Annotated in this window: 32 protein-coding genes and 1 riboswitch; of the genes, 15 read left to right on the top strand and 17 right to left on the bottom strand. The window is 68.2% G+C overall.

The annotated features are described in order from the left end of the window. The first annotated feature begins 258 nt into the window (after positions 1-258). Positions 259-5,337, top strand: a complete 5,079-nt coding sequence (locus tag ACFQQC_RS09700; protein ID WP_376862075.1) for an Ig-like domain-containing protein — start codon at positions 259-261, stop codon at positions 5,335-5,337. A gap of 183 nt (positions 5,338-5,520) precedes the next feature. Here the strand turns inward: ACFQQC_RS09700 and ACFQQC_RS09695 are convergent, their stop codons facing one another. From ACFQQC_RS09695 to ACFQQC_RS09670, 6 genes are all read right to left on the bottom strand, one after another. Beyond that, positions 5,521-5,742, bottom strand: coding sequence for a hypothetical protein (locus ACFQQC_RS09695; protein ID WP_376862072.1), 222 nt, complete (start codon positions 5,740-5,742; stop codon positions 5,521-5,523). Positions 5,743-5,840: 98 nt separating this feature from the next. Next, positions 5,841-6,935, bottom strand: coding sequence for a sugar kinase (locus tag ACFQQC_RS09690; RefSeq protein ID WP_376862070.1), 1,095 nt, complete (start codon positions 6,933-6,935; stop codon positions 5,841-5,843). Further along, positions 6,936-8,216 (bottom strand): TRAP transporter large permease, encoded by a 1,281-nt coding sequence (locus ACFQQC_RS09685; protein ID WP_376862067.1) that lies wholly within the window; start codon positions 8,214-8,216, stop codon positions 6,936-6,938. A gap of 2 nt (positions 8,217-8,218) precedes the next feature. Further along, the gene (locus ACFQQC_RS09680; protein ID WP_376862064.1) at positions 8,219-8,728 is read right to left on the bottom strand and encodes a TRAP transporter small permease; all 510 of its coding nucleotides are present in this window, start codon (positions 8,726-8,728) and stop codon (positions 8,219-8,221) included. 44 nt (positions 8,729-8,772) lie between these two features. After that, positions 8,773-9,762, bottom strand: coding sequence for a TRAP transporter substrate-binding protein (locus ACFQQC_RS09675; protein WP_376862061.1), 990 nt, complete (start codon positions 9,760-9,762; stop codon positions 8,773-8,775). Further along, positions 9,759-10,574 carry a 2-keto-4-pentenoate hydratase gene (locus tag ACFQQC_RS09670; protein WP_376862058.1) on the bottom strand — a complete coding sequence of 272 codons (816 nt, stop codon included), beginning with the start codon at positions 10,572-10,574 and terminating at the stop codon, positions 9,759-9,761. The genes ACFQQC_RS09675 and ACFQQC_RS09670 overlap by 4 nt, the downstream gene beginning before the upstream one ends. Before the next feature lie 129 nt (positions 10,575-10,703). Between ACFQQC_RS09670 and ACFQQC_RS09665 the strand changes: the two genes are divergently transcribed. Beyond that, positions 10,704-12,071, top strand: coding sequence for a polysaccharide lyase family 1 protein (locus tag ACFQQC_RS09665; RefSeq protein ID WP_376862055.1), 1,368 nt, complete (start codon positions 10,704-10,706; stop codon positions 12,069-12,071). A gap of 60 nt (positions 12,072-12,131) precedes the next feature. After that, positions 12,132-13,175, top strand: coding sequence for a LacI family DNA-binding transcriptional regulator (locus ACFQQC_RS09660; RefSeq protein WP_376862053.1), 1,044 nt, complete (start codon positions 12,132-12,134; stop codon positions 13,173-13,175). 8 nt (positions 13,176-13,183) lie between these two features. Here ACFQQC_RS09660 and ACFQQC_RS09655 read toward each other — a convergent pair whose 3' ends face one another. Next, positions 13,184-13,825 carry an RpiB/LacA/LacB family sugar-phosphate isomerase gene (locus ACFQQC_RS09655; protein ID WP_376862050.1) on the bottom strand — a complete coding sequence of 214 codons (642 nt, stop codon included), beginning with the start codon at positions 13,823-13,825 and terminating at the stop codon, positions 13,184-13,186. A gap of 201 nt (positions 13,826-14,026) precedes the next feature. Here ACFQQC_RS09655 and kduD point away from each other — a divergent pair, with 201 nt between their 5' ends. Further along, positions 14,027-14,782, top strand: a complete 756-nt coding sequence (gene kduD / locus ACFQQC_RS09650; RefSeq protein ID WP_376862047.1) for a 2-dehydro-3-deoxy-D-gluconate 5-dehydrogenase KduD — start codon at positions 14,027-14,029, stop codon at positions 14,780-14,782. Positions 14,783-14,969: 187 nt separating this feature from the next. On the opposite strand, the gene ACFQQC_RS09645 is transcribed toward kduD, so the two are convergent. Next, positions 14,970-16,298, bottom strand: a complete 1,329-nt coding sequence (locus ACFQQC_RS09645) for a pectate lyase (RefSeq protein WP_376862045.1) — start codon at positions 16,296-16,298, stop codon at positions 14,970-14,972. A 204-nt stretch (positions 16,299-16,502) separates the two neighbouring features. Between ACFQQC_RS09645 and ACFQQC_RS09640 the strand changes: the two genes are divergently transcribed. Beyond that, on the top strand, positions 16,503-19,406 hold the full coding sequence (locus tag ACFQQC_RS09640; RefSeq protein ID WP_376862042.1) for a TonB-dependent receptor: 2,904 nt from the start codon (positions 16,503-16,505) through the stop codon (positions 19,404-19,406). Positions 19,407-19,469: 63 nt separating this feature from the next. Here the strand turns inward: ACFQQC_RS09640 and ACFQQC_RS09635 are convergent, their stop codons facing one another. Genes ACFQQC_RS09635 through ACFQQC_RS09625 form a run of 3 tightly spaced genes read right to left on the bottom strand, consistent with a single transcriptional unit; the run spans position 19,470 to position 22,878 of the window. Beyond that, positions 19,470-20,699: a homoserine dehydrogenase gene (locus tag ACFQQC_RS09635; protein ID WP_376862039.1), complete on the bottom strand. Its 1,230-nt coding sequence runs from the start codon at positions 20,697-20,699 to the stop codon at positions 19,470-19,472. Then, a complete protein-coding gene (gene metB / locus ACFQQC_RS09630) occupies positions 20,699-21,889 on the bottom strand; it encodes a cystathionine gamma-synthase (RefSeq protein WP_376862037.1) in 1,191 nt (396 codons plus the stop codon). Before metB ends, ACFQQC_RS09635 begins: the two co-directional genes overlap by 1 nt. Then, positions 21,886-22,878, bottom strand: coding sequence for a homoserine O-succinyltransferase (locus tag ACFQQC_RS09625; RefSeq protein WP_376862034.1), 993 nt, complete (start codon positions 22,876-22,878; stop codon positions 21,886-21,888). Before ACFQQC_RS09625 ends, metB begins: the two co-directional genes overlap by 4 nt. Before the next feature lie 99 nt (positions 22,879-22,977). After that, positions 22,978-23,102: riboswitch (SAM riboswitch) on the bottom strand. Positions 23,103-23,355: 253 nt separating this feature from the next. Here ACFQQC_RS09625 and ACFQQC_RS09620 point away from each other — a divergent pair. The 4 genes from ACFQQC_RS09620 (at position 23,356) to gltB (ending at position 31,568) form a co-directional block, all read left to right on the top strand. Then, a complete protein-coding gene (locus tag ACFQQC_RS09620; RefSeq protein WP_376862032.1) occupies positions 23,356-24,699 on the top strand; it encodes an ammonium transporter in 1,344 nt (447 codons plus the stop codon). 89 nt (positions 24,700-24,788) lie between these two features. Next, complete coding sequence (locus tag ACFQQC_RS09615; protein ID WP_376862030.1) at positions 24,789-25,463, top strand: TorF family putative porin; 675 nt, start codon at positions 24,789-24,791, stop codon at positions 25,461-25,463. 193 nt (positions 25,464-25,656) lie between these two features. Beyond that, positions 25,657-27,090 carry an NAD(P)-dependent oxidoreductase gene (locus tag ACFQQC_RS09610; protein WP_376862028.1) on the top strand — a complete coding sequence of 478 codons (1,434 nt, stop codon included), beginning with the start codon at positions 25,657-25,659 and terminating at the stop codon, positions 27,088-27,090. Next, positions 27,087-31,568, top strand: a complete 4,482-nt coding sequence (gene gltB, locus ACFQQC_RS09605; RefSeq protein WP_376862026.1) for a glutamate synthase large subunit — start codon at positions 27,087-27,089, stop codon at positions 31,566-31,568. The genes ACFQQC_RS09610 and gltB overlap by 4 nt, the downstream gene beginning before the upstream one ends. A gap of 34 nt (positions 31,569-31,602) precedes the next feature. Here gltB and ACFQQC_RS09600 read toward each other — a convergent pair whose 3' ends face one another. Next, positions 31,603-31,929: a hypothetical protein gene (locus ACFQQC_RS09600; RefSeq protein WP_376862024.1), complete on the bottom strand. Its 327-nt coding sequence runs from the start codon at positions 31,927-31,929 to the stop codon at positions 31,603-31,605. A gap of 147 nt (positions 31,930-32,076) precedes the next feature. Next, complete coding sequence (locus ACFQQC_RS09595; RefSeq protein WP_376862023.1) at positions 32,077-32,421, bottom strand: hypothetical protein; 345 nt, start codon at positions 32,419-32,421, stop codon at positions 32,077-32,079. A 207-nt stretch (positions 32,422-32,628) separates the two neighbouring features. Between ACFQQC_RS09595 and ACFQQC_RS09590 the strand changes: the two genes are divergently transcribed. Continuing rightward, the gene (locus tag ACFQQC_RS09590; protein WP_376862022.1) at positions 32,629-33,711 is read left to right on the top strand and encodes a helix-turn-helix transcriptional regulator; all 1,083 of its coding nucleotides are present in this window, start codon (positions 32,629-32,631) and stop codon (positions 33,709-33,711) included. Positions 33,712-33,802: 91 nt separating this feature from the next. Here the strand turns inward: ACFQQC_RS09590 and ACFQQC_RS09585 are convergent, their stop codons facing one another. Genes ACFQQC_RS09585 through ACFQQC_RS09575 form a run of 3 tightly spaced genes read right to left on the bottom strand, consistent with a single transcriptional unit; the run spans position 33,803 to position 39,691 of the window. After that, a complete protein-coding gene (locus ACFQQC_RS09585) occupies positions 33,803-35,245 on the bottom strand; it encodes an efflux transporter outer membrane subunit (protein ID WP_376862021.1) in 1,443 nt (480 codons plus the stop codon). Continuing rightward, positions 35,245-38,487: an efflux RND transporter permease subunit gene (locus tag ACFQQC_RS09580; RefSeq protein ID WP_376862020.1), complete on the bottom strand. Its 3,243-nt coding sequence runs from the start codon at positions 38,485-38,487 to the stop codon at positions 35,245-35,247. The genes ACFQQC_RS09585 and ACFQQC_RS09580 overlap by 1 nt, the downstream gene beginning before the upstream one ends. Positions 38,488-38,494: 7 nt before the next feature. Then, positions 38,495-39,691, bottom strand: coding sequence for an efflux RND transporter periplasmic adaptor subunit (locus ACFQQC_RS09575; protein WP_376862018.1), 1,197 nt, complete (start codon positions 39,689-39,691; stop codon positions 38,495-38,497). 142 nt (positions 39,692-39,833) lie between these two features. On the opposite strand from ACFQQC_RS09575, the gene ACFQQC_RS09570 reads away from it, so the two are divergent. Next, on the top strand, positions 39,834-40,430 hold the full coding sequence (locus ACFQQC_RS09570) for a TetR/AcrR family transcriptional regulator (protein WP_376862015.1): 597 nt from the start codon (positions 39,834-39,836) through the stop codon (positions 40,428-40,430). A 3-nt stretch (positions 40,431-40,433) separates the two neighbouring features. Here the strand turns inward: ACFQQC_RS09570 and ACFQQC_RS09565 are convergent, their stop codons facing one another. Continuing rightward, positions 40,434-40,868, bottom strand: coding sequence for a PaaI family thioesterase (locus ACFQQC_RS09565; protein ID WP_376862013.1), 435 nt, complete (start codon positions 40,866-40,868; stop codon positions 40,434-40,436). Positions 40,869-40,950: 82 nt separating this feature from the next. On the opposite strand from ACFQQC_RS09565, the gene ACFQQC_RS09560 reads away from it, so the two are divergent. From ACFQQC_RS09560 to ACFQQC_RS09545, 4 genes are all read left to right on the top strand, one after another. Then, positions 40,951-41,268 (top strand): DUF3253 domain-containing protein, encoded by a 318-nt coding sequence (locus ACFQQC_RS09560; protein ID WP_376862011.1) that lies wholly within the window; start codon positions 40,951-40,953, stop codon positions 41,266-41,268. A gap of 12 nt (positions 41,269-41,280) precedes the next feature. Further along, complete coding sequence (locus tag ACFQQC_RS09555; RefSeq protein ID WP_376862009.1) at positions 41,281-41,862, top strand: uracil-DNA glycosylase family protein; 582 nt, start codon at positions 41,281-41,283, stop codon at positions 41,860-41,862. A gap of 140 nt (positions 41,863-42,002) precedes the next feature. Next, positions 42,003-42,989, top strand: a complete 987-nt coding sequence (locus ACFQQC_RS09550) for an alpha/beta fold hydrolase (RefSeq protein ID WP_376862007.1) — start codon at positions 42,003-42,005, stop codon at positions 42,987-42,989. Positions 42,990-43,231: 242 nt separating this feature from the next. Continuing rightward, positions 43,232-44,323: a Glu/Leu/Phe/Val dehydrogenase gene (locus ACFQQC_RS09545; protein WP_376862116.1), complete on the top strand. Its 1,092-nt coding sequence runs from the start codon at positions 43,232-43,234 to the stop codon at positions 44,321-44,323. Positions 44,324-44,465 lie beyond the last annotated feature (142 nt).

Genomic DNA, 44,465 nt, shown 5'->3' with positions numbered 1-44,465 from the left:
CATCAACCTCGACATCTTCCACCGCTCCCAGATCGGCAAGGCCACCGACCACGACATCTGGAACTGAGCCGGACATCCCGATGCGACAGGGCCACCGCCGGAGAAAAACCGGCGGTGGTTTTGTTTGTGAGATGCCACATTAAGGTTTGGGTGACATATAGGCCGAGACTGGCGGGCGTCCCCGGCCTGCCTCGCGATGGCGTTCGCCGTCGCCCGTCCGCGAACCTGTAAAGACCGTATCGAGCTATGGATAACCTGTTGGACCTGGACGCTCTCGACGCCGACACGCCGGTGATGGCGTCCACCTCGGCGCCGGACGCCCCGCTGGCCACCGGCGAGGCGCCTCCCCCCCACGTCTATTCCTTCGACTTCTCCTCGGGGATGGGGCCCTGGATGTCCTGGATGGCGCCGTCGGTCGTGCAGGAGGCCGGCGGTGAGCACGAGTCCTTCACCCGCCTGAACGCGCCTGGCCAGCTCGATCCCAACCATCTGGACGGCATCGGCGCCCTGCGGCTGGTCGCCCACCTCTCCATTCCGGCGGCGGGATCGCCGGGCGTCCTGAACCTGACGAACGCCGAGTTCGAGATCACCATCCGCGCGACGGACTTCGACGCCAACGGCGGCAAGCTCATGGTCTGGCTGTGCCGCTATGTTCCGGAAGAGGGCGTCTACAAGAATTTCTACGTGCCTCTGGTCGGAACCAACTGGGCGAACACGGGCAATAACCTGGCCGACCAACTGGTCGAGGGCGAGTGGCGCACCATCACGGTTCGCCTGAGCGACAATATCGAGGACTGGACCTACGCCGGCGAGAACCAGACGCAGCAGGGCGACTGGGCGGACCGATACCAGCCCTACGACCTGGCGCCGACGCTCGGCCAGACGAACGCCACCCTTCACCTCGTCTTTGTGAACGACGAGCCGGATGATGCGCCCACCGGCTTCCTCGACATCGCCAACATCACCGTCCGCACCCATGAACCGGCCACGCCGATCGATCCGGGCGCCGCGACGCGGGACCTGTTCTACGGCCTTGAGGATCAGGACTTTTCGGGCGCCCTGCCGGGGGACGGCAGCATCAATCTGGCCAATGCGACCTTCAGCGTGGTCGCGGGCTCGGTCCGCAACGGGACGGTCGAACTTGACGCCGCGACCGGCGCCTTCGTCTTCACGCCGGCCGCCAACTTCTACGGGCCTTCCCCGTCGACCGGCGCGGCGCTGTTCCGCTACAGCGTCACCGACGGCGTGAACACGGTCGAGCGCACGGCCTATATCTATATCGGCGGCGTCAACGATCAGCCGACCGCCACGACGCAGGATGAGGCGATGACGATCGCCGGCGGCGCGGCGTTCAACTATACCCTGCGGGCCGGCTCGGATGTCGACGTCAACGAGCGCCTGACCTATCACCTCGTCGATGGATCGGCGACCAACGGCACGGTGACCATCGACCCGGCCAACGGACGCTACGTCTTCACGCCGGCGACCGGCTTCAGCGGTCAGGCGACCTTCTCCTATGTCGTCAGCGACGGCCAGTTGCAGAGCGAAACCCGGACCGTGACCCTGACGGTCCTGCCCCCGGGTGAAACGCCCGCGATGCTGACCTACAATCAGGCTGTCGACCTGCTGATCGCCGGCGACCTGCAGGGCTTCATCCGCAATGTGATCCTGCTGGCGGAAGCCGGTGAGCCGAATGCGGCCACCTTCTACGGCACCTGGCTGCATTCCGGTCAGCATGTGCCGCGCGATACGACCCTGGCCGCCCACTATCTCGAAATGGGCCGCGGCATCGCCGACGCCAACATCCTGCTGGCCGACATGTATGCGACCGGCGAGGGCGTCGACAAGGACTACGCGGAAGCCCGACTGTTGCTGGAAGCCCTGCCGAACAACGCCAAGGCCTTGTACAAGCTGGCGATCCTTTACGACTACGGTTACGGTGGCCCGGTCGACGATGCCCTGGCCGTGGAGGCCTATCTGCTGGCGGCGCGGCTCGGCAACGCCGACGCCATGTACACTGTCGGCCGGCGTTACCTGATGGGCGAGGGTGTCGAGGTTTCGGGTGCCGACGCCTATTTCTGGCTGGGCGTCGGACTGAAGCTCGGAGGCGGTCCGGCCCTCGCGGTGTTCGACCAGCAACTTCTGTTCAACATGGAGCAGGCGGCGGCGGGCCTGACGACGGAGGAGCGCGCCGCCCTGGATGCGGCCATCGCCGGATGGACGGTGGGACGCCCGTCGCCGGTCAATGACGCGCCCGTTCTCGAGACGACCTTCGGCGTCATCGGCATCGGGGCCGACGCCACGCTTCAGGGCAGCGCCAACGCCCGGGATGTCGACGGAGATCGCCTGACCTATTCCGTGGTGACCGGGTCGGTCGACAATGGCGTCGTCGTGATTGATCCCCGAACCGGTGAATGGACCTTCACGCCTCCGGCCGGCTACGTGGGCCTGGCCCGGTTCAGCTATGTCGTCTCGGACGGCCAGGTGACCGTAGGGCCAAGAACCGTCGAGATCATGGTCGGTTCGGGCACGGCCGCCGTCTCCGACAAGGGGCGGGTGACCGAAACCTCGACCCTGGATGTGGATGTGACCCACGGCCTTCTGGCCAATGACGTGGTCGCCGTCGGCAACGGTGTGGCGCGTATCACCGCGGTCAACGGGCAGGCCGGCGACGTCGGCCAGGTCGTGACCGGAGCCTACGGGACGATCCTGATCCGCGCCGACGGCAGCTACGTCTTCACCGCCTTCGACACGACCGCCGAGATGGCGGAGGGAGAAACCGCGCGGGACGTCTTTGACTACACCATCGTCGATTCCAACGGCGTGACGTCCTCGACGACCCTGACGATCACGGTTGTCGGCGTCGGCGGGCGGATCATCGTCGGTGACGGCGTCCAGATCGGCAGCGCCTACAACGACCATCTGATCGGCGGCCTCGGGTCGGACACCCTGGTCGGTCTGGCCGGGGACGACGTCCTGGAAGGCGGCGCGGGAGTCCCCAACGAGATGCTCGGCGGTCTGGGCGACGACATCTATGTGGTCCGGTCGGCCGGTGACACGATCGTGGAGTTCGAGAACGAGGGCAACGACACCATCCAGACCGATCTGGGCGCCTACACCCTCGTGAACCATGTGGAGAACCTGACCTATATCGGTTCGGGCAGCTTCTCCGGCGTCGGCAATGCGCTCGACAATGTGCTGACCGGCGGCGCCGGCGACGATGTCCTGTGGGGCGCGGGCGGCAATGACAGTCTGGACGGCGGCGCCGGTCAGGACACGGCGGACTACAGCCGGGCTGCGGGCGGGGTGGTCGCGGACCTCACGACCGGCGTCGCGCTGGACGACGGCGACGGCGGCCGGGACACGTTCAACAGCATCGAGAACCTGACCGGATCCGCCTTCAACGACAGGCTGACAGGATCCGCCGGCAACAACATCCTGACCGGCGGCGACGGCGACGACGTGCTGTGGGGCGGCGGTGGCGATGACATCCTGATCGGCGGCGCCGGCCAGGACACGGTCGATTACAGCCGGGCCGCGGGGGGCGTGATCGCCAGCCTGACTACGGGGGGCGCGGTGAACAACGGCGACGGCGGTCGCGACGGCTTCTCGGGCATCGAGAACCTGACCGGCTCGGCTTTCAACGACGAACTGACCGGCTCGGGCGGGAACAACGTCCTGTCGGGCGGGGCCGGGGATGACGTGATCCTGGGCCTGGCCGGTGACGACATCATCATGGGCGGCGGCGGCGTCAATGTGCTGGACGGCGGCGCGGGCATCGACCTGCTGGACTACAGCCAGGCCTCGTCGGGCGTGCGCGCCCAGCTGAACACCGGAACTGCGGTCAACAACGGCGACGGCGGCTCGGACACGATCCGGGGCTTCGAGAACCTGACCGGTTCGGCCTTCGACGACCTTCTGGTCGGGGACGCCGGAAACAACATCATCCGGGGCGGTCTGGGGTCGGACATCCTGATCGGCGGCGCCGGTGACGACATCCTCTACGGCGGCGCCGGCGCCTCGAACACGCTCTACGGCGGTCTGGGCAACGACTACTTCGTGCTGGAGGCCAATGACACGGTCGTCGAGTTCGAGAACGAGGGCATCGACACGGTCGAGGTCCGCATCGATCGCTACAATCTCGGCGCCAATATCGAGAACCTCGTCTACGGCGGTACGGGCAATTTCACCGGCACCGGCAATGGGCTGGACAACATCCTCACCGGCGGCGCTGGCAATGACGTCCTGCGCGGTCGCGGCGGCAATGACACCCTGAACGGCGGCGACGGTTCCGATACGGCGGACTACAGCCAGTCAGCCTGGGGCGTCCGGGTGCGGCTGGATTCCCGCGTGACCCTGGATGACGGTGAGGGCGGGCGGGATGAGCTGGTCTCGATCGAGAACATCACCGGGTCGAGTTTCAACGACCTGATCGTGGGCGACGCCGGCGCCAATATCCTCATCGGCGGTCTGGGCAGCGATGTGCTGATGGGCGGCGATGGCGACGACATCATCATGGGGGGGCAAATCGACCCCAACCAGGTGCATGGCGGCCTGGGCAACGACTATTATATCCTCGACGCCCCCGACACGGTGATCGAGTATGAGGGGGAGGGCATCGACACGGTCGAGGCCCGGATCAGCACCTATACTCTCGCCGCCAACGTCGAAAACCTGATCTACACCGGTCCGGCCAGCTTCAGCGGCTGGGGCAATGAACTCGACAACCACATCACCGGCGGCGCGAACAACGACTATCTGCGCGGCATGGGGGGCAATGACACCATCGACGGCGGTGCAGGCATCGACACCCTGTACCTGCGCGGCCTGCGGGGCGAGTACACCATCACGGCGGAGGGCGAGGGCTACCGCATCGTGGACTCGGTGGCCGGTCGCGACGGCTCGACCTTCGTGCTGAGCATGGAACTGCTGATGTACAGCAACGGCTCGACCCAGGTGCTGACCTATCCGGTGATCCCGGCGGCGCAACCGACGGACGGGGCGACGGACAAAAGCGAGCGGCAGGTGCTGCCGGCGATCGTCGATGACGCGGTGACCGCCAAGGACGCGGTCGATCAGCCTCTGGTCCTGCCCGGCCTGCCGAACGACGGCTTCGTGGACTACAAGGGCGCGATCGCCGAGCCGTTGGTGCAGCCCGATGTGTTCGATGACGGCCTTTCGGGACCGGGTGGCGGCCAGGGCGGCGGGGGGCTGACCGGACCGGATGTCGACCTGATCCCGACGCCGGACGTGTCCGGCTTCGACGACGCCGTTAACCTCGACACATTCCACCGCAGCCAGATAGCCAGGCCCACCGACCACGACGTCTGGAACTGAGCCGGGGTCAGGCGAGACAAGGCCGCCGCCGGGACGGCGGTCCATGTCTGAACGTCCGCGAATGCAGTCAATCCGCTGATCGACCTGCCGGCGGCCGCCGGCGGCATCGAGAAGGTGAACGGCCTGTGCGTCGACCTGGATCAGGCCGTCGGCGCGATCTGACGCGGCGATCGGGCGTCGCGGTCAGTCGCTGTCGCTGTCGTCGTCCGAGGCGACCGCGATGACCACGACCAGAACACCGGCGGCGATCAGGCTGATCGGAACGCCGGCGAAATCGCTGGCGGCCTCGGCGCGGGCGCCGACGCGATCACCGACGCGGGCTCCGGGGGCGACGGTCTGGGCGGCGACGGCCTGGCCTGCGATCAGCAGGGCTCCGGCGGCGACGGCGGCAAGCACCTTCTTCATTCTGGTCGTCCTCTGGATAACAGGGTGATGGACTCCCGAGGTTGCATGACGAGGGGGCGGTTTCCATCGCCTTGAAGAGTTTGAGGAGACTCCCCGCGCTAGCGGATGGCGGCCGCGCCCCGCCCCTCGATCAGCCCCTTTACCTCGGCCAGCGAGGTCATCGCATTGTCGCCCGGCGTGGTCATCGCGATGGCGCCGTGGGCGACGCCGTAGTCGACCGCAGCCTGCGCCCCGAGGCCACCCATGAAGGCGTACGCCAGTCCCGAGACAAAGCCGTCGCCCCCGCCGACGCGGTCCAGCACGGCAACCTCATTGATCGCGGTGGCGTACCGATCGCCGCCCAGCCACAGAACCCCGCCCCAGCGGTTGACCGAGGCGGACACCGGGTCGCGCAGGGTGGCGGCGAAGACCTGCACATTCGGCAGCTCCTTCGCCAGCCGGGCCACGAGGGCGTCGAAGGGCCGGCTGTCCGCCGGATCAGCGCGCTTGTCCGTCGTCTCGATGCCGAGGCAGGCGGCGTAGGCGTACTCATCCCCGACCAGCACATCGACCAACCCGGCGATCTCGCGGTTCACCCGGCGGGCGGCGTCCGGGTCCGGATGGCTGGACCACAGGCTGGCGCGATAGTTCAGGTCATAGCTGACCACGACGCCGTGTGTCTTGGCCGCGCGAATGGCGGCGAGCGTCGTTTCGGCGGTGGTTTCCGACAGGGCGGCGAAGATGCCGCCGGTGTGCAGCCAGCGGACGCCCTCAACGCCGAACAGCTGGTCCCAGTCCACCTCGTCCGGCCGGATCTGCGAGGCGGAGGAGTTGGCCCGGTCGGAACAGCCCAGCGCCCCGCGCGGCCCGAAGCCGCGCTCGGTGAAGTTCAGCCCGACGCGGGTGTTGCGGCCCACGCCGTCGGCCTCGCGCCAGAGGATGTGCGAGGTGTCCACGCCGCCTTGCAGGATCAGATCCTCGACCAGGGCCCCGGTCTCGGTGCGGGGCAGGGCGGTGACCACAGAGGTCCGCAGACCGAAGGTCTTTCGCAGGCCGCGGGCGACATTGTACTCGCCGCCGCCCTCCCAGACCTGGAAGGTCCGGGCGGTGCGGATGCGGCCCTCGCCGGGATCGAGGCGCAGCATGACCTCGCCGAGCGCGACACAGTCCCAGCGACAGTCTTCGGCGGGCCTGAGGCCCTTCAGGTCGGTCATCTATTTCAACAGCGAGGGCAGCCAGAGCGAGATCGCGGGCACGAAGGTGACCAGCATCAGCACGCCGGTGCAAGCCAGATAGAAGGGCCAGATCGAACGCAGGCTGTGGGTCATGGGCACCTTGGCGATGGCGCTGCCGACGAACAGGACCGACCCGACCGGCGGGGTGATCAGGCCGATGCCGCAGTTCAGCAGCAGGATCACGCCGAACTGCACCGGGTCCACGCCGAAGGCCTTGGCCACCGGCAGGAAGATCGGGGTGCAGATGATGATCAGCGGGGCCATGTCCATGAAGGTGCCCAGCACCAGCAGGATGATGTTGATCAGCAGCAGGATCAGGATCGGGTTGTCGGTCAGGGTCTGCAGCAGGCTGACCATCATCGACGGCACCTGCAGATAGGCCATCAGCCAGCCGAAGGCGCCCGCGCAGCCGATGATGAACAGCACCGCGCCCGAGGTGCGGGCGGCGCCGGTGCAGGCGGCCTTGAACGCCGTCCAGCTCATGTGGCGATAGACCAGACCGGTCACCACGGTGGCGTAGACCACGGCGATCGAGGCGCTCTCCACCGCGGTGAAGATGCCGGCCCGGATGCCGCCGAAGATGATGCCGACCAGCAGCAGGCCGGGGATGGCGGCGACCAGTCGGGTCAGGACGGCGCGGAAGCCCGGGAAGGGCTCCGCCGTGTAGCCGCGACGGCGCGCCAGCACATAGGAGACGATCATCAGGGCCGCGGCCAGCAGGCCCGCCGGGACGATGCCCGCCGCGAACAGGTCCGAGATCGACACCCCGCCGCCGGCCGAGGCCGAGTACAGGATCATGTTGTGCGACGGCGGGACGAGCAGGGCGACCAGGGCCGCCGAGATGGTGACATTGACGGCGTAGTCGCTGTCATAGCCGCGCTTCTGCATCTGCGGGATCATGGTGCCGCCGACCGCCGAGACGTCGGCGATGGCGCTGCCCGAGACGCCGCCGAACAGGGTCGAGCCGACCACCGTCACCTGCCCCAGACCGCCGCGCACATGGCCGACCATGGAGCCGGCGAGGGTGATCATCCGGTCGGACAGGCCGCCCTTCATCATCAGTTCGCCGGTGAAGATGAACAGGGGAATGGCCAGCAGGGCCACCGAGGTGATGTCGGAGCCCATCTGCTGGAACACCACGATGGGCGGCAGGGCGAGGTAGAGCACCGTCGCCAGCGTCGCGCCGAGCAGGGAGAAGGCGACCGGCACGCCAAGCGCCAGCAGGATGGCCAGCAGGCCGAACAGGATGACGTATTCCATGGTCAGTCCTCCGTCTCGACGGTCTCGGGGGCGCGGTAGTCTCCGGTCAGCAGCCGTTCGATCGAGAACAGCAGGATCAGGCCGCCGCCCACGCACAGGCCGGCGAACTTCAGGCCCGAGGGCAGGGGCGCGCCGGCCATGTTGACCGCCCAGTCGTCGATCATCAGCGTGCCGCCCAGCAGCATCAGTCCGGCGCCGGCCGCCGCCGCGATCAGGCGTGACAGCGACTTCAGCACCCACTGGGCCTTCTCCGGCAGGGCGTGCTGAAGCGACTGGAAGGCGAAATGGGTCTCGCGTCGTACAGCCACGGAGGCGCCGAACATGACCGCGAAACTCATCAGCAGCAGGGCCAGGGGTTCGGTCCAGCCGGGGCTGTCGTTCAGCACATAGCGGGCGAAGACCTGCCAGGCCTGGATCAGGGCCATCAGCACGAGCGCGACGCCCGCCAGACCCAGTACGCCTGTGGCCAGCCTGTCGAGCGCGCCGACAAGGCCACTTCGGGATTCAGTCATGTCCGGTTCCCCTCCCAGAGCACCGATGGTGTGTGCGCGGTCGTTCAGGCGACCGCTGCGATACGTTCGTGGAGCGCACGCAGGTGCGGCTCGGAAAGATACTTGTCGAGGACCGGGCGAACGGTGGCGGCGAAGGCCTCGCGGTCGACCTGGGCCACCTGCACGCCTGCGGCCAGGACGGTGGCGCGGGCCTCGGCCTGTCGTTTGTCCCACTCGGCGCGCATGATCGGCACCGACCGGCGGGCGACGTCGCGGACCAGCTCCCGGTCAGCGGGCGTCAGGCGCTCGAAGCTGGCCTTGGACATCAGCAGGGCGTCCGGCGAGAACGAGTGCTGGGTGTCGCTCCAGTAGCGGGCCACCTCGAACTGGCGGCTGGACTGATAGCTGGGCCAGTTGTTCTCGGCCCCGTCGATCAGATGGGTCTGCAGGGACGAGAAGACCGCGCCGAAGGTCAGGGGCGTCGGATTGGCGCCCATGGCCCGGATCGAGTCCAGGAAGATGTCCGACTGCGGCGCGCGCATCTTGAGGCCGCGCATCTGGCCCGGCTCGGTGACCGGATGGCGGACGTTGTAGAAGCTGCGCGGGGCGGCGTCGTAATAGGCCAGGCCGATCAGGCCGCGCCCCTCGAACACATTGAGCAGTTCTGTGCCGATCTCGCCGTCCACCACGGCCCGGACGTGCGCCTCGTCGCGATAGACATAGGGCAGGGCCAGCAGGCGGGTTTCCGGGAAGGCGTTGTTCAGAGCGGCGACGGCGACGCGGCAGATGTCGATCGCTTGGAAGCGGGTCAGGCCGATGGAGTCGTCCTCGGTGCCCAGCTGTCCGGCCGGAAACTGTCGGATACCGATGCGACCGTCGGTCAGCCGTCCCAGCTCTTCGCCCATCCATTTGACGGCGGCGACGGTGGGGTAGTCGGCGGGGTGGACATCGACCGCCTTCAGCACGGTCTGGCCGCCCGCGGCACGGGGCGAACAGGCCGAAAGACCGAGGCCGGCGACGCCCGCGAGGGCCAGAGTGCGACGGGTCAGGCTCATGTCGTCTCCCCCTCGGCCCGCACGGCGACGCAGGCGATCTGGCCGTCCGCGCCAAAGTCGGCGACGGCGGACTGGCCGATGAAGATCTGGTGGACCCCGGTGGCGGCGCCGGTCGAGATCAGTTGTCCGGCCTCCAGCCGCCGACCGCGCCGGTGCAGCAGGTTCAGCAGGAAGGCCAGGGAATCGAGCGGGCCGTTGGGAATGGAGGCGGCGCCGCCGGTCCCGATCACCGCGTCGTCGATCAGCACCCGGCAGGTCAGGCCCGCCAGCCGCTCGCGCCAGTCCGCGATTTCGCCGCCCAGGATCAGGCCGGCGTTGTTGCCGAAGTCCGAGGCCGTGACCGCCGGCCCGTGGCCATTGATCTCGGCAAAGGGACTGCCCGCGATCTCGACGCCGATCAGGGCGCGTCCGACCAGCGCGGCGGCGCTTTCGGGCGTCCAGTCGTCGCGGTCCGGCGCGGTTTCGCCCAGTTCCAGAATATACTCCGCCTCGACCGCGGCGAAGCCGCCGTCGATGACGCCGAACGGTGTCGGTGCGCCCTCGACGGCCTGCCAGACGTTCTTCGAAAAGATCGGTCCGGCCAGTCGACCGGCGCCGAACTGCGCATCAAAGGGCGGGTTCACCCGACCCAGCTTCCAGCCCGCGATCCGGTCGGGCCACAGGCTGATCGCCTCGTCCTGAACAGCGTAGGCGGCGGCCAGGGAGTCCGGCTTTTCGCCCGGATAGGCGAGCACAGCGGTCCCGGCGCGGCGCGCGTCCGTGAAGGTCCGCGCGATCAGCGAACCACTTGAATTGTCGTGTGCGTGTTTCACGCATCCTCCCGTTTGAGAGGGACATTGCGCAGGAAGGAAACCGGTGTCAATTTGAATCCGGCGTCGCGTTGGGCGACGTTGTTCAGCACAAGACCGCGGACACAGTCGGTCAGGCTACAGGATGGAAACATGACCCTCGCCCGTCTGGCCGCCGTCGCGGCCGCGCTCGTCCTGCCGCTTGCGGCGCCCGTCGCGCCGATGGCGCAGACCGCCGCTTCGGCTCCGGCGGAGGCCGCCCTGCCGGCCTTCCCCGGCGCGCTGGGCTGGGCGTCACAGACCCCGGGCGGACGGGGCGGACGCATCATCCGCGTGACCAATCTGAACAGCGAGGGGCCGGGCTCTTTGCGTGAGGCGATCGAGGCGGACGGCCCGCGCATCGTGGTGTTCGAGGTCGGTGGGGTCATTGACCTGGATCGCAAGACGCTGAAGCTCACCAACCCCTTCATCACCATCGCCGGCCAGACCGCGCCGTCGCCGGGAATCACCCTGATCCGGGGCGGCATCGACGTCGGCGGCCATGACGTCATCATCCAGCACATCCGCATCCGTCCCGGCTCGGCCGGTCAGGAATGGATGAGCGGCTGGGACGAGGACTCGATCTCCACCCAGGCGGCGTACAACGTCATCGTCGACCACTGCAGTCTGGAGTGGGGCACGGATGAGAACCTGTCCGCCTCAGGCCCTCGCTTCACGGGCTCGACGCCCGAGGAATGGCGGCGCGGCACCAGCCACAACATCACCTTCTCGAACAACATCATCGCCGAGAGCCTGGCCTATTCGACCCACTCGAAGGGCGAACACTCCAAGGGCTCGCTGATCCACGACAACGTCACCGGCCTGCTGATCATCAACAATCTGTACGCCCACAACTATGAGCGCAGCCCCCTGTTCAAGGGCGGCGTCCACGGGGTGATCGTCAACAACCTGATCTATAATCCGGGGCCGCGCGCCATCCACTACAACCTCGCCCCCGAGGAGTGGCTGAACCACCCCTATGAGGTCGGCAAGATGACCGCCATCGGAAACGTCCTGCGCGCCGGGCCGTCCACTCCGACCGACCATCTGGCCTTCCTGATGATCGGCGGCGCGGGCGATCTGGAATACTACGGCCGGGACAACATCGCCGTGGATCAGGTCGGTGAGCCGATCCGCATGTTCGGTCGCTACACCACCACCCCGGCCCGCATCATCGAGACCCGCCGTCCGCCGGTCTGGTGGGAGGGCGTCACCCCGATCGCGGCCGAGCAGGTGCAGGTCTCGGTCCTGTCGCAGTCGGGCGCCCGTCCTTGGGACCGCGACCAGCGCGACGTCCTGCTGATCGCCGAGGTGGCCGAGGGGCGCGGCGAGATCATCGATCACGAGCGCGAGGTCGGCGGCTATCCGGCCGTGACCGAGGCGACCCGCAAACCCTTCAACCCCGACGACTGGGACCTGCGTTTCATGACCCCGCTGCGGGATGAGGTGCTGGACCGCCCGGCGCGTCGACGCACCACCTGACCGCTGACAGCGCAGCCGACGCACTCTAAAGACGGTGTTAGGCCAGAGAGACTCAACCGCGTGAATGAGACCAAGCGACCGGGCGGCAAGCCCGCCACCATCAACGACATCGCCCGACTGGCGGAGGTGTCCAAGAAGACCGTGTCGCGCGTCATCAACAACTCCCCCTTCGTGAAGGAGGAGACGCGCAAGCGGGTCGAGGCGGTGATCGCCGAGCATGGCTTCACCCCCGATCCGCAGGCGCGCGGTCTGGCCTTCCGCCGGTCATTTCTTGTCGGGATGATCTACGACAACCCCAGCCCCAACTACGTCGTGAACATGCAGCAGGGCGTGCTGGACGCGGTGCGCGGCTCCGGCCTCGAGCTGGTCGTCCACCCGTGCAACCGCGCCTCGCCGACCTTCCTGGACGAGGTGCGCGGCTTCGTGGTGCGCCAGAAGCTGTTCGGCGTCGTCATGCCGCCGTCGGTGTCGGAAGACGACCGGGTGATCGAGATCCTCAAGGACGTCGACTGCCCCTATGTCCGCATCGCCTCGGTGTCGCTGGACGAGCCGGCCTGCATGGTGGTGACGCACGACCATCGCGGCGCGGCCCAGGCGGCGCGGCATCTGGCCGAGCTGGGCCACACCCGGGTCGCCTTCATCTCCGGTCCCGACACCTTCCGCTCATCGTTCGAGCGGGGCAGGGGCTTCCGCGAGGGGCTGGCCGAGCATGGGCTGTCGATGGACGACGCCTATACACGCAAGGGCGCCTATACCTTCGAATCCGGGGTCGAGGCGGCGGAGAGCCTGCTGTCCCTGCCGACCCCGCCGACCGCGATCTTCGCAGGCAACGACGAAATGGCCATCGGCGTCATGAAGGCCGCGCGCGACAGGGGTCTCGACGTGCCGCGCGACCTGTCTATCGTCGGCTTCGACGACCTGCCCATGGCCTCACGCGTCTGGCCGAACCTGACCACGGTGCGCCTGCCCATCCGCGACATGGGGCGCATGGCCGCCGAGAAGCTGACCGCCGGCATCCGCGGTCTGGACCCGGCGACGCTGGCCCAGCCGGTGGTCGATCCCTCGCTGATCGTGCGGGAATCGACTGCGGGACCGAAGGGCTAGGCCTGTCCTCAGGCGGCGAGGACGCCCCTGATATAGTCGCGGACGGCTTCATCGGTGGCGTTGGCGAAGAAGTAGTCCTGGAATTTCTCGCCCGCGATGGCGGCCTTCAGCAGGTCCTGATCGAGGGCCTTGAGCGCGCTGATGATGTCCTTGCAGGTGGCGGCCTTCATCTCCTTCAGGATGCCGCGGTTCTTGCGCATGATCTCGGCCCGTTCCTTCGGGTAGCCGAGGCCGCGCTCGCCGTCGAACAGCTTGCGATAGACGTCCTGCAGGTTCAGCTCGGCCGCCCAGCCGAAGCCCTTGGCGTAGGGCATGGCGATGGCGTTGCCGTCGTTGATCTGGCCGAACAGGAAGGCGTCGGTCGGGTCGATGATCAGGCCGCAGAAGACGCCGGGCATGGCGTTGGCCGCCAGCATCGAACCGGTGCCCGTGCCGCAGCCGGTGACCACGAAATCAGCCGCGCCCGAGTTCAGCAGGATGCCGGTCAGGATCCCGTTCATGACGTAGGTCAGCGAGGCTTTGTCCTCGGCCGAATACATGCCGTAGTGGAAGACCTCATGGCCCAGCGGCTCGGCCACGGCGGTCAGGGCGTTATGGACGATCTCGCTCTTGGCGGCCTGGCTGTTCTCGATGATCAGGGCGATTTTCATGGTGTTCCTCCGGTCGGGACAATGGGCGGAGCGCAGGTCTGGCTCCAGCCTCGTCCCCGTTTGCATCGGCTTATGACACCGGTTACCTATGTGTTCAATCCGCACAGACAAGTCGGGGGAGGGAAAGCATGTCGGCCAGCGCGCATCCGTGCGACATCCTCCTGATTGATGGTGCGTCCACCTTTCGCGAGGCCCGCTGACATGAACCCGTTCGATCTCTCAGGCCGCACGGCCCTCGTCACCGGCGCCAACACCGGTCTGGGGCAGGCGATCGCTGTCGGGCTGGCGCAGGCCGGGGCGGACATCGTCGCCGTCGGCCGCTCGGCGCCGACCGAGACGGCGGAACTGGTGCAGGCGGCGGGCCGGGCCCTGCACGCCATCCCGGCGGACCTGTCCTCCACCGCCCCCATCGCCGATGTGGTGGCCCAGGCCGTGGCCGCCGTCGGCCAGATCGACATCCTGGTGAACAACGCCGGGATCATCCGCCGCAACGACAGCCTCGACTTCACCGAGGAGGACTGGGACGCGGTCATCGACACCAATCTGAAGACGGCCTTCTTCCTCAGTCAGGCCGTGGCCCGGACGTGGGTCGAGGCCGGACGGGGCGGCAAGATCATCAACATCTGCTCGATGCTCAGCTTCCAGGGCGGCATCCGGGTGCCGTCCTATACCGCCTCCAAGAGCGGCCTCGCCGGCCTGACCCGCCTGCTGGCCTGCGAGTGGGCGGCGAAGGGCATCAACGTCAACGGCATCGCGCCCGGCTATTTCGCCACCAACAACACCGAGGCCCTGCGCGCCGACGAGGTCCGCAATCGCGACATCCTGGCCCGCATCCCCGCCGGGCGCTGGGGCGATCCCTCCGACCTCGGCGGGGCGGCTGTCTTCCTCGCCTCGGACGCCTCGGCCTATGTCCACGGCACGGTGCTGGCGGTCGATGGGGGCTGGCTGGCGCGGTAGGTTCACTTCAGAAGCTGTCGTCATCCCGGGGGCGCGTAGCGAACCCCGGGACCCAGCGGCGCGCGAGAGCGCGAAGCTGTCGGGAGCACCGTCGCTTGCGATTCTGAAATACGGTGTTTCGCCGCCGTCGCGGCGCCGCTGGGTCCCGACTTTCGTCGGGATGACGATAGCGGTGAAGGAAGCGGGCCTAACTCGCCAACTCGTTCAGCCAGTCCTCCAGATTGGTGAACCCGTCGCCGTTCCGGTCCGCCGGGCCGTCGGCGGCGTCAGCGGGATCCAGTCCCCGCGCCCGCTCCCAGTCGTCGGGCATGCCGTCGCCGTCGCTGTCGATCCACGGTGTTCCGGGCGCGAGATTGGGCCATCCGCCGACCTGCGTCTGGCTGTCGATGATCCGTCCTGCGCGGTCGCGCACCCCGGCCACGACCCGCGCGTCCACCGCGTCCCGCACCCGCCCGGCGCCCGCGCGGTCCAGCACGGCCAGCGCCGCCGCGTCCGCCGTCTCCGTCGCCGCCCCCGCCCAGTCCGGTCGCGCCGCCAGCCGGTAGCCCGACCGCTCCGAATCCTTCACCAGCGACCACGGATCATGCGGGACCACCCCGTCCATGCTGTTCCCCTCGAACCAGGCGCGGGCCAGCGGATTGGACTCCTCGAACGCCCACCGCCCTTCCGAGTCCGGGCCGGGGATGTAGGCGTTGCCAATGAAGGCATAGGCCGACAGGCTTTCGGTGTCGGCATTGTAGCCCGCGTGCGATCCGCCCCAGTCGTAGAAGACGTTCGAGCGGAACTCGAAGCGCGGGCCTTCCGGGTCCACTGACGGCGGATTGTAGTTGCCCGGCCGGGGCATCCGCGCCCGGTGCATGGCCCACAGATTGTGATGGAAGGTGAAGCGCGCGCCATGCCCTCCGCGGACCAGCGAGCCATAGCCGTGATCGCCCTTGGCGTGGCCCGAGCGGTTCAGGGACTCGGCGATGATCGACCACTGCACCGTCACGTCGTACAGGCCGCGTTCGGGCGGATCATAGCGGCTGCCCGCTGACAGGGTCTCGTCCACCGACCAACTGGCCGAGACGTGGTCGAGGATGATCCGGCGTCCGCGCTCCAGCGAAATGGCGTCCGATTCCACTCCGCTCTCATCGCCGAGCCGCGAGCGGATATGCCGGATGACGACATCGTCCGCCGCCACCACCAGCGCGTGGTTGCGCAGGGTGACGCCGCCGCCGGGCGCCGTCTGTCCGGCGATGGTGATCCGGCCGCGCCGGATCCTCAGCGGGCTCTCCAGCCGGATCGTCCCGCCGATATCGAAGACGATGGTGCGTGGTCCGTCCGCCTCGACTGCCGCTCTGAGGCTGCCCGGCCCGGCGTCGTTCAGATTGCTGACGCGCAGCACCGCGCCGCCCCGCCCGCCGGCCGCAAACCGCCCCGCGCCCTCGGCTCCCGGGAAGGCGAGGGGGAAGGCGACGAGCGTCTGCTGTGCAACCGCCGCCTGTGCTCCGCACAACACAATCAGGCCTGCCACGGCAGCGCTTGTGACGGCTTTATGTCGAAGGCCGCTTGCGAAAACGCCGATCATCGGGTTAGGCTCGCTATTGATACCGGTGTCAGGACGTATTCCGCATCAGATTGACACCGGTGTCAAACGGGAAGGCCAACGCTGTCGGACCGCAAAAACAGATAGACCGGGGCCACCCCGGCGTCCTGTATGCCCATTGGGAGGGAGCATATGTTGCAAGCCATTCGGCCGGGGATGACCCGCGCCCTTCGTCGCAGCCTGTTCGTCGGTGCATCCGGCCTGGCTGTCGCCCTGTCGCTGGGCGTCGGCGCCGCCGCCGCACAGACCGCGGCCCAGTCCGCGCCGCAGCAGGATGAGGCCACCGAGATCGACGAGGTCGTCGTCACCGGATTCCGCGCCAGCCTGAACGCCAGCCTGGACGCCAAGCGCCGTGACGCCAACGTCATCGACGTCATCACCGCCGAGGACATCGGCGACTTCCCCGACCTGAACCTGGCCGAGTCGATCCAGCGGGTGCCGGGCGTCGCCATCGACCGTGACGCCGGCGAAGGCCGCTCGATCACCGTCCGTGGTCTGGGCTCCGACTTCACCCGCACCCGCATCAACGGCATGGAGGCCCAGGCCACCGCCGGCGGCACCGACTCCTCGGGCGGCGCCAACCGCGGTCGCGGCTTCGACTTCAACGTCTTCGCCTCCGAACTCTTCAACTCGATCACCGTGCGCAAGACCGCCGCGGCCGAGACCGAGGAAGGCTCGCTGGGCGCCACCGTCGATCTGCAGGCCTCGCGCCCGTTCGACTACAAGGACGGCTTCACCGGCGCCTTCTCGGCGCAGGGCGGCTGGAATGATCTGTCCGAGCAGTACAACCCGCGCATGGCGCTGCTGCTCAGCAACACCTTCGGCGCCAATGACGAGTTCGGCGCCCTGATCTCGGTCGCCTACAGCGAGCGCGATCTTCTGGAAGAGGGCTTCAGTTCGGTCCGCTGGGCGCCGGCGGTCGGGACGAACAGCTCGGGCGGCTTCGCCTCCGCCGGTTCGAACGCCACGGCCTTCGCCCTGGCCAACCAGAACAGCGTCTTCATCCCGCGTCTGCCGCGCTACGGTCGCCTGACCCACGAACAGGAACGTCTGGGCATCACCGGCGCGCTCCAGTGGCGCCCGGCCACCAGCACGGTCCTGTCGCTGGACGTCCTGTATTCGTCGCTGGACGCCACCCGTCAGGAAGACTTCCTGCAGGCCCTGTCGTTCAGCCGCAACGCGGCGGCCGGCGGCCAGCCGCAGGTGACGGTCCAGGACGCCGTCGTCCAGGACAACATGCTGGTCTATGGTCTGTTCAACAACGTCGACATCCGCTCCGAGAGCCGCTTCGACGTCCTGTCGACCGACTATCTCCAGGTCAGCCTGACGGCCGAGCATGACTTCTCGGATCGCCTGCGCGGGCGCTTCTACTACGGTCGCGCGGAATCGAATTTCGAGAACCCGATCCAGACCACGGTCACGCTCGACCGCAACAACACCCAGGGCTACTCGTTCGATTTCCGGGGTGACTCCAATGCGCCGGTGATCAACTACGGCTTCGACGTCACCAATCCGGCGAACTGGGAATGGCGTGCATCGACGGCCGCGGTGCCGCGCTCGGAAATCCGCATCCGTCCCAACGGCGTCGACACCCTGTTCGATTCCGCCCAGGCCGATTTCGAGTACGACGCCACCGACTGGCTGACCGTCAAAGCCGGGGTCAACTGGAAGACCTACAGCTCCGAATCCTACGAGTTCCGTCGCGCTGACGAGACCGTGGTGCCGGTGCTGCCCGCCGGCACGACCGTCGCCGACATCTCCAACCTGCTGACCGGCTTCGGCGGCGGCCTGATCTCCGGCTCGACGCCGTCGAACTGGGTCCGGCCGGATCTCAACGCCATCGCCAGCCTCTTCAACATCTACTGCAACTGCAACACCGGCGTGCCGGGCGGGGACTTCACCCTGACCAGCATCACCAACGGCAATGCGCGCGGCGGCAACCGGATCATCGAGGAAGAGGATCTGGCCTTCTACCTGCAGGCGGACTGGGACACCGATCTGTTCGGTCGTCCGTTCCGCGGCAATGTCGGCGTGCGTCAGGTCAACACCCAGTTGAACGCCACGGGCTACAGCTCGACCGGCGGCGGCACCCTGGTGACCGGCGAGAACGAGTACGACAACACCTTGCCGTCGCTGAACATCAGCTATGAGCCGGTCGATGACCTGATCGTCCGTTTCGGCGTGGCCTCGGTGATGGCGCGCCCGCAGATCGGCAACACCCTGGCGGGCACCAACTATCTGGTGCCGACCACCTCGCTGGCGGCCTCGGGGCCGAACTACACCGCGTCGATCGGCAACGTGAAGCTCCAGCCGTTCGAAGCCACCACCTATGACTTCAGCGTCGAGTGGTATTTCGCGCCCGAAAGCCTGCTGTCCTTCGCCTATTTCTACAAGGACATCGACACCTACATCCAGATCGTGCGTCAGGACCTGGCCTATTCGGACCTGACCGCCCTGAACCCCTCGGCCTTCGCGCCGGGCTTCTGCACGGGCACCTGCTCGCCCTCGACCATCTTCCAACTGACCGCCGCGGTGAACACCGAAGGCGGCCCGCTGAAGGGCTTCGAGGTCAGCTATCAGCAGCCCTTCACCTTCCTGCCGGGGCCGCTGCAGAACCTCGGCGTGCAGCTGAACTACACCCACGTCGAATCCGAGATCGACTACTGCAGCAACGCCCTGTGCACGACCTTCGTGACGGCGGACCTGATCAACCTCTCGCCGGAGTCGTGGAACGCGACCCTGTACTATGAGGATGACAGGTTCTCGGCCCGGGTCTCGGGCGCCTTCCGCGACGGCTACATCCAGAATGTGCCCGGTCGGAACGGCAACAGCATCGAAGGCAAGATGGAGACGTTCAACCTGGACGCCTCGGCCTCCTACAATCTGACCGACGATCTGGAGCTGACGCTGGAGGCCCTCAACCTGACGGACGAGGAGAACCACCAGTTCGTGGGCGACGGCGCCGATCGTCAGAGCACCTCCGTCTATCACCACACTGGCCGCCAGTTCTATCTGGGCGCCCGCTATCGCTTCTGATCACTCCTGAACCGAAGCGCACTTTCGCCGCCGACCGGGCCCCCGGTCGGCGGCGTTTCTTTTTCAGGCGTTCAGCAGATCGATCAGGTCGGCCCAGACGCTCTCGGTCGTCGGGATGCGCCCCGCGCCGCGACCGCGCGCGGTGAAGACGCGGCCGTCGCCGGTGGTCACCCGCAGGGCGTTTCCCTCGTCCGGCAGGTCGGCGAAGAAGGCATCTCCATCAACGGCGGCCAGGGCCACGCCCGCGCTGTCGGTGCGCAGGTCCAGCCGGGAAATCTGGCGGACGCGACCGGGGAGGAGCGCCGCGTCCGCCGACAGGGTCTCGCGAGCGATACGCTCCGGCGAGATCCCGTCATCAAGGGCCTCATGCGCCAGGATGGCCAGCTTGGCCGCGGCGTCGAGGCCCGACAGGTCCGCGGTCGGGTCTTCCTCGGCGAAGCCTGCCTCGCGCGCGGCGATCAGGGCCTCGTCGAAGGCCACGCCGGCGGCCAGTCGGTTGAGAATGAAGTTGCAGGTGCCGTTCAGCACGGCCTCGATCCGCACGACCGGGCCATGCTTGCGGGCGCGGCGGACGGTCTCGATCAGCGGCGAGCCGCCGCCGACGCTGGCGGAGTACAGCAGGCGGGCGTCATGCGCTTCCGCCAGCGCGGTCAGGGCCGCCAGATCGCTTCCGACCGCCTGCTTGTTGGCGCTGACCACATCGACGCCGCGCGACAGGGCGGCGCGGATCAGGGCCAGGCCAGTGGACGCGTCCGAGATCGCTTCCACCAGCACATCCGGCTCGCGCGCCAGCAGGGCGGCGGGATCGGCCAGCAGCAGCGGCTTCGATACGGCCGGATCGCGCGGCTTGTTAGGATCGCGGACCAGCACGCCGACCACCTCGAACCGGTCGTCGCCCAGCAGGCGGGCCAGCACGCCGCCTCCCACCACGCCACAGCCGGCCAGCGCCACGCGCAGCGGACGCTCCGGCGCGGGCCGGGTATGGGCGACAGCGACTTCCGGCCCGGCGACGATGGAGGCCGGCGCGTTCAGCAGCGCCTGTCCCGGAGCGGGCAGGGCGGTGGTCACGCCGATGGCGTCCAGCGCCTCGGCCAGCCGGGCGGAGGCGTCCGCGCCGCCCGAGGCGACCGCGACCACGCGACGGCCGCGGCGCACTTCGCGATAGACCGCGCTGGCGGCTTCGGCGACATCGGCGACGTCCAGCTGAAGCAGGGCGACCGGCTCGTCATGGGCGTGTTCGGAGACCGCGCCGGTCACGACCGGGCGGGGCAGGGGCAGCGATGCGGCGGTCATCAGGCGGCCTCGGCTTCCAGCGTCGTCGCCACGATCACGGCGTCCAGCGCCGCCGACAGGTCGGCCAGCAGATCCTCCGGATGCTCCAGCCCGATGGACAGGCGCAGCAGGCCGTCGGTGATGCCCGCCGTCTCGCGCGCTTCCGGCGTCATGGCCGCGTGGGTCATCAGGGTCGGGTGAGCGATCAGGCTTTCCACCCCGCCCAGCGACTCGGCCAGGGTGAAGACCTCTAGCTGGTCCACGAAGGTGCGCACGGCGTCGATGTCGGCCAGTTCGAAGCTCAGCATGGCGCCGAAGCCCTTCTGCTGACGGGCGGCGATCTCATGGCCCGGGTGGCTCTTCAGGCCCGGATAATTGACGCGCTTCACCGCCGGGTGGGCGTCCAGCCATTCGGCCACGCGGCCCGCTGTCGCCTGCTGGCGCTCGACGCGGGCGAACAGGGTGCGCACCCCGCGCAGGGTCAGATAGGCGTCGAAGGGCGAACCGGTCACGCCCAGACAGTTGGCCCACCAGGTCAGCTGTTCCAGATCGGCCTGATCCTTCGCCACCACGGCGCCGCCGACCACGTCCGAGTGGCCGTTGATGTATTTGGTGGTCGAGTGGATCACCAGATCGGCGCCCAGTGCGATGGGGTTCTGCAGGGCCGGCGACAGGAAGGTGTTGTCCACCGCCGCCTTGCAGCCGACGGCGTGGGCGCGGGCGCAGATGTCGGCCACGTCCACCACGCGCATCAGCGGGTTCGACGGGGTCTCGATCAGGATCAGTTTCGGGTTCAGGGCGAAGGCGGCGTCCAGCGCCTCGCGATCGTTCTGGTCGACGAACTGGACGTCGAAATGATTGCGGCGCGCCCGGGCGCTCAGCAGGCGGTGAGTGCCGCCGTAGAGGTCGTGCGGGGCCAGCAGCAGGTCGCCCGGCTCCAGCGACGACAGGGCCAGATCCACCGCCGCCATGCCCGTGGCCGTGATCACGGCGCCCGCGCCGCCTTCCAGCTTTGCCAGTGTCTCGCCCAGCACGTCGCGGGTGGGGTTGCCCGAGCGGGTGTAGTCGTACTTCCGCTTACCCTCGAGCCCGTCGAAGCTGTAGTTCGAGGACAGGTAAAGCGGCGGCATCACCGCCCCGTGCGCCGGATCGTTGTTCACACCGTGCCGGGCGGCGGTGGTACAGGGATGGGCTTCGCTGGAACAGGTCATGCGGCGATCTCGTCAGGCTGGCGGGCGTACAGGGTGGAAAGGGCGTCGTGGAGCGTGCGGCCGACCAGCTCGCGCTCCTTCAGGAAGGCGTCGTGGCCGAAGATCGAACCCGCCTCGTCGAAGCGACGCAGGGCAGGGGCGCGGGCGGCGAGCTCGCGCAGGTCCTCGATCGGCACCAGACGGTCGCTGGTGAACCCCAGCAGGGTCAGGGGGCACTGGATGGCTTCCGGCGCGACCGCGTGGCGGTCCAGCGAGTCGGACAGCGAAATCCAGCGGTCGGCGCTGGTGGCCTCGGCGTAGTCGGCCCCGCGCGAGATCAGGTATTCGCACACTGGATAGGCTTCGCCGGCCCGCTCCGGCGCGGTGGTGGCGAAGCGCCAGTCGAACTCGTCGGCGGTGCGATAGGTGGTCATGGCCAGCTCGCGGGCCAGCGAGATGCCTTCCGCCTCACGGCCGCAGTCGCGGGCGAAGGCCAGCACGCGGCGCTGCACCCCGCGCCAGGCGGTCGCCGCCGGATGGGCGCGATGGGCGGCCGAGATGACGACCAGCTCGCCGATCCGCTCCGGGAAGGTCGCTGCGAAGGCCTGTCCGATGCAGCCGCCGTAGGAGGCGCCGACGAACGCATCGACCCGCGCTTCGCCCTGGGCGTCCAGCAGCAGGGCCAGCAGGCGGGCCTGATCGGCGGTGGTGATGGTCACGGCCGGATCGGTCCGGCCCGGCAGCAGGTCGACCGCCAGCACACGGACGCGATCCAGATCGACCGGTCCGCCGTGACGCACCGCCCACGACCACCAGCGCGCGGCGAAGCGGCCGCTCGAGATGCCGCCGGCGACGACCACCAGCGGACCCGACGCCGGGCCGTGGATGCGGCCGACGATCTCGTCCGCCGCCAGACGCTCGCCCGAGGCCAGCCGGAAGTCGGCCGGAATCGCGGCCGTCACGTCACGGCCGGGCGCCTCGTCGATGATCCATTCGGTGGTGGACGCCACTGTCCGCTCCGGTTCCGCTCAGCGAAACCGATGGGGCGAACCAGCTCTTGCGAAGAAAGACCCGTGAAGTCGTCTGGCCCCGTCAGGGACCACTCGCTTCACTCATCTCTCGCGGCTTCCGAAGACGCCCCGCAGGAGTTGGCACCATCTCCAGGGATCGGGTGGATCACTGGAAGGTTGCCCCGGCGTCAAAGGGCCTATCCCTCAGCCGGTCTTGATGAGTGTCCTTACGGTGACGAACGCGAAGCGGGTCGTCAATCCCCCAGGATTGCTGCGATCGCAAATTCACAAGCTTGGCCTTAAACGGCAATATCAATCCTCTTTTAGCAAGAAACGAGCATCAAAAATGCTCAACTCGGAGTCAGGTGCGCTACAGTCGCAACAAAGTTTCCTGAATCATTGTCCGGCCACTTGCGCATTTCGCAAGTGCGGTAAACAGTTCGCAAATGCGTAATGTTATCCATTTGGGGAACTGAGATGACTCGACTTCGCAGCGGCCTGGCTCTCGGGCTCGGCCTTCTGGCCACACTGATTGCATCGGGGGCCAGTGCGGCGCCCGCCCTTCTGGCCCACCAGGTTCCGCTGGAACTGGACGGCGCCGGGACGGCCTGGCTGTCCACCTCGACGGCCCTTGTTCTGCTCATGACCCTCCCGGGTCTGGCGCTCTTCTACGGCGGCATGGTGCGCCGCAAGAACGTGATCGCGACGATCACCCAGTCGGTCGGCGTCTTCGCCGTGGCCACCCTGGTATGGTTCATCGCCGGCTATTCCATCGCCTTCGGTTCGGCCGGCGCGCTCGGCGGCTACCCGGCCGAGACGGTCAACCAGTTCATCGGCAGCTTCGACGCCATCTTCCTGAACGGGGTGGGCATGGAGACGGCGCACAGCCTGCTGCCGGGGATCCCGGAATTCGTCTTCCTCAGCTTCCAGCTGACCTTCGCCATCATCACGCCCGCCCTGGTCACCGGCGCCTTCGCCGAGCGACTGAAGTACACGGGCCTGCTGCTGTTCACGGCCCTGTGGTCGCTGCTGGTCTATGCGCCGATCGCCCACTGGGTCTGGGGCGGCGGCTTCCTCGGCGGCGCCGGGGTGCTGGACTTCGCCGGCGGCGCGGTCGTGCACGTCAACTCGGGCGTGGCCGGTCTGGTCTGCGCGCTCTTCCTCGGCGCCCGCAAGGGCTACGGCAAGGAGCCGATCATCGCTCACAACCCGGTGCTGACGATGATCGGCGCCTCGCTGCTGCTGGTCGGCTGGATCGGCTTCAACGCCGGCTCGGCGGGCGGCGCCAACTCGCTGGCGGGCGTGGCCCTGATCAACACTATCCTGGCCGCCGCCGCCGCCTCCATCACCTGGAAGATCGTCGAGGTCATCGAGAAGAAGAAGGCGTCGCTGATCGGCGTGCTGTCCGGCATCGTCGCCGGTCTGGTCGCCATCACCCCGGCCGCCGGTTTCGTGGACCCGAAGGGCGCTGTCCTCATCGGTCTGATCGCCGGTCCGGTCTGCTACGCCTCCTCGGTCTGGATCAAGAAGCTGCTCCGCTACGATGACTCGCTGGACGCCTTCGGCATCCACGGCGCGGGCGGTCTGGCCGGCGCCCTGCTGACCGGCGTGTTCGCCTCGACCGCGATCAACAGCCTGGGCGAGGGCGCCAATGTGTGGACCCAGTTCATCGGCCTGGTCTGGACCATCGCCTACAGCGCGATCGGCACCCTGGTCATCCTGATCATCTGCAAGTTCACCACCGGCCTGCGCGTCAGCGCCGAGGCGGAGGAAGAAGGTCTGGACACCCACCTGCACGGGGAAGCCCTGGAGTCCGTCTGACCTGAATAACAGGCCGGCGCGGATCCTCTCACCGCGCCGGCCGCCAGTAAGCGTGTGCGTGCCGATTTCAGAACAATGGGGATACAGACATGAAACTCGCCTTCGCTTCCGCTGCCGCCGTCGTCGCCCTTTTCGCGGCGGCCGGATCGGCCAACGCCCAGGACGTGTCCTGGAACGTCGGGGTGACCTCCGACTACGTCTACCGCGGCGCCAGCCAGACCAATGAAGAGTTCGCCATCCAGGGCGGTGTGGATCTGACCTTCGAGTCCGGCTTCTACGCCGGGGCCTGGGCCTCGGATGTGGACTTCGGTGACGACACCTCCGCCGAGGTCGATGTCTATGGCGGCTATCGCACCGAGGCGGGCGGCTTCGCGCTCGACTTCGGCGTGATCGGCTACCTCTATGTGGATGAGCCTACGGAGGCCGACTACTCCTTCGTGGAGTTCAAGGCCGCCGCCTCGCGGGCCTTCGGTCCGGTCACCCTCGGCGCAGCCGTCTACTTCTCGCCGGACTTCTTCGGTGTGGATGAGGAGGCGACCTATGTGGAGGCCAACGGCAGCTTCGCTCCGGCGGACAAGTGGACCGTCAGCGGCGCTGTCGGCCACCAGTCCCTGAACATCAGTGACGACTACACCACCTGGAACGCCGGCGTGGCCTACGCCGTGACGGAAAACCTCTCCATCGACGTCCGCTACCACGACACGGACGTGGATGCGCCGCTGTATGAGGGTCGCGCGGTCGGCTCGCTGAAATTCGCCTTCTGATCTGACTTATCTGACGGAGACAATGATCCGGGCGTCCCTTCCGTCCGGCCATGGCCGGCAAGACCTTGCCTCTCTGGCGGGTCTTGCCGGTTTGTCCTTTCAGAACGGTGGCGCTTTCCTGCAAAGACAGCATAGAAATTGCCTGAGCTGACCAAAGCCCCTACAAAGTTTGCAGTTGCGAAGAGGGTTGGCCTTGGCGTCCGTGAACCAGACTTTTGTTGTTGTCCCCCGCACCGGCCCGTCCAAGGCGCCGGCGGCGGATCGCGTTCACAACCACGCCGAAATCTACGCCGACTTCGCGCCCGAGGCGGGCAAGGGCCAGGCCAGCCGCTGCGCCCAGTGCGGCGTGCCCTTCTGCCAGTCCGCCTGTCCGCTGCAGAACAACATCCCCGACTGGCTGCGCCTCGCCGCCGAGGGCCGCGCCGAGGAGGCGTGGCGCCTGTCCGAGGCCACCTCGACCATGCCGGAAATCTGCGGCCGCATCTGTCCGCAGGATCGGCTGTGCGAAGGCGCCTGCACGCTCGAACAATCGGGCTGGGAGACGGTCACCATCGGTTCGGTCGAGCGCTGGCTGGGTGATCAGGCGTTCGAGAACGGCTGGGTCGATCCCATCCGTCCGCGCGCCGAGAAGGGCCAGTCCGTCGGCATCGTCGGGGCCGGTCCCGCGGGCCTCGCCGCCGCCGACCGTCTGCGCTCGGCGGGCTACGCCGTCACCGTCTATGACCGCCATGACCGCGCGGGCGGCCTGCTGACCTACGGCATTCCCGGCTTCAAGCTGGAGAAGCACGTCGTCGGCCGTCGCGTGGATCGTCTGATCGACGGCGGGGTCGAGTTCCGGCTGGGCGTCGATGTCGGCGGAGACCTGCCCTTCGCTGACGTCCGCGCCGCCCATGACGCCGTTCTGGTCGCCACCGGCGTCTATCAGGCCCGCCGCCTGACCGCCCCCGGCTGCGGCTCGGACGGCGTGGTCGCCGCGCTGGACTATCTGATCGCCTCGAACCGCAAGAGCTTCGGCGACGCGGTCCTGGCCTATGACGACGGCCCGCTGAATGCGGCGGGCAAGAAGGTGGTCGTCATCGGCGGCGGCGACACCGCCATGGACTGCCTGCGCACCGCCATCCGTCAGGGCGCGACCTCGGTCACCTGCCTGTACCGTCGCGACCGGGACAACATGCCCGGCAGCGCGCGCGAGACCACCAATGCGGAAGAGGAGGGCGTTGTCTTCGAATGGCTGGCCGCGCCGCGCGCCGTGCTGGGCGGTGCCTCGGGCGTCACCGGCGTGCGCGCGCAGCGCATGGCGCTGGCGGCCCAGTCCGCCGACGGCCGCTGGTCGGTCGAGCCGGTCCCGGGCGGCGAGTTCGACGTCGCCGCCGATCTGGTCATCGAGGCCCTGGGCTTCGAACCCGAAGACATGCCGACCCTGTTCGCCGAGCCCGATCTGGCCCTCACCGACTGGCGCACCATCCGCACCGCCGGCCACACCAAGGCGACCACGCTGGAGGGCGTCTTCGCCGCCGGCGACATCGTGCGCGGCGCCTCCCTGGTGGTCTGGGCCGTCCGTGACGGTCAGGATGCGGCGAGTGAAATTGATGCGTGGCTGTCCTCGCAACGGAGGGCTGCGGCATGACCTTTGACCTGACGAAATTCGAGGCCGACCGGCAGAAGCTGATCGACGCCCACGCCTATGATCCGGCCTCCGAGCGCGACGCCTGCGGCGTCGGTCTGGTCGCGGCCATCGACGGCAAGCCGCGTCGCGAGGTGGTCGATCTGGCGCTGAAGGCCCTGTCGGCCATCTGGCACCGGGGCGCCGTGGACGCCGACGGCAAGTCCGGCGACGGCGCCGGCATCCTCATCGGCCTGCCGCGCGCCTTCTTCGAGGGACAGGTGCGCGACGCCGGTCACGAGCCGCGCCCCGGCCCCATCGCCGTCGGCATGATCTTCCTGCCGCGCGTCGATCTGGGCGCCCAGGAACAGGCCCGCACCATCGTCGAGCGCGAGGTGCTGGCCGCCGGCTTCTGGCTGTACGGCTGGCGTCAGGTGCCGCACCGCGCCGAGGTGCTGGGCCAGCGCGCCGCCGCCACCCGCCCCGAGATCGAGCAGATCATGCTGGCCCCGCCCGAGGGGCTGGAGGGCGAGGATCTGGAGCGCGCCCTGTATCTGCTGCGTCGCCGGATCGAGGCCCGCGCCACGGCAGCCGGGCTGCAGCATTTCTACGTCTGCTCCCTGTCGGCGCGGTCGGTGATCTACAAGGGGATGATGTTGGCCGAGGCCCTGGCCGACTTCTATCCCGACCTGACCGACCCGCGGGTCGAGGCCAATGTCGCCCTGTTCCACCAGCGCTATTCGACCAACACCTTCCCCGAGTGGCGGCTGGCCCAGCCCTTCCGCATGCTGGCCCACAACGGCGAGATCAACACCCTGCGCGGCAACGCCAACTGGATGCGCAGCCACGAGATCCGCATGACCGCCGAGGCTTTCGGCGCCGACGATGCGACCGTCAAGCCGGTGATCCAGCCGGGCGGCTCGGACTCCGCCGCGCTGGACAATGTGTTCGAGGTGCTGGTCCGCGCCGGGCGTCCGGCGCCCATGGTCAAGGCCCTGCTGATCCCCGAGGCGCCGATCGACGGCGTCATCTCGGATGATCACCGCGCCCTCTACGCCTACTGCAACGCGGTGATGGAGCCGTGGGACGGCCCGGCGGCGATCTGCGCCACCGACGGCCGCTGGGTCGTGGCGGGCAAGGACCGCAACGGCCTGCGCCCCCTGCGCGCCGCCGAGACCGTCGACGGCCTGCTGATCTGCGGCTCGGAAGCGGGGATGACCGGCGTGTCCGACGATCGCATTGCTCGTCGTCTGCACATCAACGGCGGCCGCATGATCGCCGTCGATCTGGAAGCCGGCCAGTTGTTCGATGAGACCCAGACCATCGACCGCCTGGCGGCCAAGCATCCCTATCGCGAATGGCTGTCCAACATGGTCGCGCTGGAGCCGCTGGTCGGCCCCGGCGAGGAGCCGCGCAAGCTGGAAGGCGAGGCCCTGACCCGCTTCCAGGCCGCCGTCGGCTGGACGCAGGAGGACATCGAATCCCTGCTCGACCCCATGGCCGGCGACGGCAAGGAGGCGGTCGGCTCCATGGGCGACGACACTCCGCCGGCGGTCCTGTCCGAACAGTCGCGCCCCTTCGCCCACTATTTCCGGCAGGCCTTCGCCCAGGTCACCAACCCGCCCATCGATTCCCTGCGTGAAGCGGGGGCCATGAGCCTGCGAACCCGGTTCAAGAACCTGGGCAACATCCTCGCCCAGGACGAGACCCAGACCCGGGTCTTCATGCTGGACAGCCCGGTGCTGACGACCGGCATGTACGAGCGGATGCTGGACGTCGTCGGCGCCGGCTCGACCACGGTCATCGACTGCACCTTCGCCGCGCCGGTCGCGGGCGAACGTGAAGGCGACGCCCTGCGCGCCGCTCTGGACCGCATCCGCGACGAGGCCGTCGCCGCCGCGAAGGGCGGGGCGGGGCTGATCGTCCTGACCGACGAACGGGCGGGCGAGGATCGTCCGCTGATCCCGATGATCCTGGCCACGGCGGCGGTGCACGGCCGCCTGATCGAGGCGGGTCTGCGCACCTATTGTTCGCTGGTTGTCCGCTCGGCCGAGGCCATCGACGCTCACGCCTTCGCCGTGCTGGTCGGTTGCGGCGCGACGGCGGTCAACGCCTGGCTGGCGCAGGAGACTTTCCTCGAGCGTCTGCAGTCGGGTCGCTATCCCGGCCTGTCCCTGCGCGACGCCTGCCTGAACCACCGGGCGGCGGTCGAGGCGGGTCTGATGAAGATCCTCGCCAAGAAGGGCATCTCGGTCATCTCCGCCTATCGCGGGGCCTGCGAGTTCGAGGCCCTCGGCCTGTCGCGGGCGCTGGTGGCCGAGTTCTTCCCCGGCATGACCTCGCGCATCTCCGGCGTCGGTCTGGCGGGCATCGAGGAGCAGTCGGTGGCCAAGGCCGCGCGGGGCTTCTCCACCGACCGGGCGCGCCTGCGCATCGGCGGCGCCCACCGCATCCGGGCGGGCGAGGAGACCCACGCCTGGGACGCCGAAATGATCCACCGCCTGCAGGACGCCACCACGCGCGGCGACTACAAGCGGTTCAAGGCCTACAGCCGCCGGGCGCGCGAGTTACCCGCCACGGCCCTGCGCGACCTGCTGGACTTCCGCGAGGCCCTGCCGATCCCGCTGGAGGAGGTCGAGAGCGTCAACGAAATCCGCAAGCGCTTCGTCACCCCCGGCATGTCGCTGGGCGCCCTGTCGCCGGAAGCGCACGAGACGCTGAACATCGCCATGAACCGCATCGGCGCCCGCTCGGTCTCGGGCGAGGGCGGCGAGGATCCGGAGCGCTACCACCCGCGTCCGAACGGCGACAATCCGAACAGCGCGGTCAAGCAGATCGCCTCGGGCCGCTTCGGCGTCACGGCCGAATATCTGAACCAGTGCCGCGAGATCGAGATCAAGGTGGCCCAGGGCGCCAAGCCCGGCGAGGGCGGCCAGCTGCCCGGCTTCAAGGTCACCGAGTTCATCGCCCGCATGCGTCACTCGACGCCGGGCGTCGGTCTGATCAGCCCGCCGCCGCACCACGACATCTATTCGATCGAGGATCTGGCCCAGCTCATCTACGACCTGAAGCAGATCAATCCGGTCGCCCGGGTGACGGTGAAGCTGGTGGCCTCGTCGGGCATCGGGGCGGTGGCCGCGGGCGTCGCCAAGGCCAAGGCCGACATCATTCTGGTCGCCGGCCACAACGGCGGCACCGGCGCCTCGGCCATGGGTTCGATCAAGCACGCCGGCATGCCGTGGGAGCTGGGCCTGTCCGAAGCCCATCAGGTGCTCAGCCTGAACGGCCTGCGCGGCCACGTCCGCCTGCGCACCGACGGCGGCATCAAGACCGGACGTGACGTCGTGGTCGCCGCCATGCTGGGCGCCGAGGAGTACGGCATCGGCACCGCCAGCCTGATCGCGGTCGGCTGCCTGATGGTCCGTCAGTGCCACTCCAACACCTGCCCGGTCGGGGTCTGCGTGCAGGACGAGCGCCTGCGCGCCATGTTCACCGGCACGGCGGACAAGGTGGTCAACCTGTTCAGCTTCATCGCCGAGGAGACGCGTGAGGTTCTGGCCTCGCTCGGCCTGCGCTCGCTGGATGAGGCCGTGGGCCGCACTGACCTGCTGAAGCAGATTTCGCGCGGCAGCGAGCATCTGGACGACCTCGACCTGAACCCCCTGCTGGTGCGGGTGGGCGAGGGCGATGCGCGCCAGCCCGCCGACGCGCCGCGCAATGCGGTGCCGGACGCGCTGGACGCCCGCATCGTGCAGGACGCCGAGCCCTTCCTGGCCCGGCGCGAGAAGATGCAGCTGACCTATTCGGTCGCCAACACCCAGCGCTCGATCGGCACGCGCCTGTCCTCGCACATCGTGCGGACCTACGGCTCGGACCTGCCGGACGGCCACCTGACCCTGAACCTGCGCGGCGCCGGCGGTCAGTCGCTGGCCGCCTGGGGCATGAAGGGCCTGCGGATCATCCTCGACGGCGAGGCCAACGACTATGTTGGCAAGGGCCTGTCGGGCGCCGAGATCATCGTCCGTCCGCCGTCATGGCAGGCGGGCGCGGCGGTCATCGGCAACACCTGCCTGTACGGCGCGACCGGCGGCAAGCTGTTCGCGGCGGGCGCGGCGGGCGAGCGCTTCGCCGTCCGCAACTCGGGCGCCACGGCGGTCATCGAAGGCTGCGGCGCGCACGGGTGCGAATACATGACCGGCGGCGCCGTGGTGGTGCTGGGTTCGACCGGCTGGAATTTCGGCGCCGGCATGAGCGGCGGCGAAGCCTTCATCCACGACCCCGAAGGCACGGCCCACCTGCGCCTCAGCGACGCCTCCGTGGTCACCGGCGTGGTCATGGGCGAGGCGGGCCAGCGCCTCCACGACCTCGTCTCCCGCCACGCGGCGGAGACCGGCTCCCCGCTGGCCCGCCGCCTGCTGGAGACCTGGACGGTCGCCGTCACCCACTTCCGCCACGTGCTCCCGCGCGAGGAAGCGGCGGCGGTGAAGGCGAAGCGGGCGTAATCGACGGCCGGTGTCGTGGCGTGGCCGATATGACCTAGAGCAGGTCGTAGGATACGGCGCACCCCGCCGAAGCGATGGCACCATTGTTCACCTGTCCGCTGAAGGGCTTGGTGAGCCTCGCGCCGACCACGCAATTCGAGGTGCAGGGAATGGTATATCCGCCAGGGCCCGCCGCGCCCTGGAAGTGATACTGGATGCTGGTCACCATGATCGGCCGCGGAAGGTTGTTGGTGACGATACAGTTCACATAGGGGCCGAAAGAGATCGCCGTCGTCACCGGCGGAACCTGTGAATCCGCCACGCCTGCGGTCACGAACAAACAGCCGGTGCTCGCGAGCATCGCCAGTCGAAGTTTGGTCATTCTAGCGTCCTCCTGAGATCAAAACCAAAGCGCGTTCAACAATCTTGTCGGCCAAAAACGCCCGCCCGCAGCCGCCAGAACAGCTGGACAGTGCTAGCTCACGGCATGCTCGCCGCATTCTGGCCGTCGCAGTCCGGGACAGCCGGATTACCGGAAGAGGGACTGATCACAGGTCACGCCATCGACGGATACGGCGCCGCCGACGACGCCGTTCGAGTTGACATACTGTCGAAGGAGGACTTCCCGTCCGGGCGGCACCAGTTGATAGCTGGCCGCATAGGATGTCGGGCCGAACTTGAAGCAGACCGCTTGCGACGACCTGTTTATGGCCCAGAGTTCGCCTGAGTCATTGCTGTCGTCCAGGAAGGCTGTCGCGTCTCTCCGTATCCGCAGTTCCGCGTGCGCCGAACCGTCCGGCAGAGCGCCGACGATCGAGGTGTCGACGGTCATGGCGCAGCCGGAAAGGCTTGCCGAGGCGGCGAGAACAAGCACGGGCAGGATCGTTCGTGGGGAGACGTTCATGTCTGTTGGACCGTAGAAGGAGAACTGAAGGCGAGGTGTGCACGGCACGGATAGAGGCCGCAGCCTCAAGTCCTTGGCGTCATTGTTACCTTGGCGACACCAAGCCATTGTCCATATGGCGAAACCTGCGTCATACCTTGCCGGAGGTATAAATCGGGCAGCACTCCGGGGGGATGCGTGGCGCTGATAGATGTCATCTATGACGCGGTGGGCGATGACAGCGCCTACGCCGCCCTGCCACAGGCGTTGGCCGCTGCCGCCGGAGGGCGGTCCGCGACTTGGCATTTCTTCGGCGCCGACGGCGCGGTCGAGATGGGCTCGACCTATTTTGATGCCGCCATGAACGCCTACTACATCGACAGGGGCATTGATCGACTTGACGTCTGGCGCACCGATGTCGTGGCTCAGGCGCGGACAGGTCGGGTGCTCTGCTCGGACGACCTGATGTCCCGGGCAGACTTTTCACGGTCTGCCTTCTTCAACGAGTTTTTCCGTAAGTTCGGCGACGACACGGGCGTGAGTCTGGGCGCGGTGATGCCGACGCGAGACGGCATCCTCAGCTTTGGAATCCAGCGCGCGGTGTCGGCTGCCTCCTTTTCGGATCAGGAGCGGGCAAACATATCCGACGCCCTGCCCCATCTCAGGCGCATGATCGAGGTGCGGCGCAGGCTCGACGCGGAGAGACGCACGGCGCGCATGGCCGGTCCCTTGCTCGACAGACTGTCCGCAGCCTTGCTGGTGGTGGACGCTGAAGCGCGGGTTCTGCATGGCAATGACGCAGCGCACGGATTGCTGTCGAGCGGTGACGTCCTGACCACGCGCGACCGACGGCTGGAGGCGATGGACGCCAGGCAGACGCGTGAGCTGCGGGCTCTTGTCCTGCAGGCCGCGACCGGAACAGCGGGTCGGAGCGGCGCCCTGCATCTGGACTGCCGGGGTGGCGGTCCCGCGCGACGAGCCATGGTCACGTCGCACATCCAGCCCGACAGCATTCGTCGGTGCCTGATCATCGTCGAAGCGCCGCCCCGTCCCAGTGTACGACGCCGCGAAGCCCTGAGGGCGCTCTACGCCCTGACCGCTGCGGAGGGGGAAATCATGGAGTGTCTGGCCCGGGGGCAATCCCCCGAAGCGATCGCTGAATTGCGCGGCGTTTCCATACAGACCATCCAGGTACAGATGAGGTCTTTGCGAGCCAAGACCGGTGCCTCCCGGCTGGCGGAACTGGTCGCTCTCGGCGCGGGCCTGCTCAGCTACGACTAACTGTGAAGTCTCAACGGGCTGGGTCTGTTCACGAAAAAGGGGAGGCCGTTGCCAGCCTCCCCTTCGTCATTTCAGCCTTGAACCGGAAGCCTCAGCTCTCGGTCTCCCAGCCGCCCGCCAGCGCCTTGAACAGGGCGATCTGGTAGGTGGTGACCTGGGCGTTCGAGGCGGCCAGCTGGGCGTCGGCGGCGGCCAGGGTCCGCTCCGAATCCAGCACCGTCAGGAAGCTGTCGGCGCCGGCGTCGAAGCGCAGGCGCGACAGGCGGGCGGCGTTGGCGGCCTGATCCCGCGCCGACTGCAGGGCCGACCGGCGGTCCAGCTCGTTGGCGTAGTTGGCCAGGGCCGTTTCCGTCTCCTGCAGCGCCACCAGAACCGTCTGGTCGAACGTCGCCAGGGCGGCGTCCGAACCGGCCGAGGCCTGTTCGATCCGCGCGCGGGCGGCGAAGACGTTCGGGAACGACCAGCTGATCAGCGGACCGACCGAGAAGCGGAAGTTCTCGCTGTCGCCCAGACCGTCCGCGTCCAGCGCCGTGGCCCCGGCGGAGCCGCCGAGGGTGATGCGCGGGAAGAGGTCCGCGGTGGCCACGTTCACCCGCGCCGCCGCGGCGGCCAGGTTGCGCTCGGCCTGACGGATGTCAGGACGACGGGCCAGCAGCGCCGCGCCGTCGCCGACCGGGATCGGCTGGCTCAGTTGCGGCGGGGTCTGGCAGACGCGGGCCGCCGTGCTGGCTTCCGCCGGGGTGCGCCCGGTCAGGGTGGCCAGACGGAACAGGGCGCCGTCACGCTGGGCCCGCAGGGGCGGCAGGGTCGAACGGGTCGACTCCAGCGCCGAGCGGGCGCGGGCGACGTCCAGCCCGTTGCCCGAACCGGCGTCCAGCAGACCCTGCGTCAGACGGACGGTGTCCGACTGCAGCTCGATGGTCCGCTCCGCCACCGCGATCTGCGCGTTGGCCGAGCAGGCGTCGGCATAGGCCCGGGCCGTTTCCGCCGCGACCGTGACCCGGACGATGTCCAGGGCGGCCTCGGCGGCGGCGGCGTCCGCGCGGGCGGCGCGGATGGTCGACTCGACGCGGCCGAAGAGATCAACCTCGTACGAGACGTCCAGACCGGCCGTATAGGTGTCCACGTCGGGCGCGTTTTCACCGGGGGGCAGGGTGCCCGCCGGCAGGGTGGCGGCCGAGGCGCGGCTGTTGGTGTAGCCGGCCTGGGTCGTGGTCGAGGGGAAGCGACCGACGCGCGCCTCGCCCAGCGCCGCGCGGACGCGACGCAGGTTGGCGGCGGCGGCCTCGAGCTCGTTGTTCTCGGTCAGCGCCTGCTGGACCAGACCGTCGAGGGTCGGGTCGTTGTACAGGCGCCACCAGTCATCGCGAGCCGAAGAGGTCGAGACCGCCGGTGAGGCGGTCCCGATGAAGGCGCCCGACGCTGAGGGGGGAAGGGTAGCGTCAGGCGCCTTCGGCCCGACCGCGCACGACGCCAGCAGGAGGCTGGCCCCGGCGGTTGCGGTCAGGAACCGGAGAGAGGGTTGGATAGTCATCAGGCGTCTCCCGAGCGGACCGTAGCGGTGTCCGCGTCGTGCGGCGGCAGGCCGCCGGTGGTGGGAATCTCACGCTCCTTCTTCGGCGCGCCCGGCAGCTTGGAGGCCACCCAGCGCATGACGACGTAGAAGACCGGCGTGAAGATCAGGCCGAAGAAGGTCACGCCCAGCATGCCGGAGACGACCGCGGTGCCCAGCGACTGGCGCATTTCGGCGCCGGGGCCGGACGCCAGCATCAGCGGCAGCACGCCGAAGATGAAGGCGAACGAGGTCATCAGGATCGGACGCAGACGGGTCTGGGCGGCACGCACGGCGGCGTCCCAGCGGTTCAGACCTTCGTCCTCGGCCTGCTTGGCGAACTCCACGATCAGAATGGCGTTCTTGGCCGCCAGGGCGATCAGAACCACCAGACCGATCTGAACAAGGATGTTGTTGTCCAGACCTCGCAGGTTGACCCCGATCATGGCCGCGAGAATGCACATCGGAACGATGAGCACGACCGCCATCGGAAGCGTGAAGGCTTCGTACTGCGCCGCCAGCACCAGGAAGACGAAGACCACGGCCATGAGGAAGATCAGGGTCGCGCCGCCCGAGGCCTGCTTCTCCTGCAGGGCCAGACCGGTCCACTCGTACGAGAAGCCCGGGGGCAGGGTGGCTTCGGCCAGTTTCTCCATCTCGGTGATGGCCTGACCGGACGAGACGCCGCCCGCCGCCTGACCCTGCAGCTCGGCTGCCGGGAACAGGTTGTAGCGAACGATCCGCGCCGGACCGGAGTCCTCCCGCAGATTGGCCACCGAACCGATCGGCACCATGGCGCCGGTGGCGGAACGGGTCTTCAGGTTGGCGATGTCCGCCATGTCGTCACGCGACGTCGGTTCCGCCTGCGCCGTCACCCGGAAGGTGCGGCCCAGGAAGTTGAAGTCGTTGACGTAGGACGAGCCCAGATAGACGCCCAGGGTGTCGAACACCGACGAGGGCTGGACGCCCATCATCAGCGCCTTGTCACGATCGACGTCGGCGGCGATGCGCGGCGAACCGGTGTTGTAGGTCGAGAAGACCTGCTGCACCTGGTCCGGCGCCTGGGCGGCGGCGCCCATCATGGCGAAGGTCGAGCCTTCCAGCGCGCGATAGCCCGCGCCGGAGGTGTCCTGCACCATCATCTGGAAGCCGTTGCCGTTGCCCAGACCCTGAACCGCGGGCGGGGCGATGACGAAGATCTGCGCGTCCTCGATGCCCATGGTGGCGCCGGTGATCGCGCCGGCCAGGGCGGCGGCGCCCTGTTCGGCCGTCTTGCGGTCGTCGAAGGCGTCCAGTCGGATGAAGATGGTCGCCGCGTTGGAGCCGAACGAGAAGCTGGTGCCGTCCAGACCGGCGAAGGCGACCATGCCCTCGACGCCCTCGGTCGACTTGATGATGTCCGAGGCGGTCTTCATCACCGCTTCGGTGCGTTCCAGCGACGAGCCCGGCGGCAGTTGCACGACGCCGATCAGGAAGCCCTGGTCCTGCTCCGGAATGAAGCCGGACGGGGTGTCCATCAGGCGCCAGCCGGTCAGACCCAGCAGACCCACGTAGATGATCAGCACGATGCCGACCGTGCGCACCAGACGCGCGGTCAGGCGGCCGTACTTGTTCGACAGCCAGTCGAAGCCCTCGTTGAACTTGCGACCGGCGTAACCGCCGTAATAGGCGACCGAACCCAGCACGCCCGGCTTGCGCTTGTGGTCATGCTCCTTGTGCGGCTTCAGCAGCAGCGCGGCCATGGCCGGCGACAGCGTTAGCGACACCAGCAGCGACACGACCGAGGCGGTCGTGATGACGATGGCGAACTCGCGGTAGAAGATGCCGGGAATGCCCGGCACGAACATGGTCGGCACGAACACCGCGACCAGCACCAGGCCGATCGAAATCAGGGCGCCCGACACTTCTTCCATGGAGCGGTAGGCCGCTTCCTTGGGCGTCAGGCCCTCGCGGATGTAGCGCTCCACGTTCTCGACCACGACGATGGCGTCGTCGACGACGATGCCGACCGCGAGGACCAGGGCGAACAGGCTGAGCGAGTTGATCGAATAGCCCAGCATCAGCTGGACGGCGAAGGTCGCCACCAGCGCCACCGGGATGGCCACGATCGGGATGATCGCCGCCCGCCAGGTCTGCAGGAAGACGATGACCACCAGCATGACCAGGATCACGGCTTCGAACAGGGTGTGCTGCACGGCCTCGACCGAGGCCGCGACGAACTCCGTCGGGTTGTAGGCGATGGAGATGTCCATGCCCTGCGGCAGCTCGGCCTTGAAGGCCTCGACTTCGGCCATGACGCGGTCGGCGGTGCCCAGGGCGTTGGCGCCCGGTTGCTGCACGATCGCGATGCCGACGCCCTGACGGCCGTCGAAGAAGCCCTTGATGCCGTAGTCCTGGGCGCCGAGTTCGACACGCGCGACGTCACGGACGCGGGTTACGCGACCTTGGGCGTCGGTCTTGATGACGATGTTGGCGAACTCGTTCGGGTCGCTCAGACGGCCCTGCACCTGCACCGGCAGCTGGAAGGCCGCGGCGTTGGTGGGGAAGGGCGGCTGGCCGATCGAACCGGCGGCGGCCTGGACGTTCTGGGCCTGCAGGGCGGCGACGATGTCCGGTCCGGTCAGGTCGCGCGCGGCGGCCTTGGCCGGGTCGATCCAGACCCGCATGGAGTAGTTGCCGCCGCCGAAGATCGAGACGTTCCCGACCCCCTCGATCCGCAGCAGACGGTCCCGCAGCGTCGAGTTGGCGTAGTTGCCGACGTAGTCGTTATCCAGCGATCCGTTGGGCGACGTGAGCCCCAGGATCATCAGGAAGCCCGACTCCTGCTTGTTCACGGTCACGCCGATCTGGCGCACCTGGGCAGGGAGTTTCGGCTCCGCCAGGGCCACGCGGTTCTGAACCAGAACCTGCGCCGCATCCAGATCGGTGCCGGGCTGGAAGGTCACAGTGATCGCCACCGTCCCGTCCGATGTGGACGAGGACGACAGGTACAGCATGCCCTCTACCCCGTTCACCTCCTGCTCGATCGGGGCGGAGACGGTCTCCGCCACGGTCTCTGCCGAGGCGCCCGGATAGGCGGTGTTGACGGTGATGGTGGGCGGCGCGATCTCCGGATACTGCGACAGCGGCAGCAGCGGGTACGCGAACACCCCGATCAGGGTGATGAACACCGAGATCACGGCCGCGAAGATCGGCCTGTCGATGAAGAAGCGTGAGATGTTCATTGTCGGATCAGTCGCCCGAAACGCTGGCGGTGAACGTCGCAGTCGAGGCCGGGGCGGGGGTGGTCACAGGCGCGGTCGCCTGTTGGGCCACCGGCTCGATGCGGCCGTTGCGGGCCTGCACCTTCACGCCCGGCTGCTGCACGCGTTGCAGGCCGCTGATGATGACACGGTCGTTGGCTTGCAGGCCGCCGCGGATGACCCGCAGGCCGTCGACCAGCGGACCCATCTGCACGGCGCGCGGGGTCACCGAACCGTCGGCGGCCACGACATAGACGACGCGACGGGCCTGATCGGTGGCGATGGCGGCGTCCGGCACCAGCATGGCCTGATACGAACCGGCGCCGGCCAGACGGGCCTGACCGAACATGCCCGGCTTCAGGAAGCCGTCGGCGTTCGGGATCAGGGCGCGCAGGCGGATGACGCCCGAGGCGGTGTCCACGGCGTTGTCGGTGAAGTCCAGGGTGCCGGTGCGCGAGTAACCGCTTTCATCCTGCAGACGGACCTGGATCGGCGCCGCGCCGTTGCGAGCCTGACGCTGGTACTTCAGCAGGACCGCTTCAGAGCCGTCGAAGACGAAGTGGATCGGGGCGCTGGAGACCACGGTGGTCAGGACGTCGGCCTGCGACGAACCGCCGGCGACCAGGTTGCCCGGATCGACGCGACGGTCGGACACGCGGCCCGAGATCGGGGCGGTGACGCGGGTGAACTCGAGGTCCAGCTGGCGGGCGCGGACGGCGGCGTTGGCGGCGGCGACCGAGGCCTCGGCCTGCTGCACGGCGCCGCGCTTGGTGTCGACCTCGGCCTGAGAGACGGCCTGCGAGGCCAGCAGGGTCTCCGAACGGGTCAGTTCCGTCCGGGCCAGGGTGAGCTGGGCCTGCGCCTGCGCCAGCTGGGCGCGGGCCGACGCCAGCGCGGCCTGGGCCGGGCGGGGGTCCAGCGTGTAGAGCAGCTGGCCGCGGCGGACGAAATCGCCGTCACGGAAGTGCACGCCCTGGATATAGCCGCCGACGCGCGCGCGCACCTCGACGGACTGGGTCGCCTCGAAGCGGCCCGTGAATTCATCCCAATCCTGAACCGCGCGCTGCAGCGGGACCGCGACGGTCACCTGCGGTGCTGGAGGCGTCTGCGCCTCGGTGGATTGGGAACAGCCATAGAGCGCGACGGCCGCAATGGCCGACGCGGTCACGATCTTCACCGTGCGCATGAACGCAAATCTCCGAATGGGAGCAAATCCCTGTCCTTGTCGGCCAGCGGTTTCGGGGAGGAAGTCCGCTAGTCAACGCCCGGTGACTTAATGGTGATGCACCCCCTCCTTGTCAACGGGTGATGACAAAGCCATATTCCGCTTGGGGCTATTCCGGAGACCTAACTCGTTGTTTTGTCATGCTGCGCCGCGGCCGAGAAACGCAGAAGCGACTCGCGCGGCCATCCTTAACGCCGCACTGGAGCGCTTTACGCGGGACAGCTACGACGATGTCGGCATGCGCGATATCGCGCGCGACGTGGGCGTCGATGCGGCTCTGGTGTCCCGTTATTTCGGCTCGAAGGAAGACCTGTTCACCTCGGTGATGGACAGCTGCTCGAACGGCAGCGAGCTGATGGACGGACCCCGTGCGGAGTTCGGCCGTCGCGTCGCCCGCGCGGTGATCTTCGAGCCCAAGAAGGAGAACAAGCTGAAGGGCCTGCTGATCATGCTGCGCTCGGTCGGGTCGGCCAAGGCGATGGAGCTGGTCCAGCGGACAGGCACCGAGCGCTTCTTCAATCCCTTCGCGGAATGGGTCGGCGGCGAGGACGCCATGGTCCGCGCCCGTCTGGCCGCCGCCACCATCATGGGCATGGCCGTCAGCCGCGAGATCACCGGCGGCTTCGGCCTGACGCCGGCCGAATGCGAGCGGCTGGCCGACCGCATGGCGACCAGCCTTCAGGCCATCATCGACGGCTGATCGTCAGCCGCGTGGCGTGAACTTCCGGATCACGCCCGAAAAGGTCATCAGGATCCGCTCGCCGGCGGTGATCTGGCCGCGCACGAAGATCAGGCTCTTGCCCGCGCGCACCACCTCGCCCGTCGCCTCGACCAGTTCGCCCACATAGGCGCCGTCGATGAAGGTCGAGTCCAGCGACACGGTCACGCCCGAGGCGCCCTCCATCTCCTGATAGGCCGTCTGGAACAGCGAGATGTCGGCGAAGGTCATCAGGCAGCCGCCGTGCATCCGGTCGCCGGCGTTCATATGCTTCTGCTCGGCCCGGAAGGCGCAGCGCATCCGCCCGTCGGCGTCCGGCTTGAAGTAGAACGGCCCCACCACCTGATCGAAGGTGCCGTGCAGGTCATAGGTCTGCCAACCGGTGAACTCGCCCTCGGTGACGGTGATTTTCGCGACCATGACTGCCTCTTCAATACCCTTGCGGCGCGCGACTTGAACCGGGCGCCTTCTTCTTGCTCTCGCAATGCAGCATATAGGCCCGATGAGCGACCCCATCGAAACCGCCATCTTCGAAAAATTGGCGAAGGCCGACCCCAAAAACGTCGGCGGCAAGAGCATTGAGCCCGCGGATGTGGCCAAGGAGCTGCAGCCGGAACAGTGGCAGCGCATGCTGCCCAAGGTGAAGTCCGCCGCCCTGCACCTGATGCGTCAGGGCAAGCTGACCATCACCAAGAAGGGCAAGCCGGTCGATCCGAACAGCTTCAAGGGCGTCACCCGCCTGCGCCTGCCGACCCCGGAAGAGACCGCCGCCGCCCTGGCCGCCCTTCCGCCGAAGCCGGTGGACGAAGACGAGGACTGATTGGGCCACGGAATGAGCCTTGAGGCCGTTCTCACCGACATCCGCGCCTGCCGGGCCTGTCTCGGCCAGTTGCCGCACACCCCGCGCCCTGTGGTCCGCGTCTTCCCCGAGACGCGGCTGCTGATCTGCGGCCAGGCGCCGGGGCGTCGGGTGCACGAAAGCGGCCTGCCGTTCACCGATCCGTCCGGCGACCGCCTGCGCGACTGGCTGGGCGTGGACTATCAGACCTTCTACGCCGACCATCGCCTCGGCGTGGCGGCGCAGGCCTTCTGCTATCCCGGCACCGCTCCGAAAGGCGGCGACTATCCGCCGCCGCGCAAATGCGCCGAACTCTGGCGGCCTCAGCTGCTGGCTGAACTTCCAGACGTCGAGCTGACCCTGCTGGTCGGCGGCTATGCGCAGACGTGGGCGCTGGGCGACCGGGCCAAGGCCAATATGACCGAGACGGTCCGGAGCTGGCGCGACTACGCCCCCGCGATCCTGCCCCTGCCGCACCCGTCCTGGCGCAATACGGCGTGGCTGCGAAAGAACCCGTGGTTCGAGGCCGAGGTCGTCCCCTATCTGCGGGAAAGAGTGCGTGGCATCCTTCAATAAATCCGCTCATCCCGGCGAAAGCCGGGACCCAGTTCTTTCGTGAGGCAGACTGCGTGGGATTAGCCTTCGTGCGAGCGCTTTGGCGCCGATCATCCAGAGGACTGGGTCCCGGCTTTCGCCGGGATGAGCGGATCAGGGGAATGCTTGCGCTCGCCCTTGCTTCCACGCTCGCCGCCTGCGCCACCCCGGCGATCCAGCCGGTGCTGACGCCGCCGACGGGCTTCACCGGTCCGGCGGTCGAGGCTTCGACCCTGCGGATGGATGACGGCGCCCGCCTGCCGCTGGCCCGCTGGGCGCCGCGCGATCAGGAGCCGTGGGCCGTCATCGTCGCCCTGCACGGCATGAACGACAGCCGCGCCTCCTTCCGCCTGGCCGGTCCGTACTGGGCTGAGCGGGGCATCGAGACCTGGGCCCTCGACCAGCGCGGCTTCGGCCAGGCGCCCGGCCGCGGCGTCTGGGCGGGCGAGGCGCGCATGACCGAGGACCTGCGCACCGCCGTCGCCCTGGCCCGCGCCCGTCATCCGAACGCGATCATCGCCGTGGCGGGGGAAAGCATGGGCGGCTCGGTCAGCATCGCCGCCTTCGGCTCGGACCGTCCGCCCGCCGCCGACCGCCTCATCCTGCTGGCGCCGGGCGTCTGGGGCTGGACCGCGCAGGGACCGCTCAACTCGACCGGCCTGTGGGTCGCCGCCCACACCATGGGCCCCTATGCGGTCGATGCGCCCGAATGGGCCATTCGCGCCCACCCGGCCTCGGACAACCGCATCGAGCTGTTCCGCAACGGCCGTGATCCCAACAGCATCATCTCCACCCGTTTCGATACGCTGTACGGTCTGGTCGATCTGATGGAGAGCGCCTCGCGCAGGCTGGGCGACATCCGCGCCCCGACCCTGCTGCTGTACGGCGGCCATGACAATGTGATCCAGAAGCCGGCCATGCGGGCGGCCCTCCGCCGGGCGGGCGACCGCCCCGGCTTCCGCACCGGCTACTATCCCGACGGCTGGCACATCCTGAACCGCGACCTCCAGGCCGAGACCATGTATCGCGACGTAGAGGCCTTCCTGCGGGACGCGGCGGCGCCGCTGCCGTCTGGTGCGCAACCGGTTTTGCCGGCGCTCGAGAAGTGATTGGTGATTGGTGATTAGTGGGTGGCTGGGGCCACGTGCGGCGCGCGCGCGCCTCGGGTGCTGACGCCTGCCGCATCCAACCACTAATCACTAACCACCAATCGCTTGCAGCCTCGCTGTCCGCCCTCCGCGCAGGCCACCAAGGGCCACGCCCCCATCACGAAACCGCCATGCTTGCGGAGTACCTCGCCCGGGCGTAAGCAGCCGCGCAATAAAAATACCCGGGAGTAACGCCTATGAGCATGACCCTTTTCGATTCGCCGTCGTTCGCGAACCACGAAGGCGTCCACGTGGTCTTTGATGAAAAGACCGGCCTGCGCGCGATTATCGCTGTTCACTCGACCGCCCGCGGCCCGGCCGTCGGCGGCACCCGCATGTGGAACTACGCCTCCTCGGCCGAGGCGCTGGAAGACGTCCTGCGCCTGTCCAAGGGCATGAGCTACAAGAACGCCGTGGCAGATCTGGAGATGGGCGGCGGCAAGTCGGTCATCATCGGCGACAGCCGCACCCAGAAGACCCCCGAGCTGTTCGCCGCCTTCGGCCGCGCCGTCTCGACCCTGGGCGGCATCTACTACGCCGCCGAAGACGTCGGCGTGTCGGTCGCCGACATCGCCGAAGCCCGAAAGGTGACCCCCTATGTTCTGGGCCTGTCGGACGGTCCCGAAGCCTCGGGCGACCCGTCGCCGGTCACCGCCGAGGGCGTGTTCCGCTCGACCCTGACCGTCGCCCGCCGCCTGTGGAAGCAGGAAGACCTGACCGGCCTGACCATCGCCCTGCAGGGCATCGGCCACGTCGGCGGCTACCTCGCCGACAAGCTGCATGCCGCCGGCGCCAAGCTGGTGATGACCGACGTCAACACGGCCCTGCTGGCCGAGGTCGCCGCCCGCACCAATGCCGAGATCGTCGCGCCGGACGCCATCTATGACGTGAAGGCCGACATCTACGCCCCCTGCGCCCTGGGCGCGACGCTGAACCCGCAGACCCTGGACCGCATCTCGGCCAAGGCTGTCGTCGGCGCCGCCAACAACCAGCTGGCCACCCCGGAGATCGGCCGCATCCTGTTCGAGCGCGGCGTCCTCTACGCCCCCGACTACGTCGTCAACGGCGGGGGCATCATCAACGTCGCCTCCGAGCTGAACGCCCGCAACACCGGCGGCGCCTATGACCCGGCCTGGGTCGAGGGCAAGCTCTCGCGTCTGATGGAAACTCTCGACGAGGTTCTGGAGCGTTCGGCCTCGGAAGGCCGCCCGACCCACGAGATCGCCGACGCCATCGCCGAAGCCCGCATCAACGCCGCCCGCGCCGAAAAGGCCGAGCAGCTGAAGGCCGCTTAAGCGCTTCAACGCATCGCGTTTCCGACCGGCCGTCCTGCTCTCGCGGGGCGGCCGGTTTGCGTTTGTCTCATCGTTATCGCCATCCCGCGGAAAGCCGGATCGCGGCGCCACCGCCGTGGCGGCGAGGCACGGCGCCTGAAAT

The sequence above is a fragment of the Brevundimonas sp. GCM10030266 genome (assembly GCF_042666595.1).
In the GTDB taxonomy this organism is placed as follows: domain Bacteria; phylum Pseudomonadota; class Alphaproteobacteria; order Caulobacterales; family Caulobacteraceae; genus Brevundimonas.
Note: the sequence above shows the minus strand (reverse complement) of the source record. Positions and strands in the feature narration are given on the sequence as shown.

What these genes read in the sequence shown, in the direction of transcription:
- ACFQQC_RS09695 (WP_376862072.1), bottom strand. Translation starts at nt 5,742, where the DNA reads ATGAAGAAGGTGCTTGCCGCCGTCGCCGCCGGAGCCCTGCTGATCGCA.
- ACFQQC_RS09690 (WP_376862070.1), bottom strand. Translation starts at nt 6,935, where the DNA reads ATGACCGACCTGAAGGGCCTCAGGCCCGCCGAAGACTGTCGCTGGGAC.
- ACFQQC_RS09685 (WP_376862067.1), bottom strand. Translation starts at nt 8,216, where the DNA reads ATGGAATACGTCATCCTGTTCGGCCTGCTGGCCATCCTGCTGGCGCTT.
- ACFQQC_RS09680 (WP_376862064.1), bottom strand. Translation starts at nt 8,728, where the DNA reads ATGACTGAATCCCGAAGTGGCCTTGTCGGCGCGCTCGACAGGCTGGCC.
- ACFQQC_RS09675 (WP_376862061.1), bottom strand. Translation starts at nt 9,762, where the DNA reads ATGAGCCTGACCCGTCGCACTCTGGCCCTCGCGGGCGTCGCCGGCCTC.
- ACFQQC_RS09665 (WP_376862055.1), top strand. Translation starts at nt 10,704, where the DNA reads ATGACCCTCGCCCGTCTGGCCGCCGTCGCGGCCGCGCTCGTCCTGCCG.
- ACFQQC_RS09655 (WP_376862050.1), bottom strand. Translation starts at nt 13,825, where the DNA reads ATGAAAATCGCCCTGATCATCGAGAACAGCCAGGCCGCCAAGAGCGAG.
- kduD (WP_376862047.1), top strand. Translation starts at nt 14,027, where the DNA reads ATGAACCCGTTCGATCTCTCAGGCCGCACGGCCCTCGTCACCGGCGCC.
- ACFQQC_RS09640 (WP_376862042.1), top strand. Translation starts at nt 16,503, where the DNA reads ATGTTGCAAGCCATTCGGCCGGGGATGACCCGCGCCCTTCGTCGCAGC.
- ACFQQC_RS09635 (WP_376862039.1), bottom strand. Translation starts at nt 20,699, where the DNA reads ATGACCGCCGCATCGCTGCCCCTGCCCCGCCCGGTCGTGACCGGCGCG.
- metB (WP_376862037.1), bottom strand. Translation starts at nt 21,889, where the DNA reads ATGACCTGTTCCAGCGAAGCCCATCCCTGTACCACCGCCGCCCGGCAC.
- ACFQQC_RS09620 (WP_376862032.1), top strand. Translation starts at nt 23,356, where the DNA reads ATGACTCGACTTCGCAGCGGCCTGGCTCTCGGGCTCGGCCTTCTGGCC.
- ACFQQC_RS09615 (WP_376862030.1), top strand. Translation starts at nt 24,789, where the DNA reads ATGAAACTCGCCTTCGCTTCCGCTGCCGCCGTCGTCGCCCTTTTCGCG.
- gltB (WP_376862026.1), top strand. Translation starts at nt 27,087, where the DNA reads ATGACCTTTGACCTGACGAAATTCGAGGCCGACCGGCAGAAGCTGATC.
- ACFQQC_RS09600 (WP_376862024.1), bottom strand. Translation starts at nt 31,929, where the DNA reads ATGACCAAACTTCGACTGGCGATGCTCGCGAGCACCGGCTGTTTGTTC.
- ACFQQC_RS09585 (WP_376862021.1), bottom strand. Translation starts at nt 35,245, where the DNA reads ATGACTATCCAACCCTCTCTCCGGTTCCTGACCGCAACCGCCGGGGCC.
- ACFQQC_RS09580 (WP_376862020.1), bottom strand. Translation starts at nt 38,487, where the DNA reads ATGAACATCTCACGCTTCTTCATCGACAGGCCGATCTTCGCGGCCGTG.
- ACFQQC_RS09575 (WP_376862018.1), bottom strand. Translation starts at nt 39,691, where the DNA reads ATGCGCACGGTGAAGATCGTGACCGCGTCGGCCATTGCGGCCGTCGCG.
- ACFQQC_RS09565 (WP_376862013.1), bottom strand. Translation starts at nt 40,868, where the DNA reads ATGGTCGCGAAAATCACCGTCACCGAGGGCGAGTTCACCGGTTGGCAG.
- ACFQQC_RS09560 (WP_376862011.1), top strand. Translation starts at nt 40,951, where the DNA reads ATGAGCGACCCCATCGAAACCGCCATCTTCGAAAAATTGGCGAAGGCC.
- ACFQQC_RS09555 (WP_376862009.1), top strand. Translation starts at nt 41,281, where the DNA reads ATGAGCCTTGAGGCCGTTCTCACCGACATCCGCGCCTGCCGGGCCTGT.
- ACFQQC_RS09550 (WP_376862007.1), top strand. Translation starts at nt 42,003, where the DNA reads ATGCTTGCGCTCGCCCTTGCTTCCACGCTCGCCGCCTGCGCCACCCCG.
- ACFQQC_RS09545 (WP_376862116.1), top strand. Translation starts at nt 43,232, where the DNA reads ATGACCCTTTTCGATTCGCCGTCGTTCGCGAACCACGAAGGCGTCCAC.